57 protein-coding genes (2 of these 57 only partly in view) are annotated in these 57,472 nt (G+C 64.4%); 39 read left to right on the top strand and 18 right to left on the bottom strand.

The annotated features are described in order from the left end of the window. Window positions 1-134, bottom strand: partial view of a phospholipase D-like domain-containing protein gene (locus tag VMF11_15420; GenBank protein HTU71691.1) — the beginning only. The gene continues 754 nt to the left of window position 1, outside the view; only the first 134 of its 888 coding nucleotides appear in the window; its start codon is at window positions 132-134; its stop codon lies off the left edge, out of view. A 58-nt stretch (window positions 135-192) separates the two neighbouring features. Here VMF11_15420 and ubiE point away from each other — a divergent pair, with 58 nt between their 5' ends. The 10 genes from ubiE to VMF11_15470 all read left to right on the top strand — a co-directional run bounded on the left by ubiE (window position 193) and on the right by VMF11_15470 (window position 9,250). Beyond that, window positions 193-927, top strand: a complete 735-nt coding sequence (ubiE, locus tag VMF11_15425) for a bifunctional demethylmenaquinone methyltransferase/2-methoxy-6-polyprenyl-1,4-benzoquinol methylase UbiE (protein HTU71692.1) — start codon at window positions 193-195, stop codon at window positions 925-927. After that, entirely contained in the window at window positions 924-1,883 is a 960-nt protein-coding gene (locus VMF11_15430) for a polyprenyl synthetase family protein (GenBank protein HTU71693.1), read from the top strand. Before ubiE ends, VMF11_15430 begins: the two co-directional genes overlap by 4 nt. 15 nt (window positions 1,884-1,898) lie before the next feature. Further along, window positions 1,899-2,198 (top strand): twin-arginine translocase TatA/TatE family subunit, encoded by a 300-nt coding sequence (locus tag VMF11_15435; protein ID HTU71694.1) that lies wholly within the window; start codon window positions 1,899-1,901, stop codon window positions 2,196-2,198. 101 nt (window positions 2,199-2,299) lie between these two features. Further along, complete coding sequence (gene tatC / locus VMF11_15440) at window positions 2,300-3,004, top strand: twin-arginine translocase subunit TatC (GenBank protein HTU71695.1); 705 nt, start codon at window positions 2,300-2,302, stop codon at window positions 3,002-3,004. Window positions 3,005-3,024: 20 nt separating this feature from the next. Continuing rightward, window positions 3,025-4,335, top strand: coding sequence for a cytochrome c biogenesis protein ResB (locus VMF11_15445; GenBank protein HTU71696.1), 1,311 nt, complete (start codon window positions 3,025-3,027; stop codon window positions 4,333-4,335). Next, window positions 4,332-5,333: a c-type cytochrome biogenesis protein CcsB gene (gene ccsB, locus VMF11_15450; GenBank protein HTU71697.1), complete on the top strand. Its 1,002-nt coding sequence runs from the start codon at window positions 4,332-4,334 to the stop codon at window positions 5,331-5,333. The genes VMF11_15445 and ccsB overlap by 4 nt, the downstream gene beginning before the upstream one ends. A 221-nt stretch (window positions 5,334-5,554) precedes the next feature. Then, entirely contained in the window at window positions 5,555-6,097 is a 543-nt protein-coding gene (locus VMF11_15455; protein HTU71698.1) for a hypothetical protein, read from the top strand. Continuing rightward, window positions 6,094-6,999, top strand: coding sequence for an RNA polymerase sigma factor SigJ (gene sigJ, locus VMF11_15460; protein HTU71699.1), 906 nt, complete (start codon window positions 6,094-6,096; stop codon window positions 6,997-6,999). The genes VMF11_15455 and sigJ overlap by 4 nt, the downstream gene beginning before the upstream one ends. A gap of 94 nt (window positions 7,000-7,093) precedes the next feature. Next, window positions 7,094-7,783: a ubiquinol-cytochrome c reductase iron-sulfur subunit gene (locus VMF11_15465; GenBank protein HTU71700.1), complete on the top strand. Its 690-nt coding sequence runs from the start codon at window positions 7,094-7,096 to the stop codon at window positions 7,781-7,783. 18 nt (window positions 7,784-7,801) lie between these two features. Next, window positions 7,802-9,250, top strand: coding sequence for a cytochrome b N-terminal domain-containing protein (locus tag VMF11_15470; GenBank protein HTU71701.1), 1,449 nt, complete (start codon window positions 7,802-7,804; stop codon window positions 9,248-9,250). Between the two features lie 100 nt (window positions 9,251-9,350). Here the strand turns inward: VMF11_15470 and VMF11_15475 are convergent, their stop codons facing one another. Then, window positions 9,351-11,027 (bottom strand): glycosyltransferase family 39 protein, encoded by a 1,677-nt coding sequence (locus VMF11_15475; protein ID HTU71702.1) that lies wholly within the window; start codon window positions 11,025-11,027, stop codon window positions 9,351-9,353. A 23-nt stretch (window positions 11,028-11,050) separates the two neighbouring features. On the opposite strand from VMF11_15475, the gene hemC reads away from it, so the two are divergent. Genes hemC through VMF11_15525 form a run of 10 tightly spaced genes read left to right on the top strand, consistent with a single transcriptional unit; the run spans window position 11,051 to window position 22,091 of the window. Next, the gene (hemC, locus tag VMF11_15480; protein ID HTU71703.1) at window positions 11,051-12,934 is read left to right on the top strand and encodes a hydroxymethylbilane synthase; all 1,884 of its coding nucleotides are present in this window, start codon (window positions 11,051-11,053) and stop codon (window positions 12,932-12,934) included. Continuing rightward, window positions 12,931-13,908 (top strand): porphobilinogen synthase, encoded by a 978-nt coding sequence (gene hemB, locus VMF11_15485; GenBank protein ID HTU71704.1) that lies wholly within the window; start codon window positions 12,931-12,933, stop codon window positions 13,906-13,908. The genes hemC and hemB overlap by 4 nt, the downstream gene beginning before the upstream one ends. Then, entirely contained in the window at window positions 13,886-14,476 is a 591-nt protein-coding gene (locus VMF11_15490; protein HTU71705.1) for a molybdenum cofactor guanylyltransferase, read from the top strand. The genes hemB and VMF11_15490 overlap by 23 nt, the downstream gene beginning before the upstream one ends. Next, on the top strand, window positions 14,473-15,771 hold the full coding sequence (gene hemL, locus VMF11_15495; GenBank protein HTU71706.1) for a glutamate-1-semialdehyde 2,1-aminomutase: 1,299 nt from the start codon (window positions 14,473-14,475) through the stop codon (window positions 15,769-15,771). Before VMF11_15490 ends, hemL begins: the two co-directional genes overlap by 4 nt. After that, the gene (locus tag VMF11_15500) at window positions 15,771-16,415 is read left to right on the top strand and encodes a redox-sensing transcriptional repressor Rex (protein HTU71707.1); all 645 of its coding nucleotides are present in this window, start codon (window positions 15,771-15,773) and stop codon (window positions 16,413-16,415) included. The genes hemL and VMF11_15500 overlap by 1 nt, the downstream gene beginning before the upstream one ends. After that, window positions 16,415-17,752, top strand: coding sequence for a glutamyl-tRNA reductase (hemA, locus tag VMF11_15505; protein ID HTU71708.1), 1,338 nt, complete (start codon window positions 16,415-16,417; stop codon window positions 17,750-17,752). The genes VMF11_15500 and hemA overlap by 1 nt, the downstream gene beginning before the upstream one ends. Then, window positions 17,745-19,262: a uroporphyrinogen-III C-methyltransferase gene (gene cobA, locus VMF11_15510; protein HTU71709.1), complete on the top strand. Its 1,518-nt coding sequence runs from the start codon at window positions 17,745-17,747 to the stop codon at window positions 19,260-19,262. Before hemA ends, cobA begins: the two co-directional genes overlap by 8 nt. Then, complete coding sequence (locus VMF11_15515; GenBank protein HTU71710.1) at window positions 19,259-19,969, top strand: DUF92 domain-containing protein; 711 nt, start codon at window positions 19,259-19,261, stop codon at window positions 19,967-19,969. The genes cobA and VMF11_15515 overlap by 4 nt, the downstream gene beginning before the upstream one ends. A gap of 59 nt (window positions 19,970-20,028) precedes the next feature. Then, a complete protein-coding gene (locus tag VMF11_15520; GenBank protein HTU71711.1) occupies window positions 20,029-21,456 on the top strand; it encodes an alkaline phosphatase family protein in 1,428 nt (475 codons plus the stop codon). Next, window positions 21,453-22,091 carry an HAD family acid phosphatase gene (locus tag VMF11_15525; GenBank protein ID HTU71712.1) on the top strand — a complete coding sequence of 213 codons (639 nt, stop codon included), beginning with the start codon at window positions 21,453-21,455 and terminating at the stop codon, window positions 22,089-22,091. The genes VMF11_15520 and VMF11_15525 overlap by 4 nt, the downstream gene beginning before the upstream one ends. Here VMF11_15525 and VMF11_15530 read toward each other — a convergent pair. Together VMF11_15530 and VMF11_15535 are read right to left on the bottom strand one after the other, a co-directional pair. Continuing rightward, complete coding sequence (locus VMF11_15530; GenBank protein HTU71713.1) at window positions 22,088-23,269, bottom strand: MFS transporter; 1,182 nt, start codon at window positions 23,267-23,269, stop codon at window positions 22,088-22,090. The genes VMF11_15525 and VMF11_15530 overlap by 4 nt on opposite strands. Next, the gene (locus VMF11_15535) at window positions 23,262-23,507 is read right to left on the bottom strand and encodes a glutaredoxin domain-containing protein (GenBank protein HTU71714.1); all 246 of its coding nucleotides are present in this window, start codon (window positions 23,505-23,507) and stop codon (window positions 23,262-23,264) included. Before VMF11_15535 ends, VMF11_15530 begins: the two co-directional genes overlap by 8 nt. On the opposite strand from VMF11_15535, the gene VMF11_15540 reads away from it, so the two are divergent. Next, window positions 23,478-24,305: a hypothetical protein gene (locus VMF11_15540; protein ID HTU71715.1), complete on the top strand. Its 828-nt coding sequence runs from the start codon at window positions 23,478-23,480 to the stop codon at window positions 24,303-24,305. The genes VMF11_15535 and VMF11_15540 overlap by 30 nt on opposite strands. Here VMF11_15540 and VMF11_15545 read toward each other — a convergent pair. Both VMF11_15545 and rocF read right to left on the bottom strand, forming a co-directional pair. Then, window positions 24,295-24,795, bottom strand: coding sequence for a hypothetical protein (locus VMF11_15545; GenBank protein HTU71716.1), 501 nt, complete (start codon window positions 24,793-24,795; stop codon window positions 24,295-24,297). The genes VMF11_15540 and VMF11_15545 overlap by 11 nt on opposite strands. 23 nt (window positions 24,796-24,818) lie before the next feature. Beyond that, window positions 24,819-25,712: an arginase gene (gene rocF / locus VMF11_15550; protein ID HTU71717.1), complete on the bottom strand. Its 894-nt coding sequence runs from the start codon at window positions 25,710-25,712 to the stop codon at window positions 24,819-24,821. A gap of 70 nt (window positions 25,713-25,782) precedes the next feature. On the opposite strand from rocF, the gene VMF11_15555 reads away from it, so the two are divergent. From VMF11_15555 to VMF11_15575, 5 genes are all read left to right on the top strand, one after another. Further along, the gene (locus VMF11_15555; protein HTU71718.1) at window positions 25,783-26,790 is read left to right on the top strand and encodes a BMP family ABC transporter substrate-binding protein; all 1,008 of its coding nucleotides are present in this window, start codon (window positions 25,783-25,785) and stop codon (window positions 26,788-26,790) included. Next, window positions 26,791-28,179 (top strand): ATP-binding cassette domain-containing protein, encoded by a 1,389-nt coding sequence (locus VMF11_15560; GenBank protein HTU71719.1) that lies wholly within the window; start codon window positions 26,791-26,793, stop codon window positions 28,177-28,179. It abuts the gene before it with no gap. Next, window positions 28,176-29,180, top strand: a complete 1,005-nt coding sequence (locus tag VMF11_15565) for an ABC transporter permease (GenBank protein HTU71720.1) — start codon at window positions 28,176-28,178, stop codon at window positions 29,178-29,180. Before VMF11_15560 ends, VMF11_15565 begins: the two co-directional genes overlap by 4 nt. Beyond that, window positions 29,177-30,037, top strand: a complete 861-nt coding sequence (locus tag VMF11_15570; protein HTU71721.1) for an ABC transporter permease — start codon at window positions 29,177-29,179, stop codon at window positions 30,035-30,037. The genes VMF11_15565 and VMF11_15570 overlap by 4 nt, the downstream gene beginning before the upstream one ends. 110 nt (window positions 30,038-30,147) lie before the next feature. Continuing rightward, complete coding sequence (locus tag VMF11_15575; protein ID HTU71722.1) at window positions 30,148-31,074, top strand: serine hydrolase; 927 nt, start codon at window positions 30,148-30,150, stop codon at window positions 31,072-31,074. Window positions 31,075-31,100: 26 nt separating this feature from the next. On the opposite strand, the gene VMF11_15580 is transcribed toward VMF11_15575, so the two are convergent. Next, window positions 31,101-32,045: a branched-chain amino acid transaminase gene (locus tag VMF11_15580; protein HTU71723.1), complete on the bottom strand. Its 945-nt coding sequence runs from the start codon at window positions 32,043-32,045 to the stop codon at window positions 31,101-31,103. 88 nt (window positions 32,046-32,133) lie between these two features. Between VMF11_15580 and VMF11_15585 the strand changes: the two genes are divergently transcribed. From VMF11_15585 to fdhD, 7 genes are all read left to right on the top strand, one after another. Beyond that, window positions 32,134-34,371 (top strand): hypothetical protein, encoded by a 2,238-nt coding sequence (locus VMF11_15585; protein HTU71724.1) that lies wholly within the window; start codon window positions 32,134-32,136, stop codon window positions 34,369-34,371. 107 nt (window positions 34,372-34,478) lie between these two features. Then, window positions 34,479-35,828, top strand: coding sequence for an OFA family MFS transporter (locus VMF11_15590; protein HTU71725.1), 1,350 nt, complete (start codon window positions 34,479-34,481; stop codon window positions 35,826-35,828). A 75-nt stretch (window positions 35,829-35,903) separates the two neighbouring features. Continuing rightward, window positions 35,904-36,470, top strand: a complete 567-nt coding sequence (locus tag VMF11_15595) for a hypothetical protein (protein ID HTU71726.1) — start codon at window positions 35,904-35,906, stop codon at window positions 36,468-36,470. A gap of 12 nt (window positions 36,471-36,482) precedes the next feature. Beyond that, the gene (gene fdnG / locus VMF11_15600; protein ID HTU71727.1) at window positions 36,483-39,077 is read left to right on the top strand and encodes a formate dehydrogenase-N subunit alpha; all 2,595 of its coding nucleotides are present in this window, start codon (window positions 36,483-36,485) and stop codon (window positions 39,075-39,077) included. Next, complete coding sequence (locus VMF11_15605; GenBank protein ID HTU71728.1) at window positions 39,077-39,928, top strand: 4Fe-4S dicluster domain-containing protein; 852 nt, start codon at window positions 39,077-39,079, stop codon at window positions 39,926-39,928. Before fdnG ends, VMF11_15605 begins: the two co-directional genes overlap by 1 nt. Beyond that, window positions 39,921-40,892 carry an NrfD/PsrC family molybdoenzyme membrane anchor subunit gene (gene nrfD / locus VMF11_15610; GenBank protein ID HTU71729.1) on the top strand — a complete coding sequence of 324 codons (972 nt, stop codon included), beginning with the start codon at window positions 39,921-39,923 and terminating at the stop codon, window positions 40,890-40,892. Before VMF11_15605 ends, nrfD begins: the two co-directional genes overlap by 8 nt. Continuing rightward, window positions 40,889-41,749 carry a formate dehydrogenase accessory sulfurtransferase FdhD gene (gene fdhD, locus VMF11_15615; GenBank protein HTU71730.1) on the top strand — a complete coding sequence of 287 codons (861 nt, stop codon included), beginning with the start codon at window positions 40,889-40,891 and terminating at the stop codon, window positions 41,747-41,749. Before nrfD ends, fdhD begins: the two co-directional genes overlap by 4 nt. Here fdhD and VMF11_15620 read toward each other — a convergent pair. From VMF11_15620 to polX, 3 genes are read right to left on the bottom strand one after another with little or no spacing between them, the layout of a single operon-like run. Further along, window positions 41,739-44,453, bottom strand: coding sequence for an ATP-binding protein (locus VMF11_15620; protein ID HTU71731.1), 2,715 nt, complete (start codon window positions 44,451-44,453; stop codon window positions 41,739-41,741). The two genes, fdhD and VMF11_15620, sit on opposite strands and share 11 nt — an antisense overlap. Further along, window positions 44,450-45,250, bottom strand: a complete 801-nt coding sequence (locus VMF11_15625) for an alpha/beta hydrolase (protein ID HTU71732.1) — start codon at window positions 45,248-45,250, stop codon at window positions 44,450-44,452. Before VMF11_15625 ends, VMF11_15620 begins: the two co-directional genes overlap by 4 nt. Then, a complete protein-coding gene (polX, locus tag VMF11_15630) occupies window positions 45,247-46,974 on the bottom strand; it encodes a DNA polymerase/3'-5' exonuclease PolX (protein HTU71733.1) in 1,728 nt (575 codons plus the stop codon). The genes VMF11_15625 and polX overlap by 4 nt, the downstream gene beginning before the upstream one ends. 53 nt (window positions 46,975-47,027) lie before the next feature. Between polX and VMF11_15635 the strand changes: the two genes are divergently transcribed. Next, the gene (locus VMF11_15635) at window positions 47,028-47,555 is read left to right on the top strand and encodes a hypothetical protein (protein HTU71734.1); all 528 of its coding nucleotides are present in this window, start codon (window positions 47,028-47,030) and stop codon (window positions 47,553-47,555) included. After that, window positions 47,552-48,223 carry a hypothetical protein gene (locus VMF11_15640; GenBank protein HTU71735.1) on the top strand — a complete coding sequence of 224 codons (672 nt, stop codon included), beginning with the start codon at window positions 47,552-47,554 and terminating at the stop codon, window positions 48,221-48,223. The genes VMF11_15635 and VMF11_15640 overlap by 4 nt, the downstream gene beginning before the upstream one ends. Before the next feature lie 9 nt (window positions 48,224-48,232). On the opposite strand, the gene VMF11_15645 is transcribed toward VMF11_15640, so the two are convergent. From VMF11_15645 to VMF11_15675, 7 genes are all read right to left on the bottom strand, one after another. Beyond that, entirely contained in the window at window positions 48,233-48,796 is a 564-nt protein-coding gene (locus VMF11_15645) for a type 1 glutamine amidotransferase domain-containing protein (GenBank protein HTU71736.1), read from the bottom strand. Window positions 48,797-48,823: 27 nt separating this feature from the next. After that, the gene (locus VMF11_15650; GenBank protein ID HTU71737.1) at window positions 48,824-49,333 is read right to left on the bottom strand and encodes a hypothetical protein; all 510 of its coding nucleotides are present in this window, start codon (window positions 49,331-49,333) and stop codon (window positions 48,824-48,826) included. Beyond that, window positions 49,330-49,647 carry a Rieske 2Fe-2S domain-containing protein gene (locus VMF11_15655; GenBank protein ID HTU71738.1) on the bottom strand — a complete coding sequence of 106 codons (318 nt, stop codon included), beginning with the start codon at window positions 49,645-49,647 and terminating at the stop codon, window positions 49,330-49,332. Before VMF11_15655 ends, VMF11_15650 begins: the two co-directional genes overlap by 4 nt. A 13-nt stretch (window positions 49,648-49,660) precedes the next feature. Continuing rightward, complete coding sequence (locus VMF11_15660) at window positions 49,661-50,428, bottom strand: SDR family oxidoreductase (GenBank protein ID HTU71739.1); 768 nt, start codon at window positions 50,426-50,428, stop codon at window positions 49,661-49,663. Then, complete coding sequence (locus VMF11_15665) at window positions 50,419-51,318, bottom strand: threonine/serine dehydratase (protein ID HTU71740.1); 900 nt, start codon at window positions 51,316-51,318, stop codon at window positions 50,419-50,421. The genes VMF11_15660 and VMF11_15665 overlap by 10 nt, the downstream gene beginning before the upstream one ends. Before the next feature lie 30 nt (window positions 51,319-51,348). Further along, complete coding sequence (locus VMF11_15670; GenBank protein HTU71741.1) at window positions 51,349-51,840, bottom strand: aminotransferase class I/II-fold pyridoxal phosphate-dependent enzyme; 492 nt, start codon at window positions 51,838-51,840, stop codon at window positions 51,349-51,351. A gap of 87 nt (window positions 51,841-51,927) precedes the next feature. Then, window positions 51,928-52,245: a helix-turn-helix domain-containing protein gene (locus tag VMF11_15675; GenBank protein HTU71742.1), complete on the bottom strand. Its 318-nt coding sequence runs from the start codon at window positions 52,243-52,245 to the stop codon at window positions 51,928-51,930. A gap of 42 nt (window positions 52,246-52,287) precedes the next feature. On the opposite strand from VMF11_15675, the gene VMF11_15680 reads away from it, so the two are divergent. From VMF11_15680 to VMF11_15695, 4 genes are all read left to right on the top strand, one after another. Continuing rightward, window positions 52,288-52,638, top strand: coding sequence for a RidA family protein (locus VMF11_15680; protein HTU71743.1), 351 nt, complete (start codon window positions 52,288-52,290; stop codon window positions 52,636-52,638). 9 nt (window positions 52,639-52,647) lie between these two features. Next, window positions 52,648-53,025: an acyl-CoA thioesterase gene (locus VMF11_15685; GenBank protein HTU71744.1), complete on the top strand. Its 378-nt coding sequence runs from the start codon at window positions 52,648-52,650 to the stop codon at window positions 53,023-53,025. Between the two features lie 463 nt (window positions 53,026-53,488). Beyond that, window positions 53,489-53,758, top strand: coding sequence for a 30S ribosomal protein S15 (gene rpsO / locus VMF11_15690; GenBank protein HTU71745.1), 270 nt, complete (start codon window positions 53,489-53,491; stop codon window positions 53,756-53,758). Between the two features lie 82 nt (window positions 53,759-53,840). Next, a complete protein-coding gene (locus tag VMF11_15695; GenBank protein HTU71746.1) occupies window positions 53,841-54,647 on the top strand; it encodes a class I SAM-dependent methyltransferase in 807 nt (268 codons plus the stop codon). A gap of 628 nt (window positions 54,648-55,275) precedes the next feature. Here VMF11_15695 and VMF11_15700 read toward each other — a convergent pair. Continuing rightward, window positions 55,276-57,472, bottom strand: partial view of a SpoIIE family protein phosphatase gene (locus VMF11_15700; protein HTU71747.1) — the 3' portion only. It continues 431 nt past the right edge of the window; 2,197 of the gene's 2,628 nt are visible here — the last part of the coding sequence; the start codon falls outside the window, past its right edge; its stop codon occupies window positions 55,276-55,278.

The raw sequence follows: 57,472 nt of genomic DNA on the forward strand, positions 1-57,472 counted from the left end.
TGCGCGCCGTGGCGCGAGGCCGCGCTCAGCGCATCCAGCACGCGGCCGGCGGGAAGGGTATACGCAATCAGTGAGACGTTCCGCGCGGTATGCAGCGCGGAAAGCAGGTCGTCGGTTGAACTGAGCGTCATCATCAGCGCAACCATCACGACAAAGGTGGGCCATGTCTAGGGGAGAAGAGGCTGAATTCGCATGGCGACCCAGGTACCCAACCCATCCGCCGGGCCGGTCGGCGACAAAGGCGCGTACGTGCGCGAGATGTTCGCGCGCATCGCTCCTCGCTACGACGCGGCGAACCGCGTGCTCACCGGCGGGATGGACGAGCGGTGGCGCCGGCGCGCGATCGCCTTGCTCGCGCCCCCGCGCAGCGGTGCGGTACTGGACCTGTGCTGTGGAACGGGCGATCTCGTTTTCCACCTGCTGCGCACCGACCCGTCGCTGCGGGTCACCGGCATCGATTTCTGCGCGCCGATGCTCAAGGGTGCGCGCACCCGCGCAGCGCGCGAAGCGCGCGGCGACGCCGCCTTCGTCGAGGGCGACGTAATGGCGTTGCCGTTCGCCGTCGAAAGCTTCGACGGTGCAACCATGGGCTTCAGCCTGCGCAACGTGGTCGATATCGATCAGGTCTTGCGCGAGGTGCTGCGCGTGCTCAAACCCGGCGGCCGCTTCGTGAATCTCGACGTCAGCAAGGCGCCGAATCGCGCCTGGAAGCGTGTATTCGATCTCTACTTCTATCGTGTCGTCCCGTTGGTCGGCGGCTTGATCGGCGGCTCGCGCGCGGCGTACACCTATCTGCCGAACTCGCTGACGCATCATCCCAATGCCGACGACCTGCGCGAGCGCTTCCTGCGCGCGGGATTTACGAACGCCGGTTACGCGCGTTTGATGGGCGGCTCGATCGCCATTCATTACGGAACGAAGGCATGACCAGCGCGGTGCGACGCGACGAATCGAATCTCTACGAGCTGGTAGAGAATTTCTTTCGCGCGACGTTCTCCACCGATAATCCGTTGATCACCGAGGCGGTCCGGCGCATGCTCGCTGCGGGCGGCAAGCGGCTGCGTCCGCGAATTACCCTGCTCGCGGCCGCGGCCTGCGGCGACGATCCCGCGCGTCACCTCCACCTGGCCGCGTACATGGAGCTGATCCACGTCGCGACGCTCATTCACGACGACGTCGTCGACAACGCGCCGACCCGCCGCGGCGTCAACGCAACCGCCGTCGACTTCGGAAACCGGGTTTCGGTGCTCGCCGGCGACTATCTCTTCGCGTGGATCTTCAAGAACGTCACCGCCGGCTATCCCCATCCCGTGCCCAACATTCTCTCCGCGACACTGGCCGATATCTGCGACGGCGAGGTGCTGCAGTTGCAGGCGCTTGGAGATCTCGGCGTGCGCCTCGACGACTACGTCGAGATCGCGCGAAAGAAGACCGCCTCGCTCTTTTCCGCGTCGGCGGCGTGCGGCGCGATCATGGGCGGCGGCAGCGGCGCGCAAATCGAGGCGATGCGCGCGTTCGGCGACCTCTACGGCATCGCGTTTCAAATGAACGACGATCTGCTCGACATGATTGCGGACGAACGGTCACTCGGCAAACCGGTCGGCAACGATTTGACCGAACGCAAGATGACGGTTCCCGTGATTTTGGCCCTGCAGGCAGGCAAGCGGGAATTTTCGGACATGGTCGCACGTTTTTATGCCGGGCCTGACAACGGTGGGATTCCCAGTGTCGTCGCCGCCATCGCGCGAGAAGGCGGCCTCGACGGCACGCGCCGCGAGATCGCGCGTTACGTGAAGCGCGCCAAAGCTGCACTGGAGCCTTTGCCCCCGAACGCGGCGAAGGAAGAACTCGGGCACCTCGCCGATGCGCTGGCTGCCCCGTAAGAAAGGAACCACCTCATGCTCCACCCCATTCTCGCCTTGATCGACGCGCCGATCGTGATCGGCATCCTGATCGTCGGCGCTTTGCTCTTCGGCGGCATCGAGCGGCTGCCCAAGCTGGCTCGCAGTGCCGGTCAAGCCAAGAAAGAGTTCATGATGGGTCAGATCGAGGCCGACGAGGCGACCGCGCGCGCCCGCGAAGAAGCGCGAGCACGAGTGGAAGCGCAGCGCGCCGACGTCATGCAAAACGTCGAGGCGGGCAGCGTTGCCGGTGAAGCCGTTCCGCCGCCGACCCCCGGTAAAGGCACCCAAGCGTAACCGTTTCGCCGGTGGAAGTACGGGAACGGATCGGGTCGCAGAGCGATCCGAGCGTTACGGATTCATCGCGAAGCGACGAGTCCACATGGGATCAAAAGGAGATGCCGTTCACGGAGCACCTGCGGGAGCTCCGCTCGCGTCTCTTGATCGCGATCGGTTGCGTCGGCGGAATCGCCGTCGTGCTCTTTTGGCCGGCGCAGTTCGTGATCAAGTGGATGGTGCAGACCTATTTTCACGGCGTCCAATTGCACGCATTCGGTCCGGCCGACGTGATCTTCACCGAATTCAAGTTCTCGCTCATCGGCGGCATCGTACTGGGGCTGCCGGTGCTCTTCTACCAAGCGTGGATGTTCGTGGTTCCGGCGATCCATCCGCGCACGCGGCGCATGGTCTACAGCTTCATCGTTCCCTCGCTGCTGCTCGCCGCGCTGGGTCTGGCCTTCGCGCACTTCATCGTGATCCCGCGCGTCGTGGCGGCGCTGCTCTATATCACCGACGCGGTCGCGCAGCCGACCTTCGGCGTCGCGCAAACGCTGAACTTCGTCTTGATCCTGCTCGCGCTCTTCGCCCTGATCTTTCAGCTTCCGATCGTGCTCGTCGGACTCGCGCGCCTGGGCATCGTCAACGCGTCGTGGCTGGGGCGCTATCGCCGGCATGCGCTTTTCGCGTTCGTCGTCGCAGGCGGCATCGCCGCACCGGACGGCAACCCGCTCACCATGGCACTGCTCGCCCTGCCGATGTACGTGCTCTACGAAGCCTCGATCTGGATCATCCGTTTCTTTGAGGCGTCGTGGTCGCGAAACTAGACTCGTATTATAGCGATTTCGTGCGCACGTTTGGAAACGTGCTCTTCGCGGTCAGCCTCTTCGCCGTCTGGGGTGTGCTGACGGTCATCGGCGTCATCGTCGATCAGGGCAAAGACCCTTCGGTCTATTTCGGCAGCTATCCGGCGCCGATCGCGCGCGCGATCCTGCGTCTCAATTTCGACAACATCTATCACTCGCCATGGTATGTCGGCATCATCGGCCTGATACTTCTCTCGTTGACGGTGTGCACGTTCAAGCGCGTGATTCCCGCACGGCTGCCCCCGCTGCGCCCGGTCAAGATCGACAAGATCCCGCTGCACGCGAGCATCGACGTTCCCGGCGACGAACGCAGCGTGCGCGAGCGGGTGGAGAACTTCTTTCGTTCGCGGGGCTGGCAGCTGCGCAAACGCGAGTTCGACGGCACCGAGTGGACCTTCGCCGATAAGCACAACTGGGCTCGGCGCGGCGTGCTGGTGGCTCATATCGGCTTCGTGATCATCGCCGCCGGCACCACGCTGTATTGGGCCCGCGGTTTTTCGGGCGACACGGTGGTCGTAACCGGAGGGTCGGTCGAAATACCGCAGACCAAAGCGATCATTCACCTCGACTCGTTCGCCTACACGATCACGCCGGTGCTGACCAAGGGCGGCATGGTCTATCAACCGACCGACTACGTTTCGCACGTCACGGTGACCGGCAACAACGGCATCCCGACGCCGATGATCGTGCGCGTGAACCACCCGATCGACGTCGACAAGACGCTGTACTACCAGGCCAGTTACGGATTCGCGACGCGCTTTCGCGTGACGCACGACGGAAAAGAGGTCCCCTCGCTCTCGCAGCGCGTGCTCCTGGAGGGCGATGCGCTGAACATTCCCGGCACGCGGTTAGCCGTGAATTACGACCGCTTCGTGCCAACGGTCGACCGCGAAAGCGGGATGCCTTCGGCCGATCCGCGCGTCAACGATCCGGCCGTCGTCATCACCGTATCCGACGGCGGTGTGCAGACCGGCACCGCGCTCGTGCCTCTGCACAGCTGGGTCGATTTGGGCGGCGGCTGGCGCATCGTGCCGAGCACCTATCTCCTCTACAGCGGCATCCAGTATCGCTACGATCCGGGAATTCCGCTGGTCGGCATCGGTGCGCTCGTTCTCGTCGCCGGATTGTTGATCTCGTTCTACTTTTTGCCGGCGCGGCTCTACGCTCGCGTCGATCCGGCGCCGGGAGGACGCTGGACGGTTGGCGTAGCGGCCACGACCGTTAAGGGTTACGATATGTTCGAGTCGCAGTTTCGGGGATTGATCTCCGAGTTTTCCGCGGAGGCGCCATGAAGGGACATTTGCAGGTCGACGAGCTCTTGATGATCATCGCGATCGCGTGCTACGTGCTGGGCGCGCTTGCACTGCTCGTCTATTTCTTTTCGCGGGAGGAATGGCTGCGCAATCTCGGCGCGCCGCTGGCGATCGCCGGCTGCATCGCACAATTCGCGCAACTCGGCGTGCGTTGGGAGCTCACCGGCATCTGGCCGCTGCTCAACCTCTACGGCTCGCTCTCGCTCTTTGCGGCGATGTCGGTCGCGATCTTCATCGGGTTCGCGTGGCGCTACAAGGCATGGTATGCCGGCGGATTCGTTCTGGCCCTGGCCGCAATCGCACTCGCCTACGGGGTGACCTGGAACGAGGGTACGATGCCGGCGGTGCCGTCGCTGCAATCCTATTGGGCGAAGATCCACGTCCCGATCGTCGTTTCGTCGTATGCCGCATTCTTGGTGGCGTTCGTCTTCTCGGTGATCTATCTGATCAAATATTACGCCGAAGATCACTTTGAAGGAAAAGGAGTTCTCGCCGCAATCGGCGCCCGGCAAGCTCACCTGTCGGGAGGATACGCGGGCGCGTCGATGGCGATCGCCGACGCTGGCTCGCCGGCACCGCCCCCGTATACGATCCGTCACGATACGCCGGCCATCGACGCAGCCGCCGCTGCCGGCAATGCCACCGCGGTCTGGCTGAAGTCGCTTCCTTCGCTCGCCCAACTCGACGTGATCGTCTATCGCGCGGTTGCGATCGGCTTGCCGCTGATCTCGATCGGCATCATCACCGGCGCCGCCTGGGCGAAAGAAGCCTGGGGCGCCTATTGGCAGTGGGATCCGAAGGAGACCGCCGCGCTCGCGACCTGGATCGTCTATCTCGCGTTCATGCATCTGCACACGCGCAACAATTGGCGCGGCCTACGCACCAACTGGGTCAGCGTCGCCGGCTTCATGCTCGTGATCTTCACCTACCTCGGCGTCAACATCTGGATCAGCGGCCTGCACTCCTACAAAGTGTAGAAACGTGACGCCGTAAGGCCTGCGCCGTTGCTGCCAAGCGAAAACTCGAAGTTTTTGCGCCATTCGCAGGATGCGATATTCCTTTGGACGTGGCGCAAAAACTCGGTAGCAGGAGCGCCACACGAGGTGGCGCGAGGAGTGGTTTCGCGGGCAGCAGCGGCGCAGGCCGCCGGCGTCACGTTTCGTAACGGCGTGGCGTCCAGACGGTGGAGGATTTCAAAATGCTTAGCTGGTTTGCCAAACGCTGGCTCGACAAGTTCGGTCGCGAATGGGGCTACGACGTTTCCTACATGCATGACGTGCTCGACGCGGGCGGATACGAGGCGCTCAAGCCGATGATCGCGCTGCAAAAAGTCTCGGCGTATCGCGGCGGCGCTCCGCCGGACGCCCTCTTCACGGCGGGCCTGGTCGCGGCGCGCGCAGGCGACTGCGGGCCCTGTTTACAGCTTGGCGTGACCATGGCCGAGCGCGGCGGAATGCGCGCGGAGCAGATCGCCGCCGTGCTCACGCACGATCGCGAGGCGATGACCGACGACGTTCGGATCGCGTACGATTTCGCAAACGCGGCCATCGCCCGTGACGGCTGGGACAAGCCGGCTCGCGAAGCAGCCGTCGAGCGTTTCGGCAAGCGCGCGATGATCGCGATGAGCTACGCTATCGCCGTTGCCGGATTCTACCCGGCGTTCAAATACGCGCTCGGAGCCGCGCACGCGTGCCAGCGGATACGCGTCGGCACGCGCGACGTGGTGCCCGCGGCCGTATGACCGACGTGCAAACGCTCGTCGAGCGCGAACGCGCGCGGCTCGTACGCCACGCGTATCATATGCTCGGCACGATGACCGACGCGGAAGACGTCGTGCAAGACGCCTTCGTGAGGTGGCATCGCGCCGACACCTCCGGCGTGCGCGATCCGCACGCTTTCCTGCGTGCGACCGTTACGCATCTCGCGCTCGATCGGCTTCGCGCGCGCAAGCGCTCGCGCGAGACCTACATCGGCCCGTGGCTGCCCGAGCCGATTCTCGTCGACGAAAGCGTCGCGCCCGAGCACGTGGTGACGGTGGCGGAGGACGTTTCGTTCGCGTTCTTGCTCGCGCTCGAACGGCTCTCTCCGCTCGAACGGGCCGCGTTTTTGTTACATGACGCGCTCGACGTGCCGTTCGCGGAGATCGCACAGACGCTGGAGCGCAGCGAGGAGAGCGTGCGCCGGCTGGCCTCGCGCGCGCGACGCGCAATTCGCGAGAACGCGCCGCGGCGCATCCCCGAAGCGGTCGACGCCGAAGCGCTCTGCGCGCGCTTCACGCAAGCCGTGCTCGCGGGCGACATCACCGAGGTGACCGCAATGCTCGCTGACGACGTCAAACTGCTCAGCGACGGCGGCGGCAAGAAGGCTGCGGCGATCAATCCGCTCGAGGGACCGGACCACGTCGGACGCTTCCTGGTCGGGGTCGCGCGCAAAGGCGGAGCGTTGGTCACGGAAGTACGTCCAGCCGCGATCAACGGACTCTCCGGGTTCCTCGCCATCGGAAAGGATGAGGCCGGAAACGCAGGCCTCGACAGCGCGTGGGCCGTCGAGTCGCGCGGCGAAAAGATCGCCACGGTCTACGTTTTGCGCAATCCGGACAAGTTGGCCGCCCTTGCGGCGGCCGCCGGCCTGCGGATCAGTTGACTTTCTCGGTAGCACGAGTGAAGAGGGCGGCCGTACAATCCATGGGAATTGGGCTACGGGCTAGCCCGTCCATCCGCTTTCCCGGAGAGTGTACGTGTCGAAGAATGCGGCCGCGAGCGCACCAGGGGGTGCTCCGCGCAAGGTTTACAGCGCCTACGATGATCCCGGTACACCCGAGGAAATCAGCCGGCGGTCTTTCATGGCGAACGCCTCGCTCGTCGTCGGCGGCGTCATCGGCCTGGGTCTGGTGATCCCGATCGTGGGGTCGTTGATCCCGCAGGGCGCAAGCAGCAAGGGCACGTGGGATCCGCTCACCGCGGACGAGTTGAAATCGCTGCAAAGCGCGACCGACGCGCCGGTCAAGCTCGAGTTCACGCTCAAATCGAAGGACTCGTATCTGCCCGAGCAAGCCTCGGGCGAGTACGTGTGGGGCATCAAAGTCCCCAGCCCCGCCAAGTTCCTCTCGGTGCGCCCCGATCTGCCGAAGAGCGGAACGCTGCCGTACTTCGACGGCAGCTACGACGTCGTCAACATGGACTTCGTGATCTTCAGTCCGATCTGTCCGCACTTGGGCTGCCGGCCCGAATGGCACACCGACGTGAACCGCTTTCAGTGTCCGTGCCACGGCTCCCAGTTCAGCCTCGACGGCGAACACCTCGCGGGCCCGGCGCCGCGCGGCATGGATCCGCTGCCGCTGCGCGAGCAGAGCGGCATCGCCGATATCATGTGGATCCGATACGAATCCGGCGTACCGGACCGCGTGATCATCTCGTACGCGTCGTAAGAAAGGATTCGCACAGCGATGCTCAACTGGATCGAGTCGCGTACGGGCTTTGTCTCGATGGCGAAGGAATTTTTGACCGAAGACGTTCCGGGCGGTGCCGCTTACTGGTACGTCTTCGGCAGCGCGACGCTCTTCGCGATGATCTTGCAGATCACGACCGGAATCTTCCTCACGTTTTTCTATGCACCGTCGGCCGCAACCGCGTGGGAATCGACCCGTGCGATCTACTTGAATCCGTACACGCACTTTTTGCTCTCGCTGCACTACTGGGGCGCCTCCGCGATGATCGCGCTGGTCTTCCTGCATCTCTTGCAAGTGCTGATCTTCGGGGCGTACAAATCGCCGCGCGAGCTGCAGTGGATCGTCGGCGTGCTGCTGCTGCTCGTTACGCTCGCCCTCGGCCTGACCGGCTACCTCTTACCATGGGACATGGACGCGTACTTCGCCTCACAGGTCTCGCTGAACATCGCCGGCTTGCCGCCGGGCGGCGCGATATTGCAGGGGATTGCGCAAGGCGGCCCGGTGATGGGCACCAACACGATCAATCGCTTCTTCGGGCTGCACGTGTGGCTCTTGCCCGCGGCGCTGGTGCTCCTCGTCGGCGCTCACCTGACGATCTTCCGTCACAACGGACCTGCCGGACCGGTCGTCGACGATCCGCGCAAGCTGCGTCCCGGACGTTTTTGGCCGGATCAGATGTTCATGGACGGGATCGTTTCGTTCTTCGTCTTTTTGATCATCGTCTTTCTGGCGTTCGTCGCGCCGCCGTTCCTCGATCAAAAAGCCGATCCGACCAACGCGGCGTTCACGCCGTATCCGGCATGGTATTTCCTGTTCCTTTTCGGATTGCTCAACCTCGTCCCGAAATTGCTCGGCAACGGACCGTTCCCCGAACTGCTCGCCGCAATCATCGTACCGACGATCGCCTTGATCGTGATCTTTCTTCTGCCATGGCTCGACCGAAGCACGACGCGCTCGTTCGGATCGCGCGGGTCGATCCTCTGGCCGACGACGATCATCGTCCTCATCATCGTCGGACTCTCGATCTATGCGCAGATCGGAATCCAGGCAAAACAAGCCGCGGGACCGCCCTCGCTCAGCGAAGCGCAGATCCTCGCCGCCGCGCCGTCCGAGGCGCAAGCCGCGCCGCCGGCAACTGCGGCCGGAAACGGCGCACAAGTCTTCTCGCAGAACTGCACGTCGTGTCACGGCACGAACGGCCAGGGTCAGCCGGGCGTGGCGCCGCCGCTGGCAGGGAACCCGTTCGTAACCGGCGATCCCAAAGCCGTGATCGACGTCGTCGAGAACGGATTGCACGGCAAGACGATCATGGGGCAAACCTACGCCGCGCAGATGCCGACCTGGAAGGGGACGCTGTCGAAATCGGACATCGCGGCCGTGATCACTTACATTCGTACCTCGCTCGGCACCAACAAAGCCACGCCCGTTACCGAGTCGCAGCTATAGTTTTGTCATCGTGAGCGTAAGCGCCGCGCCGTAGTCGAACCATCGACGCAACGTTCGTCCGACTACGCTCACTGCGTTCGCTACACTGGAGGATGACAAATCAGTAGTGATTGCACGGCGGGCCGTCGATGAGATAGAGCGCGCCGGTTCCGCGTGAAGTGATGAGCGCGCGACGGCGCCCATAGGTCGGATCGAACGCGGGCCGTTTGAGCGGCGCGACGAGCCAAACGCGTTTGTGCGCACAGATCACGCTGGCTGCCGGAACGCCTTCGTCGCTTTTGCGTGCGCCCGGCGGTGCGAGCGCATAGACATGGGGACGGGTGTAGAACATCAGCGCGTTTGCACCGCGAAAACTCTGAATCGCGACCGCGTCACCGGGCCGCCGCCGCGCATCGATGATCGCGGCAAGCTGCGGAACCGGCTTGAACGGCTCGGCGTGCGGAAGCGCCTCGACCGCGAGAATGTCGACCGCGATCAGCATCGCCGCGCCAAGCACGTACGGCGCCACCTCCATCGTCGCCCGACGCGCAAGCAACACGGCGGTGACGATCGAGCCGATGCCGATCGAAGCACCCATCTGCACCAGATACGGTGCGACCGCCAGCGCCGACGTGCTCAACTTGTTGTCGCGCACGAAGAGCACGATCGCAATCGCGCAGAGCCCGATGAAAACCGGAACGCTGGCGGCGGAGATGACGATCGAACGGCTCGACCCTTTCTTGACCGCGGCATCGAAATAGAGCGCGACAACGAGCGCCAGCGCCGGAAACTCGAGCGCGATATAATTCGGCAGCTTCGTTCGCGCGAAGCTGAAGAAGAGCAGCGGGATGACGATCCACACGAATGCCAGCCGCCACAAGCGCGTCAGGTTCGGCGTCCTCGCGCCTGCGCGCAGGGCGCGCACACCGTACGCGATGCCGACCGGAAGAAACGCGATCCACGGAAAGAAGCCCAGAATCAGGACGGGCAGATAATACCAGAGCGGCCCGCTTTGATTTTCGATGACGCTGGTATAGCGGCCGATCGTGTAATAACCGACCAGTTCCCCGAGCGCCTGCGGACCGGCGAGCACCGCGATCGCAATGAGCCACGGGGCGACGATTGCGAGGAACACCACCGCACCGATGATCCATCCCCGCCACGAGGGCAGCCGGATCTCCTCGTGGCGCGCGTTCCAAAGCGCGTACGGGACGATGACGAGCACGGCCATCACCGGCGCCACGAGTCCCTTGGCCAAGAAGCCGAATCCGGCGGCGAGCGCGCCGTAGACGAAGTAGCGGTCCCGCCCGGATTCCAGGGCGCGAAACCACCAGAACACGCTGAGCGCAACCGCCATGTCGAGCAGGGCGTCCATGATCGCCAGCCGCCCGATGATCGCCTGCATCAAGCAGCTCGAAAGAATCGCACTGGCATAGATCCCGATGCGCGTGCCGGCCTGGCGCGCGACCGCGTACCCGGTCATCGCTCCCATCGCGATCGTCGCCAGCGCCGAGGGCAGCCGCAAAGCAAACGACGAGAGACCGAGGAGCTTGACGAAGAGCGCCCCGATCCAGAAGTAAAGCGGCGGCTGGACGAACCACGGGTCCCCGTTCGCGTGCATGACGATCCAGTCGTGGGTCATCAAGATCTCACGCGCCACCTCGCCGTAAGCCGTCTCGCTATTGTCCCATAAGGTGCCCACGCCGAGGCCCGGCAGTGTGATCAGCGCCGCGATAAGTGCGCCGACAAAAGCCGCACGCGCCGGTCTCTCCATATCGACGGACGGTGTTTGGCGCATCGGCGCGGAAGTCATCCGCCTCCATGCTCCCGATTGCCCTGCGCGCCGACGGCCGTCGCGCGCTGATCGTCGGCGGTGGGCACGTCGCCCTGCGTAAGGCGCAAGCGCTGCTCGAGGCCGGCGTCGCACTCACCGTGGTCGCACCGTCGATCGACGCGCAATTACGCGCGATGCTCGATCGCGACGACGCGCGGGAACGCACCTATACCCGGGCCGACCTCGATGGGATCGACCTCGTCATCGCTGCGACCGATCGGCCCGAGGTCAACGCGCAAGTGATTGCCGACGCGCGCGCGGCAAGGATCCTCGCATGCGACGCCGCCGATCCCGAGAACGGCGATTTCACGATGCAGGCAACCGTTCGGGTCGGTGACCTAACCTTCACCGTCGACTCCGGTCGAAGTACCCCGGCCTTTGCCGCGCGCGTCGCGCGCGAACTCCGCGAACGGTTCGGTCCGGAGTACGACGCGGCCGCGCGCACGCTCGCCCGGATGCGCACGTACCTGCGGACGGTACTCGACGAGGCTGCGCGCGCGCCCGTGCTGCGCGATCTCGCCGAACGCACGGTTGCAGAGTTGGCCCGCATGAATCCGGTCGAAGCCGAGCACGAGGTGGAGGAAACGATACAGCGCCTCTTGGGCGGCAACGCCGCAAGCACCGAGAGCGTCGTGTGCGCCTCGCGCGCGAGCACGCTCGCGATGACGCAAACCCGCCTGGTTGCGGCCAAACTCGCGGCGCGAGGTATTGCGACGACGATCCTCAACGTCACGACGACCGGCGATCGCGAGCAGGATCGTCCGGTCGACGAACTGGGCAGCGTGAACGTATGGGTCAAGGAACTCGAGGTCGCACTGCGCGACGGCCGCGCCGACTATGCGGTCCACTCGTGCAAGGATCTTCCCGGCATGCTCGAGCCCGATATGCGCCTGGCCGCGATCTCCGAACGCGAAGATCCGCGCGATGCTTTCTGCAGCGAGCGCTACGCGAGCTTCGACGCGCTTCCGCCGGGCGCGCGCGTCGGCACCTCGAGCGCGCGCCGCCGCGCGCAGCTGCAAACCCTTCGCTCGGACTTGCAATACGAAGCGATCCGCGGCAACGTCGACACACGGTTGCGCAAACTGCGCAGCGGCGAGTTCGACGCGATCGTGCTTGCGATGGCCGGGCTGCGCCGGCTCGGCGCGCGTGCGACCTACACGGTTCCGTTCGCACCGTACGTCGTCGTACCGGCGGTTGCGCAAGGCGCACTCGCCGTGGAAACGCTGAGCACGAACGACACGCTCGCGGCGCAACTTCATGCCGCCGTCAACCACGAGCCGACGCAGTGGTGCATCGAAGCCGAACGCGCGGTACTGCGCGCATTGCGCGCGGGCTGTAGCGCGCCGCTCGGGGTGTACGCACGTCTGCGGGATTCCGTCATGACGATTCTCGCCTCGTTCGCGAACGCCGACGGAAGCGTGCTTCGCGAGCGTCTGACCGCTCCGGTCGGCTCGCTCGAGGATGCCCGGGCGCTGGGCGAGCGCCTCGCCGCGGCCTTGACCGCGGCGCATGAACCCCGTTCGCGTCCGCGCGTGGTGCTTGCGCGCACGCAGGACCGGCCAAGTCGGATCGCCGCCGAGCTGCGCGGGCGCGGGCTCGAAGTGGTCGAACTGCGCAGTAGCGAATCCGAGGCGGACGCAATGAAGATCGTTCCATCCATGCTGCTCTTTCCGTCCAGCGGTTCGGTCGCCGCGGCGGCGTCGTATCTCGCTTGGCTCCGTGCTCAAGCGGCGCGACCGCTCGTCGCGGCGATGGGGCCGCAATCCGACGCCGCCGCGCGCGAGGCGGGCTTCGCCCCCGACATCGTTTCACCGGAAGCCTCGATCGACGCGTTCGTCACCGCCGTCGCGGCGCGATTGGAACGTGCATGAACGTGCGGCCGCGGCGCTTGCGCCGCACGCCGGTCGTGCGTTCGATGGTGCGCGAGCACGCGGTCCGCGTCGATTCACTGGTGATGCCGATGTTCGTCGTTGCGCGCGAGAGCGACGCCGGCCCGATCTCCTCGATGCCCGGCATCGCGCGCCTGACCGTGCGAAGCGCGGTTGCCGAGGCGCGCGAACTCTATGCGCTCGGCATTCGCAGCACGCTGCTTTTCGGCATACCCGATCGTAAGGACGCGGTTGCGTCGAGCAACTACGATCCCGACGGCGTGGTCCAGCGCGCGATAGCCGCGATCAAGGGCGCCGTTCCCGAGATGTACGTGATTGCCGATCTGTGTAACTGTGAATATACCGACCACGGACACTGCGGCATCCTCGATGCCCGCGGCGACGTGGACAACGACAAAACGGTGGAGCTGCTCGTGCGTACCGCCCTGACCTATGCCCAGGCCGGCATCGACGTCGTCGCTCCTTCCGACATGATGGACGGACGGGTCGAAGCGCTGCGCAGCGCGCTCGACGCTCATGGCTACAGCGGTGTCTCGATCATGGCGTATAGCGCAAAGTACGCGTCGGCGTTCTACGGGCCGTTTCGGGAAGCCGCGGACTCGGCGCCGCAATCCGGCGACCGCCGCACGTATCAGATGGATCCGCCCAACGCCCGCGAGGCGATGCGCGAGATCGCGCTCGATATCGAAGAAGGCGCCGACGTCGTGATGGTCAAGCCCGCGCTTCCCTATCTCGATATCGTGCGCATGGCGCGAGACGCATTCGACGTACCGATCGCCGTGTACAACGTGAGCGGCGAATATTCGATGGTGCAGGCGGCGATCGAACGCGGGTGGCTCGAGCACGATCGAACGATCGACGAACTCTTGGTCTCCTTTGTTCGCGCGGGTGCGGACATCATCATCACCTACTTTGCAAAGGAGTACGCGCACCGTGCAGCCACACGAATCCCGTGAACCCGATCTGGCGATCGTGATCCTGGCGGGCGGACGCGCCACGCGCTTTCCGGGTAAACTGGAAGCGGTACTCGACGGTGAGCCGCTGCTGGCTCGCGTCTATCATCATTTACGCGAGATCGCGCCGGTGGTGATCGCCGGAGCGGGCACGTTCTCGGGCGCGCTCGACGCGGCGCTCGAATGTCCGATCGTCGTCGATCGCTGGCCGGGCCGCGGCCCGCTCGGCGGATTGCTCTCGGCCGCGTACGCGGTGGATGCTCGCCGCATCTTCGCCGTCGCCGGCGACACGCCGCTGGTCACGGCCGACGTCGCCCGGCATCTGCTCGCCGCCTGGGTAGAGGGCGACGAAGCCGCCGTGCCCGAGCACGAGGGCGCGCTCGAGCCGCTCGCGGCGCTCTACGATCGCGCCGCGCTCGTGCGTGAAGGATGGGAATGTCTGCAAAGCGGGGATGCCTCGATGCACGCGGTGCTCGCGCGCATGCGCGTACGCCGCGTTGCGCTGCCCGCGGCGTTCTTCGTCAACGTCAACACCGCAGCCGATCTCTCGCGCTTGCCGGAGACCGTGTGAACTTCGAGCGTTCGATTTCGGCATTTGCACGCGCGAAGAATGTCATCGCCGGCGGCGTCAATTCGTCGGTTCGCGCGTTCAAAGCCGTCGGCGGCACACCGGTTTTCATGAAGAGCGGCTCCGGTGCGATGATCTGCGACATCGACGGCCACGAATTCATCGACTACGTGCTTTCGTGGGGTCCGCTGATTCTCGGCCATGCTCATCCCGCCGTGGTAAAAGCCATACAAGCCGCTGCGGCGCGCGGCAGTTCGTTCGGGACGCCGACGGAAGCCGAGAGCGAACTGGCCGAATTGATCTGTGCGATGGTACCGAGCATCGAGCGCGTGCGCTTCACCTCGAGCGGCACCGAAGCTACGATGAGCGCCGTGCGTCTCGCGCGCGGATACACGCGGCGCGATAAGATCGTCAAGTTCGCGGGTTGCTATCACGGCGCCGCCGACGCATTTCTCATCTCCGCGGGTTCGAGCGCGCTCACGCTCGGCGTCCCCAGTTCGCCGGGAGTTCCGAAGAACGTCGCCGCCGATACGCTCGTCGTACCTTACAACGATGCGCCCGCGCTCGAACGCGTTTTTGCCGAAGACGGGCCGCAGATCGCATGCGTCATCGTCGAACCTTGCGTCGGCAACATGGGACTCGTGCTGCCGCAGGAGGGCTATCTGCAGCACGTACGCGAGGTGTGCACGCGCCACAAAGCGCTGCTGATTTTCGACGAGGTGCTGACCGGCTTTCGGGTCGCGCGCGGCGGCGTGCAAGAGCGCACCGGCGTCCTGCCCGATCTTACGACGCTCGGTAAGGTGATCGGAGGCGGGCTGCCGGTCGGTGCGTTCGGGGGTCGCGCCGAGATCATGGCCTATCTCACACCCGAGGGCCCGGTTTTTCACGCAGGCACGCTCTCGGGAAACCCGCTGGCGATGGCCGCCGGCATTGCCACGCTGAAGCTCGTACGCGACGACGCCACGCTGTTCGAGCGGCTCGAAGTCCTCACCAAACTCCTCACCGACGGATTGCGCGAAATCTGCAGCAAGCACGACGTACCGCACCAGACGGCCTACGCGGGAAGCGTATTCGGGTTCTTCTTCACAAATGAACACGTGACTGATTTAATGAGCGCAATGAAGTCGGATACGGCGCTCTATGCAAGGTATTTTCACGCCATGCTCGATCGCGGGATCTACCTCGCTCCTTCACAATTCGAGGCTGGATTCGTCTCGAGCGCCCATACCACGCGGGACATCGAGCGCACGCTGGCTGCCGCCGACGCGAGCCTGGCGGAGGTGCGCGCCGCCGTCTGATGATCGATCCGGGCACCCCGCGGCTTTACGCCTATCACCGGGCCCTGCGCGAAGCAGCGCAGGCCGGGAAGACGACGATCACCTCACAGGGCCTGGCCGTGATGCTCGGCCACACGGTTTCCAGCACGCAGATTCGCAAGGACCTCTCCTCCCTCGGGCCGCTCGGACGCCGAGGCCACGGCTATGCGATTGAACCGCTAGCCGAACAGCTCGCTTGGGTCTTAGGATTGGAGCATGAGTGGCGCATCGCGATCGTCGGATTCGGCTACCTGGGTCATGCTCTCGCGCGTTTCATCACCGCCCGTGAGGCGCGCTTTCGTATCGCCGCGATCTTCGATAACTCGCCGACGCTGATCGGTCAGAACTGGCAGGGAATCACGGTCACCAACGTCGCCACCATGGAAGCAGACATTGCACGCGCCGATTGCAACATCGGCGTCATCGCGGTCCCGGCGCCCTCCGCCGCGCCGATTGCGCAGCGGATGGCGGCTTGCGGCATTCGCGCGATCCTGAACTTCGCGCCGACCGCGCTGCACTTGCGCGCGCCGGTGCTGGTACGCAACGTCGATCTGGCGGGCGAACTCTCGATGCTCACGCATTGGCTCACGAGCGCGGATTCAGCGCAGGCGGAGGCGCAAGCCTGATGCCTCTCGTGTGCCTGGGCCTCTCGCATCATACCGCGCCGGTCGAAGTGCGCGAGCGCCACGCATTTCCCGCCTCGCGGATGGTCGAAGCGCTGGTCGCGCTGCGTGATTATCCCTCGGTCAAAGAAGCGGTGATGCTGCAAACCTGCGGCCGGCTCGAGATCTACGCCGAGCTCGACGACTATGAAATCGGCGTTGCCCAATTGCGCGCCTTCCTCTCCAACTTCGGTCACGGGCTCGCGCGCGAACGCTACGATCTCGATTCGTATCTCTACACGCTGCTCGGGCGTCAGGCGATCGAGCATCTTTTCCGCGTCGCGACGGGCCTCGATTCGATGCTGATCGGCGAAGCCGAGATCCTCGGCCAGGTCAAGGACGCGTACATTCAAGCCCAGCATGCGAAATCGTCGGGCAAGACACTGCACCGCCTTTTCCGCGAGGCGCTCAACGCCGGCAAACACGCCCGCTCGCAAACGCGCATCGGCGATGAATCCGCCTCGATTGCGACCGCCGCGGTCGAAGCCGCCAAGGTTCGCATCGGCGCGCTCGACGGGAAATCGGTGGTCGTGATCGGTGCCGGGAAAATGGGCCGCACCGCGGTCCGCCGGCTCCGCCAAGAAGGCGCCGAGCACTTGATCGTCACCAACCGCACGATTTCGCGCGCGCAGGAATTGATCGCCGAGGTCGGCTTCGGCGAAGCGGTCGAAATGCCGGGATTGCTCGACGCCCTCGCGGCGGCCGACGTCGTCGTCACGTCGACCGGGGCATCGCACTTCGTCGTCACCCACGAACACGTGCGCCGGTCCATGGCCAGGCGTCCCTCACGGCCGCTCTTCATCATCGACATCGCCGTTCCGCGCGACGTCGATCCGGAAGTGCGCGCGGTGGAGAACGTGGCCCTGATCGACATCGACGGCTTGAAAAGCGTCGTCGAAGAGAAGCTCGAGGTGCGCCGGGAAGCGATTCCGCAAGTCGAAGAAATCATCGACGAATTCATCGCGCGCTTCGGCGCGTGGTATCAATCTCGGCTGGCGGTACCGGTGATTGCCTCGCTCACGCAAAAGGCGGAAGCGATTCGAATGGCCGAACTCGCGCGGCTTTTCGCGCGCGCGGGCGATCTGACCGAGCGCGAGAAGATGCTGATCACCGGCATGTCGATGACGATCGTTTCGAAATTCTTGCACTCGGTCGTGGTGAAGATTCGCGAAAAGGCCACGAGCAATCGTGCCGAAGCGATCGCGCAGGCGCGCTTGCTGGACGAACTTTTCGAACTCGATCTCGCCGGCCGCATGGCCGAGCTCCTTCCTGCGGCGATCGTATCCAACATCGATGAGTAGCGGCAGGGTCGTTCTGGTCGGCGCGGGACCGGGCGATCCAGGGCTGCTCACACTTCGCGCGGCGGAGGCGCTGGCTCGCGCCGACGTGCTGCTCTACGACGCGCTCGCCGGCGACGCGGTCGTCGCGCTCGTGCGGCCGTCGTGCGAACGCATCTTCGTCGGCAAGCGCGGCAGCCATCACGCGATGGAACAAGAGCAGATCGAAGCGCTCATGATCGCACAGGCGCGCGATGGTAAGTCGGTCGTGCGTCTCAAAGGCGGCGATCCGTTCGTCTTCGGCCGCGGCGGCGAAGAAGCGCAGGCGCTGGCTCGCGCCGGCATCCGGTTCGAGATCGTGCCGGGAATCAGTTCGGCGATCGGTGTGCCGGCCTACGCGGGCATCCCGATCACGCACCGCGACCTCAATCCGGGATTCACCGTCGTGACCGGGCACGAGGATGCCGATAAATCGGAATCGACGCTCGACTGGACCAAGCTCGCCGATCCGCACCGCACGCTCGTGTTCTTGATGGCGATGAGCAACCTGGGCGGCATCTGCACGCGTTTGATGGAAAACGGGCTCGCCCGCGAGACACCGGTGGCGATCATTGCCGACGGCACCCGTCCCACCCAGCGGACGCTCGTCGGAACGCTTGCGAGCGTGGCCGACGACGTCGCGCGCAGCGGGCTGGGCGCCCCCGCCGTCGTGGTCGTCGGCCGCGCCGTTGAACTGCGCAACACGCTGCGCTGGTTCGATCGCGGTCCGCTTTTCGGCAAGCGCGTACTAATCACGCGTCCCGCACATCAAGCGCACATCTTCGCGCGCGCGCTGTACGCGCGCGGCGTGGAGCCGATCCTCGCTTCGACCATCGCCATCGTGCGGCCCGACGACGCCGCGCCCGCGCATCGCGCCATCGACGAACTCGCCGGCTATCGGTGGGTCGTTTTCACCTCGCAGAACGGCGTCGACGCGTTCTTCGAGCGCCTGGCCGCGCTCGACGCCGACGCGCGCTACATCGGCGCCACGCGGGTCGCGGCGATCGGCGCGAAGACCGCGGAGCGGCTGAAAGCGTACGGCGTGCGGCCGGATCTCGTGCCGGCGGCTTTCATCAGTGAGGAAATCGCGCGCGCGCTGATCGAGGCGACGCACCGGGGCGAGCGCATCCTGATCTATCGCGCCCAAGAAGCGCGCGACGTTCTGCCGCAAATGCTCGAAGACGCCGGCCGCGAGCCGCACGTCGTCGCCGCGTACAAGACCATCTTCGACGTCGATCCGGAGTTCGCGCAAAAAGTCGCGCGGGCCGACGTGCTCGCATTCACGAGCGCGAGCACGGTCCGCGGCTTTGCCGAACTGCTCGACGGCGCTGCGGCCGCGGTCGAGGCAGCGCGTCACAAGCTCGTCGCGTGCATCGGTCCCGTTACGGCGCAGGCCGCCGATGAACTCGGCTTGCACGTCGACGTCGTCGCCGACGTTTACACGACCGGCGGCTTGCTGGACGCGCTCGAAGCGCACCTTTCGCTGTACGCGTGACGCGTATCGGCCTCTCGCCGGGCGGGTCCGTCGCCGCCGCGATCGTCGGCACGCTGGTTTGGATTTTCGGAGGCTGGCAATGCATGGTCGTGCTGCTGGCCTTCTTTATTCCGTCGACTCTGATTTCGCGCGTCGGACGCGCGCGTAAACGAAAGCTGGTCGATATCGGCAAGCACGGACCGCGCGACGCGATGCAGGTACTCGCCAACGGCGGCGTTGCGACGCTCGCGGTGCTCTTCGCGCGGCACTTCGGCGCGCCGGCTTTCGCCGCATTCGCGGGCGCCTTTGCCGCCGCGTCGGCCGACACGTGGGCGACCGAGATCGGCACCCTTGCGCGCGGCGCCCCGCGGTCGATCCTCACGCTGCGACCGCTCGCATCCGGCCTCTCCGGCGGCATTACCGCTCAAGGATCGCTAGCGCAAGTCGGTGGTGCTCTCGTGGTCGCGATCACCGCAGCGTTGCTGCACGTGGCGGCGTTGCTCCCGGTGCTCGTTGCGGGCGTTGCCGGATCGCTCGTCGATTCCGTGCTCGGTGCGACGTTGCAGACGTTGCGTTACTGCCCCCAATGTGCGCGCGAGTGCGAAACCGACCCACACGTCTGCGGAACGCCCACCGTCGTTCGTCGCGGGTTGCGTTGGATGAGCAACGACACGGTCAACTTTGCAGCGACGCTGTGCGGTGCTATTCTTGCTTTTTGCGGCATTTGACGGTTTTCCCCACGCGCGAACACAAGGCTGAACGCACGGTTCGGCCGTATTATCCGTAAATGCATAAAGTCTCGCGCCGTCAATTCATCCAGGCGGCCGGCGCGTCAGCAGCCGTGGCTGCGCTCGCCTGCCCCGCAGCCGCGCGCGCCGAAAGTGGCGTCTCCCGCTTAAACGATATCGATCACTTCATCATCTTGATGCAAGAGAACCGCTCGTTCGACCACTACTTTGGAACGCTTTCCGGTGTTCGCGGATACGGTGACCCGCGCCCGTTGCTGCTCCCGAGCGGTCGCACCGTATTTTTTCAACCGGACACCGTAAATCCCGACGGCTACGTGCTTCCGTTTCGTCTCGACACGACGGCGACGAGCGCACAGCGCCTGCACGATCTCAGCCACGCCTGGGACGCGCAGCACGACTCTCTCGCGGGCGGCGCAATGGACGGCTGGGTCAAGACGCACCGTGAAAAGAACGGCGCCGCCGGCCCGCTGACGATGGGCTATTACACGCGTGAGGACCTGCCGTTTCACTACGCGTTGGCGGATGCGTTCACCATTTGCGACGGATATTATTGCTCCGTTCTCGGGCCAACCTACCCCAATCGTCTCTACTACATGACCGCGTCGATCGATGCTGCCGCAAGACACGGCGGCCCGGTGCTCAACAACGACGCGGTCGACGGGAAGATCGCCTATACGTGGGAGACGTATCCCGAGCGGCTCGAGCGGGCGGGCATCTCGTGGCAAGTCTATTTCGACATGGTCGACGACTACGCTCTGAACATCCTGCGGTATTTCAAAGCCTACCGCGACGCACCGATCTCGTCGCCGCTCCATCAGCAGGCTCTGGTCGGGCGCCCGTTCGCGAAGTTTCTCGACAACGTGCGCACCGGGAATCTGCCTCAGGTGACGTGGGTGCTCGGGCACGCGAAGCTGTGCGAACATCCGGCCTATCTGCCGGCGGCGGGCGCCGATTTCATCCATTCGATCTTGCAGGCGCTGTGGTCGAATCCCAGCGTCTGGGCTCGCACCGCGTTCATTTTGAACTACGACGAAAACGACGGGCAATTCGATCATGTCGTGCCGCCCTCGCCTGCGCCCGGCACTGCCGAGGAGTTCGTCGACGGACGCGCGATCGGCCTCGGTTTTCGCGTTCCGTGTATCGTCGCCTCACCGTTCTCGCGCGGCGGTTACGTGTGCAGCGATACGTTCGACCACACCTCGACGCTACGCTTGCTCGAAACCCGTTTCGGGGTCGAGGTGCCGAACCTATCAGCTTGGCGCCGAGCGACGACCGGAGATCTCACCGCAGCCTTCGGCTTTGATGAGCCCGCCCGTCTTGATACGCCCGTGCTGCCCGAGACGGTTCAAGCGCTCGCCCGAGCCGAAGAGCTCGTCGAGCGTCTCCCACGCCCCGAGGTCCCCTTACGTCAGAGCATGCCGTCGCAAGAACCAGGCGTGCGTCCGCGACGCGGTTCCATCGCATGATGCGTCTCCTGGCGGCAACGGTACTGGCCGCGGTGTACTCGCTCAACGGCGGCGTGCCGAACGTTCAAACCGTCAAACAAGAAATCATCACCTATTACGATTCGGGGCGGCACGACGCGGACGTCGCGAGGGTCGACGCGCACCTTCAGTCGTATGTCGATAGGCGCCTCAAGCAGCACGTGCGCGAGCCGGCCGTCGTTTTCGACATCGACGACACCATGCTCTCGACGTTCGCTTACGAGCAGGCGCATGATTTCGGGTATGACGCTCGGTCATGGTCGCGCTGGGAACACGAGGACCGTTTCCCGCCGATCCTGCCGACGCGACGACTCGCGCGAGAACTCGTGCGGGAGCACGTCGCGATCTTCTACGTCACCGGGCGGCGACAGTCCCAGCGAGAAGTGACGATACGTGAACTTGCGCTAGCCGGGTATCCGAAGCCGGCCGGATACTCTTTCCGCCCTGCGCGCGATCACGCAGACTCGGTCATTCCGTTCAAGTCGGCGGCGCGGGCTGCGATCGCCGCACGCGGCTTCGATATTCTTGCGAGTATCGGCGATCAGTGGAGCGACCTTCGCGGCGGCCACGCTGAGCATCTGTACAAGCTTCCGAACCCGATGTATCTGATTCCCTAGAGGGAAGCTTCGAGATTGTGCTGCGTCGTTGCAAGCATAATCACCACGGCAGCGACGCCGAGCGCGACCGCGGCACCGATAATCGCCACGTAGAGCCCGACGTGGTTGGCGGCAAGCCCGACGGCGAGCGCCGGGATGCTGAAACCAAGATAGCTGGCGACGAACAGCGCCGAGAGCGTCTCGGCACGATGTTCGGGCGGCGCAATGGCGGTGACGATGTTCAGTCCGGCGACGTAGCCGAGCCCGTTGCCGAATCCGGCGATCGCGACACCGAGTGCGAGCAAGACGAGAGCGTTGTGCGGAACCGCAAGCAACAACGTCCATAGCCCAACACCAAGCGTGAGCAGCGCTGCGAGTATTGCAGTACGATTATTCAGGTGCCCGCTCACGTAGGCGGCAAGCAGCGCCCCGACTTGGATGAAGCAGATAACGAACGACCCGACGATGAGATTGTGCACGCCAAGGGCAGCTTCCAAGAACGACGGCACGAGCGATGCGAAGATCGCAATCACGGACCACCCAACAAACGACTGTGCCGCTGCTACGAAAAACGGCCGGCGTATCCTAGGTGGAATTGACGGCAAACCCCGGTGCCAAGCACTTACACAGTGCGGGCACGAGGGAACGGTCCGTACGACAAGCACCATGATCGCCGCAAGTACGATGTACACGATGAACGCCGAGACGGTCGGGAGAGGCGCATACTCGGCCAACAGCCCCGCGAGCAACGCACCAAAGGCGGAGCCGATCGCGATGGCTACCATTGCGACGATCCCAACGCGATTTTCGATTCCCGGCGCGATCCATTCGCGGATCGCGGCCGTCGCAGTCGGAGTCCCAATACCTATTGCGACGCCCTGCAACACGCGGCCGGCGAGCAGCGCCCACAGATTTGACGCACATGCAAGCGTGAGCGCCGCGAGCGCAGCGATGCCGATTGCAATCGTCAACGTCTTGCGCCGTCCGAGCTCGTCCGAAACGCCGCCGAAGAACAGTAAGGTCGGGATCAACGATCCTGCGTAGATGGCGAACACGATGCTGATCTCGCCCGGCGTCAAGCCCCAATGCGCACGATAATACTCGTAGAGCGGCGAGGGCATGAAGACGCCGGCTATCAGTAATGCAAGTGCGGCGGCTGCGATCGGATAACGTCCGGCCGCGGGGTTACCGCTAGCCATACGTCTTTTCGAGATAGTCGATGATCGCGTCGTCGTCGTCCGCGATCTTTACTTCGCCGGCAACCATCGAAGGAATGCCGGTCACCCCGAAGATTTCTTTGACGTTCGTGCGCTTGGCGTGTTCGCTCGGCACGTTCACGATTTTGTAATCGAGCAGCAGATCGGTCATCTTGGCGCGCACGCGCGCGCAGTAGGGGCACCATTCTGCTTGATAGAGCACGATGTTCGTATCGATCATCCGGGCCAGCTTGCGCGAGGGAACCGGGCCGCCCTCCTGTCACGTGCGGGCGGTGCGGGCCGTTCGACCAGCGAAGAGATCTCCTCGCAGGTACGCATGGGCCATACCCTTTCTCGAAACCGCTGGCTGTACCGGGCGCTGCTCGCATCGCTCGCGATCCACCTCGTCATCGTCGCCTTCCTCCCGCGCTTTATCGACGTCGCCGGCACGGAAAACGTCGAGTTGCTTTCCTTCGTGCACATTGCGCCGGTGCGCATACAGACGCCGCGCCCGGCGCTCGTACGCACGGCCGCCGCCCCGGTCCACGCCGCTCAGCCGCAACCGCTCAAACCGCGGATCAAACCGGCGACCGCACGGCACACGGTCGGCCGGCACACGATCAAAAGCACCGCGCCGCCCCACCAGGAGGCGCCGGTGATCGCGGCTGCGGCACGCGCGGGGGGCTCGGTTGCATCGCAAGGCACCGTCGTCGTCCCGGCACCGAGCACGACTCCGCTCGAAGAACAAACGACCGCGCCGAGCCGGCAGTCGATCGGCGGGTATATGCCGCTCGGCGCCGAGGAACCGGTGCCGGTGCTCGATCCGGTCGTCCGTAAGGCGTTACTCGCGCTCGGCGTGCACGTGACGTTGACCGTCACCGTCGACGGCAACGGGCACACCCAGCAAGTCGACTTTGCGCCGCCTCTCGATCCGAACGTCGAGCGCCAAATTCGCTCGATGCTGGCAACCGCCACGTGGGACCCGGCGGTTTGCGGCGGCGGCCTGTCCTGTCCCGGGCAAGCGACGATCAAACTTTAACGATCGCGCCCTCCACGCGCGCGCCGCGGGCGGCGATCGACGCACCACTCTCGTTCGCTACGCTCGCAAAATCGAGGTCCGCGAAGCCGATCCGCCGCCGCGTCGTCAACCCATTCACGAAGAGCAGCGCGGCGCCTTCGGTTTTCCGCAACGCGGTGCGCGCCGCGCGCAGCTCTCGCACGTACGCCAAGCGCTCGGACGAGAATTGTGCGGCAACGAGCGCAAGCTCCGTACCGGAAACCGCGCCGAAGACTTGCAGCAGTCCGCGCTGACGGTCGAACACGCTGCGCACGCCGAAAACGGCGCGATCCCAGAATAACGCCTGGCGCGCGCGATAGGCGTAGCCGCAGTCGAATCGCGTCGCCAGGACCAGCGCATCGCCTTCATCGATGCCGTGCGCGCAAAAGATGTGCGGCGATCGCGCGACGATGATCTCGGCTGCCAGCCGCATTCCGCCCGGACGGCTCGGCTCACCCGCGAACGAGAGCACGCGCAGCGTCGGCGCGGATGCCGCTACAGAATCGATTTGCCGAGCGCCGAGCAGATCAGGCCTACCGCAAGCGACGCGGTCTGATTGCGCGTATCGAGTATCGGATTGATTTCCACCATCTCGATCGAGCGCAATTGACCCGACTCGTACAGCATCTCCATCGCCAGGTGTGCCTCACGGAAACTCAGGCCACCCTTCACCGGCGTGCCCGTCCCAGGCGCCTCGCTTGGATCGATCGCATCCATGTCGTATGAGACGTGAATGGCGCGCCCGGCTGCGCCCGCGATCTCCAGCGTCCGGCTCATGATCGTAGTCATGCCGTACTTATCGACGTCGGTCATCGAAAAGGCGCGCACGCCGGATTCGCGCAGTAACCGCCGCTCGATCTCATCGACGTCGCGCAAACCGATCTGCACCGTCGTTTCCGGCAATGCATAGCCATTCTCGAGCGCAAACCAGAGCGGCATGCCGTGCACGTTGCCGCTGGGTGAGCTCTGCGGATTATTGATGTCCGAGTGCGCGTCGATCCATACCAACCCGGGCGGCGCCGAGCGCGCACGCGTGAGGCCCGCGAGCGTGCCCATTGCGATCGAATGATCGCCTCCGAGGACGATCGGCAGGCCGCCGGAACGGACGCTCGCTTCGACGAGTTGCGCCAACTCATCGCACACACGTTGAATGACGTCGAGGTATTTAGCGGAGGAGTCGGTGGCCTCTAAAGCCTCGCGAATCGGGACCGTGAGGTTGCCGCGATCGATCACCTCGGCGATGCCCAGTTCACGCAAGCGCTCGTTCAACTTCGCATAGCGAATCGCGGACGGTCCCATATCGACACCGCGACGGCTTGCACCCAAATCCATCGGAACGCCGATCACGTCGACGCGGGCAGTGCGGCTGGGGCGGATATCGGTCGCCATGATGCGCCGCTTCGGTACGGAGGCTTGCGCCTCCCGGAGTCGTAGTTCAGTCATAATGAAGGACAGAGCGGTGGCCGCGCTCCTTGCAGCGGCATGCGCGCTCGCGCTCACCGCATGCGAACGGCATCAGGGGCCGCGTCCCGGACAGCTCATGCTCGGCATGGTGACCGACGTCGGCGGACTTGGCGACCGTTCGTTCAACGATTCGGCGTATCGCGGGTTACTGCGTGCCCGCTCCAAGCTCGGCGCCTACGTGCAGGTGTTGCAATCGCGCTCGGCCGCCGACTACCAGCCCAACCTGATCGCGCTCACGAATCTGCACTTCGGAATGATCTATGCCATCGGGTTCTTGATGAGCCTCGACCTCGATCAGGTCGCCAAGCAGAATCCCAAACAGCGTTATGCCATCGTGGACGCGGTCGTCGACGATCCCAACGTCGTCTCGATCACGTTTCGCGAGCAAGATGGTTCGTTCTTGGCCGGCGCGCTCGCGGCGATGGTGAGCAAGACGCATCACATCGCGTTTCTGGGTGGTGAAGATATCCCGTTGATTCGGAAATTCGAAGCCGGCTACATCGCCGGCGCGCGCGAGGTCGACCCCACGATTCGAGTCGACGTCAAATACGCCGGAAGTTTCGATGACGTGGCCGCAGGTCAAGAACTCTCCGACGTACTCTATGACGGCGGAGCCGACATCATCTACGCTGCCGCCGGGAAAGTAGGCCTCGGCACGGCCGATGCCGTCAAGGAGCGAACCGGCGACTACATGATCGGCGTCGATTCCGATCAAGACGGCTTGGTGCCCGGTAAAGTGCTGACCTCGATGGTCAAGCGCGTCGACGTCGCCGTGTTCGACGTCGCGCGGTCACTCCAGCGCGGTAAGCCGATGACCGGACACGTCGTTTTCGGTTTGAAGGACGGCGCGATTGGGCTGACCGATTTCCGCTACACTAGAGCCGCGATCGGCGCCGCGAATCTCGCACGACTGAAAAAGATCGAAGACGCAATCGTCGACGGGAGAATCAATCCGCCCGATACGCGCCAGGCGCTGGCTGCGTTCAAGCCGGTGCCGCTCTAAATGGATCATCGCGAGCCCGCGCTCTCCCTGCGCGGCATACGCAAGAGTTTTCCCGGGGTGGTCGCGGTCGACGGCGTCGATCTCGATCTTTATCCCGGTGAGATTCACGCGCTCGTCGGCGAGAACGGCGCGGGGAAGTCCACGCTCGCCGCGATCGCATTCGGCGAGCTTGCGGCAGATGAAGGCAGCGTCCAAGCCGATGGGACCGTTGGGCTCGTTCATCAGCATTTCGAGTTGATCGGACGCCTGCGCGTATGGCAAAACGTTTTGCTGGGCCGCGAACCCCATCGCGGCTGGCGCATCGATGAAGCCGCGGCGCGTGCGCGCGTGCGCGCGCTCGCGCAGGACAACGGGCTCGACATCGATCCGAACGCCTTCGTCGAGACGCTTCCGGTCGGCGTGCAGCAGCGCGTCGAATTACTGCGCGAGCTCGACCGCGAACCGGCCGTGCTTCTGCTCGACGAGCCGACCGCGGCGCTCGCACCGACCGAGATCGAGAATTTCTTCGCCACCGTCGTGCAGCTCGCGGCACGCGGCACCGCGATCATGATCGTCACCCACAAACTGGCCGAAGTGATGGCGTACGCGGCCCGCGTCACCGTGATGCGCCACGGCCGGGTGGTCGCACGGATGGACACCGCGCAGACCGACGTCGGCGCGATTGCGCGCGCAATGGTCGGCGGCGAATTGCCGGCGCTCGCGCAGCGCGTTCCCACGATCACCACACCGTGCCTGGCGGTGCGGCTCGGACCGCTCGCCTTCGACGTAAACGGCGGTGAGATCGTCGGCATCGCGGGCGTCGAGGGCAACGGCCAAACGATGCTCGCCGACGCCCTTACCGGAATGATCGCCTACGACGGCACGATCGAACGGCGCGGAACGATCGGCGTGATTCCCCAGGACCGCCAACGCGAGGCGCTGGTGATGAACTGGCCGCTGGTCGAGAACGTTTTGCTCGGGCGCCAGCACCGTCCGGCCGCCCGGCGCGGGCTCACGCTCGATCGCGCGCGCGCGCGCAGCGATGCGCGTACGATCGTCGAGCGCTTCGATATTCGTACGGCGAGCATCGACGTTCGAGTGCGCACGCTCTCCGGCGGTAACCAGCAAAAGGTCGTAGTCGGCCGCGCGTTGATCGACGAGCCCGATTTCGTGCTTGCTTACAATCCAACACGCGGCGTCGACGTCGGCGCCGCGGCGCTCGTGCAATCGCGATTGATCGAAGCGCGCAACCGCGGCAGTGCGGTGCTGCTGATCTCGTTCGAACTCGACGAGATCCTCGCGCTTTCCGACCGCGTGCTGGTGATGTACCGCGGCGCGATCGTCGGCAGTTTCGACCACGAGCATCTCGACCGCGCCGCCATTGGGCGGCTGATGGCGGGATCGTCATGAAACGCGGGCTCGGCTCGATCGCTCTGATTCTCGTGCTGATGTCGCTCGCGATGATCGTCGCGGGTACGAGCCCGATCGAGGGATTCTCGGCGCTGATCGTCGGCGCGCTCGGCGGGCGTAACGAGATCGGCGAAACGCTCGTCGCGGCGACCGCCCTGCTGTTTCCCGCGCTCGGCATTTGCCTTGCGTTTCGCGCCGGACTCTTCAACATCGGCGCCGAGGGCCAGTTGCTCGTCGGCGCGCTCGCCGCCGGAGCGCTCGGCGCGGTCTTCTCGATGCCGGGTCCAATCGGCATCGTGCTGCTGCTCGTCGCCGGCGCGATCGGTGGCGGCGCTTGGGGTGCGATCGCCGGTTGGATGAAGGCGCGCTTCGGCGCCAACGAAATCATCGCGACGCTGATGCTCAACTTCGTCGCGGCCGCCTTCGCACTCGAATTGGTCAGCGGTCCGCTCAAGGGTCCGCTCGCGGCCGGCGCCGAGACCGCCTGGCTCGATCCGAAATACTGGCTGCCGACGCTGCTGCCCGGGACGCGCCTCTCGATCGCGCTGCTGCTCGCCCTCGCGCTCGCCGCACTCTTGCAATGGGTCTTCACGCGGACCGTCTTCGGTTACGACCTGGACGCAAGCGGTGAGGCGCCGGAGGCGGCGCGACGCAACGGCGTCAACCTCGCACGTATCACCTGGGTCGCGCTGACGCTGTCGGGCGCCGTCGCCGGACTGGGCGGCGCAACCATCGTCACCGGCGAGCTCCACCGCTTCAATACCCAGCTCTCGCCCGGCTATGGCTTCACCGCGATCGCGGTCGCGTTGGTCGGCGATCTGCAGCCGCTTTGGATTTGCGTCGCGGCGTTCGGCTTCGGCATTTTGGAATCGGGCGGTCTGGCCATGCAAGCGAGCGCACAAGTTCCCAAAGATGCGATCCACGTCATCGAAGGCTTGATCGTCTTCGTCTTGGCCGCGCGCCGCTACGTGGCCACGCGCGTCGAAGGAGGCTCGAAGTGAACGACCTGATCGTCACGCTGATCGTGCTGACGCTGATCAAGTCGACGCCGATCATCTACGCGGCGCTCGGCGGCGTGATCTCCGAGCGCTCGGGCGTGATCAATATCGGACTCGAGGGCATGATGGCCGCCGGTGCGTTCGTCGCGGTCGCGATCTCGTTCGCCACGCGCAGTCCGATCGTCGGGTTGCTGGCCGGCATCATCGCGGGTGCGTTCTTCGGATACGTGCTCGCCATCGCCGCGACGCGCTTCAAGGTCGATCAGATCGTGGCGGGGATGGGCATCAACCTGATCTGCGCGGGCGGTGCGGCCTACGGTCTGGTGCTGCTCTTCAATCAACCCGGCGCCAGCGTGCAGGTACCGAGCCTGGGCGAACGCTTCTGGATATTGATCGTGCTTGCATTCGTGCTCGCGGTGCTGCTGCAGTTGCTGCTCTACCGCACGCCGTGGGGACTACGCATCCGGGCGACCGGCGAAAATCCCAGCGCGGTCGTCTCGGCCGGACTCGATCCGCTCGCTCTGCGCGTCTACGCCGTCGTCCTCAGCGGCGCGCTGGCCGGCCTCGGCGGCGCGTTTCTCTCCATCGGTGAACTGAATCTCTATTCCGACGGCATGACGGCCGGCCGCGGCTTCATCGCCCTGGCGGCGGTGATCTTCGGCCGCTGGCATCCACTCGGCGCGACGCTCGCATGCGTGGTCTTCGGTTTCTTCGAAGCGCTGCAATACGTGTTGCAAGGGCAGATCGCGTGGCTCCCCGCGAACGCGATGCAGGCCCTTCCGTACATCGCGGCGCTGGTCGCGCTTGCGGGCGTCACCGGGCGCGTCCGCGCGCCGGCTGCCGACGGCGTACCGTTCTAGGAAAATTGCGCTGGGCCACTTGAACCATATGGTATACTGCGAACAACGTGGGCGATTCACGGGCAGTACGTTATTGCATTGCCATCGTCGCTGGGATTCTCTGCTTCCTGGTGGCTCCGCCCTCCGCGCGCGCCGCGCTTGTTCCCCCTCCGATGCAAACGCTGCGTGCGGACCTCCACCGCATGGTGTTGAATTTTCCCGCGTCGACCGCCGTCGAAGTCATGGATCTCTCGACCGGCTATCACATCGGCTATAACGCCGCGGCGGTGATGCCGGCGGCATCGACGATCAAGGTTCCGGTCATGGTCGAGGTGTTCCGTCAGCTCGAAGAAGGCCGCTTCGATCTCGACCGGCGCGTAACGCTCCTCGAGAGCGACAAGGATTACGGCTCGGGCGAACTCTGCGACGACCCGGTCGGCAGCACGTACACGGTCGAAGACCTGCTCGATAAGATGATCGACATCAGCGATAACACCGCGACCAACATGTTGATTCGTCTGGTCGGCCTGCGCAATATCAATCGCGAGATGTACAGCCTCGGCCTCGATCACACGCATCTCCGCGGTTACGTGCGCACCGACACCTGGTCGGTGCGTCAAGCGCTGGAATCATCGCCGCAGGACATGGTCCACTTGCTTGCGCTAATGGCCGAGCGCAAACTCGTCGACGACTGGTCGTCGAACGAGATGATCTCGATTCTCGAGGGCGATCAGATCAACACGCTGCTCCCCGAACCGCTTCCGCAAGGCATTCCGATCGCGCACAAGACCGGCAGTTTCTTCGACACGCTCAACGACGTCGGCATCGTGTATGCCGAGGCGCCGTATGTCATCGCCGTGATGACGACGCACTTGCCATCGCTCGATTTGGGTCGCGAATTCATCCGCAACCTCTCGCTTTTGACCTTCCAAGAGGAAGCGCGCATGTCCGCCTGGCGCAACGTGGTCGGCATCCGTCCGTTCGATGCGACCGACGGCATTACACCGCCGGACCTGCGCTACTGGGAACACAGCGCCGGGTCATCCAATTCAAACTAGTTCCGGTTCGAACCGGGAAAAGGCCCTTATACCGTTGCTTTCTCTCGCGAAGCGTACGTCGCGGTGAGCCATTGACTCCAGGCGGGGTCTTGGTTGTGCACGGCGCGTTGATAGACTTCGGAGAGCATGCGGGTGATCGGACCGACCCGGCCGTCACCGACCATCCGCCGGTCCACCGACGCGATGTGCGCGAGGCCGGCGGCGGTTCCGGTAAAGAAGAGTTCGTCCGCGGCGTAGAGTTCGCCGCGATCGATCGATCGTTCGATCGTTTCGATCCCGAGCGTTTTTGCAATGTCCATGATCGCGCGGCGCGTGCAGCCCTCGAGCACGTTTTGCGAAGGATCCGGCGTGAGCAATTTACCGCCGCGCACGAGAAAGACGTTTTCGGCCGATCCCTCAGCGACGTGTCCGTCGTGTGAGAGGAGAATCGCTTCGTCGTACCCGTTGGTGATCGCTTCCGATTTGGCGAGCGCGGAGTTGACGTAGAGGCCCGTGATCTTTGCGCGCGGCGGGGCCATCGTGTCGTCGGCGCGGCGCCACGAGCTGATGCAAACGTTGAGACCTTTGGTCGTATCGAGATAACTCGTAAACGGCACCGGGATGATTGCGAACGAATCGGGTACGTTGTGCAGGCGCACACCGATGTCTTCGGCAGCCTTGAAGATGCACGGACGCACGTAGATATCGGTCTCGAACCGGTTGCGCGCGCACAGCTCAGCGGTGATCTCGATCAGCTCGTCGATCGAATGGGGCACCGTCATCAGCAAAATTTTTGCGGAGGTTTGCAGTCGTTCGTAGTGCTCGCGCAGGAGCACGAGATACAGTTCGCGGTCGCGATCGCTCCAATAGCCGCGAATGCCTTCGAAGCAGCCCGTGCCGTACTGCAGGCCATGGGTCAGCAATCCAACCTTGGCTTCGTCATAGCGGCGGAACGAGCCGCCGGCGTATACGGTAATCGACGAGAGATCCACGGCCGTTAAACACTCCTTAAAAAACCGAAGGTTGCCGTTTGCGCGGCGGCGCACCTCTACCGGGTTTCTATACCCGTTTGGAGCGATCATGGTTCGACGCGTGGTTCCCCTCTCGGTTTTGACCTCTGCCCTAGTCTTCGTCGGCGCGGTCGCGACGCGCGCGATCTGGCTCCCGACGAATTGGTCGCTGACGCCGCCGAGCGGACCGGTAAGCACGACCGGCACCTTCCCGCAGGGACTCGCGCTCTCGGCGGACGGCACGAAGATCGCGGTGCTGGAGAGCGGGGTCAATCCGCCGGCGTTGCGCATTCTGGACGCGCGCGATTTGCAGACCCTTCGTGTCATCCCGCTCAAAGACGACTTCGGCACGCCGGTGTGGAGCGATGCAACGCACGTCATCATTCCCGGGGCTTCGACCGATTCGGTCGAAACCGTCGACCTCGCAAGCGGCGACGTCGATACGCAGCACGCGGGGAAGTACATCAGCGCGGTCGCGCGCGCAGCCGACGGCACGATCTACGCCGTCTCCGATCTCGGTAACACGTTCGTCCGCATGGGAAGTTCGCTCACCGCGACCCCGACGGGCGCTCATCCGGCGGCAATCGCTATCGCCGGCGACTCGTTCTACGTCGCCAACCGCGGCGAGGCGACGCTAACGCACATCCTTTCCGACAAGGAGGAATCGATCGCGGTCGATCTGCACCCGGCCGCGCTCGCACTTTCGAACGACGGATCCGTACTCTACGTCGCGTGCAGCGACGCCGACACGATCGACGTCGTCGACACGAAGACCGATCGCGTCATCGACCGCATCGAAGTCGGCTTGCCGCAGGGACACGGCGCGTCGCCCAACGCCTTGGCGGTTGCTGCGAACGGAACGCTCTACGCATCGCTCGGCGCCGAGAACGCAATCGCCGAGATTCGCGGCGATCGCGTCATCGCACGCGCACCGGCCGGCTGGTACCCGACCGGCGTCGCCGTCGACGCGAGCACCGTCTATGTTTCGAACGGACGCGGCGAGGGTTCGCACGCGAATCCGGGTTTCAATCCCGAACGGCGCCACGATCCCGAATACGTCGGTTCGGGCATGACCGGGTCGGTGCGTGCGATCGCGCGCGATTCCTTCGGACCAGCGAGCACGGCGGACGTGCTCGCCGACATCCCGGTTCCCGTTCCGACGCCGGCACAAACGGTCGTGAGGGCCGACGGTCCGATCAAACACGTCATCTACATCATCAAAGAAAATCGCACCTACGATCAGGTGCTCGGGGATCTGCCGCAGGGCGACGGTGATCCCAAACTCGCCTGGTTCGGGCAAAAGATTACGCCCAACGAGCACGCACTCGCGATGCGCTTCGGCATCTACGACCGAACCTTCACCGACGCGCAAGTCAGCGCCACCGGACACAATTGGTCGACCGCCGCATTCGCCAACGATTACGTCGAACGGTTCTGGCCGCCGAATTACGGCGGCCGTCGCGAGCTCTACGATTTTCAACAGCCGGGAATGGTGAGCGGCCCCGGCACCGGATACCTCTGGGACGATGCGGATCGGCACGGCATCTCGCTGCGCGATTACGGCGAGTACGTTGACGATCCGGCTCGTCCGGGTGGCGACTATACGACCGGTATGCGCGGCCTGGAGGGCCGGATCGACCCCCACTATCCCACCTGGAACCTCGACATCAGCGACGAGGTTCGCGTCGATGCATGGAAGCGCGAATTCGAGGGCTACGTTCGCAGCGGCAATCTTCCGACGCTCGAGATCATGTGGCTGCCCAACGATCACACGTATGGAACAAGGCCCGGAAAACTGACGCCGCAGTCCTACGCCGCACAGAACGATCACGCGCTCGGGCGCGTCGTCGACGCGGTCTCGCATTCACGCTACTGGGCGAGCACCGCGATCTTCGCCATCGAGGACGATTCACAAAACGGGCCCGATCACGTGGACGACCAGCGCACGACGTTCTACCTGATCTCGCCCTACGCGGCGCCGGGCGTGCATCACGCACATTACTCGACTTCGAGCGTGCTGCGCACGATCGAACTGCTCTTGGGCTTACCGCCGATGACCATTTACGATGCGGTGGCACCACCGATGTACGACGGGTTCGATCTACAGCCCGACCTGCGACCCTACGACGTGATTGCGGAAAAGATCGACGACACCATCACCAACCAGCGGCACGCGTACGGCGCAGGGCTGAGCGCGCGGATGAACTTCTCCGTGCCCGATGCCGCCGATGCGCGCACGCTCAATCGCATTCTTGCGCACAATGCGGCCAGTTGGCGAGCCAAGCAACCCAGGGCTTCTCTCCCATAAGGAAAAGTAGCAAAAGAGCTTCCGTTGCCACCCATCGTTTGCCACCCATCGTTTGCCACCCATCGTTGACGCAGTTTTTTTACAGCTTTTTTAAGGGAGAAACGCGTATGGCTTCCACTTCCGCGTCCTCGGGAAATCGCTGGGGCGTTTTGATCGCCGGCATCGGTGTGATGCTGTGCTTGGGAACCGTCTACTCGTGGAGTATTTTTACGCGGCCGCTGCTTGCCGCATTCGGCTGGACGAATGAAGTCGTAACTTGGGCCTTCGCGGTGGCGATTTTCTGCGTCGGGTTCGGCACCGTGATCGGCGGCCGCTGGCAAGATCGCGTCGGCCCGCGCAGCGTCGCGCTCACGGGCGTCATCCTCTGGGGCATCGGCTGGCTGCTCGCGGGCCTCGGCACCGCGAGCCTGGGCCAGTGGTGGCTCTACCTCACCTACGGGCTGATCGCGGGCTTCGGTGCCGGCATGGCGTACGTCACGCCGGTGGCGGTGGTGGCGAAGTGGTTCCCCGACCGCCGCGGTTTGGGGACCGGCCTCGTGGTAATGGGCTACGGCCTCGGCGCCTTCGTCTACAATCAAATCGTGCCGCGCATTCCCAGCTTCGCCGCCGCCGCGAAGGCATCGGCGGCATACGCGGCAGCTCGTGCGGCCGCCATCAAGGCCGGTACGGCGTTCAGCGCCGCGCAGTACTTGCTCACCTCGGACCAAGTCCACTCGGTGATGAACGTCTTCATCTGGTCGGGCGTCGTGTTCATCATCATCGGCGGTGTCTGCGCCTGGCTGCTGAGCAACCCGCCGCAAGGCTATTCGGTACCGGGCGCGGTCGCCGCGGCAGCTGCAAGCGGGCCAAGCTTCACCGCCTCGCAGGCGCTGGGAATGCCGCAGCTCTACCTCTTGTGGGTGCTCCTCTTCCTCAACGTGACCGCCGGCATCCTGATCATCTCGAATGCCGTGCCGATCTTCAGCGATCTCACCGGATTGACGGCGGCGATCGTCGGCCCGCTCTACGGGCTGCTCGCGGTCTTCAACGGCCTCGGGCGGTTCTTCTGGGGTTCGGTCTCCGACCGCATCGGCCGGCCGATGACCTACACCGTCATGTATCTGATCCAGGTCGTGATCTTCTTCTTCCTTGGAGGCTTGCACGACGCGACGGTCGTCGGCATCGCTTTCGCGATCGTACTTGCCTGCTACGGCGGCGGGTTCGGAGTCATGCCGTCCTTTACGGCCGACTTCTTCGGGACGAAGAACCTCGGCCAAATCTACGGCATCATCCTCACCGCGTGGGCCTTTGCCGGGCTGGTCGGCCCGCTCCTCGCGGCGTGGGTGAAGGATCACACCGGTTCGTTCACCGGCGCGATGCCGTGGGTGGCCGGCATGCTGATCATCGCTGCGATCATCCCGTTCTTCGTGAAGAAACCCTCGGAACAGCCGAAGCAACCCAAGGCAGCGACGGCGTAGTTTTCGGGTACACTATCCCCGCAACGATGGACGGGGGCCGGCAACGGCCCCCGCTTTGGACGCTGGAGGAGTTTCGTGAAAACGACGGTCGATCTGACGAAGATGCTTCCGCGCGACGGCGAGGAACTGCGCGAACGCGTCGGCATGCTGCCCAATGTTGCGTCCGAACGCACGAAGACGCTGAAGGGCCGCGTCAGCGGCGCAAAGGCCGTCACGAGCGTCTGCTGTTACTGCGCCGTCGGCTGCAGCACGCTCGCCTACGTGAGCGACGACGGCAAATTGCTCGATGTCGAAGGCAATCCGGAAAGCCCGATCAGCGCCGGTCACCTGTGCCCGAAAGGCTCGGCGCTCTTCGGGCTCACGGTCAACGAGCAACGCTGGACCACGGTGAAGTACCGCGCGCCGTATTCCGATCGTTACGAAGAACGCCCGCTCGAATGGGCGCTCGAACGGATCGCGCAACTCGTCAAGAAGACGCGCGACGAAACGTTCGTCCGCGAATGGAACGGGAAACGCGTGAACCACACGCTGGGCATCGCCTCGCTCGGCGGCGCGACCTTCGCGATCGAAGAGAATTACATGCTGGGCAAGCTCATGCACTCGCTCGGTGTGGTCTCGATCGAAAACCAAGCCCGAATATGACACTCCTCGACGGTGCCGGGTCTCGGCACCTCGTTCGGTCGCGGCGGCGCGACGGTCTGGCTTCCCGATCTCGTTAACGCGGACTGCATCCTGATCGAGGGATCGAATTTCGCGGAGGCACACCCGGTTGGTTTTCGCTTTGTGATGGAGGCTAAGGAACGCGGGGCAACTATCATTCACGTGGATCCACGCTTCACGCGCACCTCGGCCGTCGCCGACATCTACGCGCCGATGCGCAGCGGTACCGACATCGCGTTCCTCGGCGGCATCATCAACTACGTTCTGGCCAACGAGCGCTATTTCAAAGAGTACGTGGCCGCCTACACCAACGCGACCTATCTCGTCAACGACAACTTCAAAGATACCGAGGATCTCGACGGACTCTTCTCCGGCTACGATCCTGAAGGACTCGTCTACGACTTCGCCACGTGGTCGTTCGAACGTGACGAGCGCGGACGAATCGTAACCGACCCGACCATGCAGCACGAGCGCTGCGTGCTCAATCTCCTGCGCCGGCACTATTCACGCTATACCGCCGAGATGGTCGAGCGCGTCTGCGGTACGCCGCGCGATACGTTCCTGAAGATCGCCGAACTTCTCGCCAAGAACAGCGGACGCGAGCGCACCAGCGCATTCGCCTACGCGCTGGGTTGGACGCAGCACAGCGACGGCGTGCAGTTCATTCGCACGGCAGCCGTCCTGCAATTGCTGCTGGGCAACATCGGGCGCCCCGGCGGCGGCATCATGGCGCTGCGCGGACACGCCGACATCCAAGGTGCGACCGACATCGCAACGCTCTACGATCTTCTGCCCGGGTATCTCGCGATGCCCTCGGCCAACCGCAACGAACAGACGCTCGCGGATTATTTGAAGAGCCAAACGAAGCCGACCGGCTGGTGGGTGAACACGCCCAAGTACGTGATCTCGCTGCTCAAGGCGTTCTACGGTAAGGCCGCGACCAAAGAGAACGACTATTGCTTTTCGTATCTGCCGCAACTCATCGGCGATCACTCGCAGCTTCCGACGACCTTTGCGATGAAGGACGGAACGGTCAAAGGCTACTTCGTCATCGGCCAGAATCCGGGCGCCTCCGGTCAGAATGCCGAGATGACGAAGGCGGCGATGGAGTCGCTCGAGTGGCTCGTGAACATCGACAGCTACGATAACGAGACCGTCTCGTTTTGGCGCCGCGAAGGCGCCGACCCCTCGCAGGTCGCGACGGAGGTCTTCTTTTTGCCCGGCGCGACCGTGCTCGAAAAGGACGGCACGATGACGCAGACCAGCCGCCTGTTGCAGGGGCACGACAAAGCGGTCGAGCCGGCCGGCGATTCAAAGAGCGACGCCTATTATTTCACCTGGCTCGTCAAGCGGTTGAAAGAGCTTTACGCGGGATCGACCGATTCGAAGGATCGCCCGATTCTCGACATGACGTGGGATTACGAGCACGACGATCCGCACGAACGCGAACGCGGCGAACCCTCGGCGCTCAAAGTAATGCAGGAGATCAACGGCTACTACACCGCGACCGGCGAGCAAGTCGCCAGCTTCACCGATTTGAAGGACGACGGCTCGACCGCGGCCGGCGGCTGGATCTACACCGGCGTGTGTCCCGACAAGAATACCAACCGTGCGCGCAGCCGCGACGCGAGCGGTGAGTACACCGCGCCGAACTGGGGTTTCGCCTGGCCTGCGAACCGGCGCACGCTCTACAATCGCGCTTCGGCCGATCCCGACGGTAAGCCGTGGAGCGAGCGCAAGAAGTACGTCTGGTGGGACGAGAACGCCAAGAAGTGGACCGGACTCGACGTTCCGGATTTCCCCGCGACCAAAGCGCCGAATACGCCGTCCAACCCGGATGCGGGCGGGATGGATTTCCATTCCGGCGCCGATCCGTTCATCATGATGCTCGAGGGCAAGGCGCAGCTCTTCGTTCCCGGGGGCGCGCTCAAAGACGCGCCGATCCCGGCCCATTACGAGCCGCAGCAATCCGTCGTTCACAACGAACTCTACAAACAGCAGAGCAGCCCGGTCTTCGGGCGTTATCGCCGTGACGACAATCCGTACAACAAGCCGATCGACGAACGCTACCCGTACATTCTCACGAGCTATCGCGTCACCGAGATGTCGGGAATCATGACGCGCTACGTGCCGTGGCTGGCGGAATTGCAGCCCGCCGCGTTCTGCGAACTCGATCCCGAACTCGCGGTCGAGAAAGGCATCAAGAGCGGCGATTGGGTCACGCTGTCGACGGCACTGGGAGAGATCGAGGTGCGGGCGCTGGTGAGCGGACGCATGCGCCCGCTGCGGCTCGGTAAAGGGCGGCGCGTGCACACGATCGGCGTGCCGTACAACTACGGCAACATGGTAGCGCTCGCGCAGGGCGACTCCGTTGGGACGCTGATCCCGATCTCGCTCGATCCCAACGTCTCGATCCATGAATCGAAATCGCTGACCTGCAACATCCGCCCCGGCCGCCGCCCACAACATCATCGCAATGCGATCGACGAGCCGATACCGGCCGATGAGCGCAGTCCGTTCGGTCAGCCGGAAGGCAAATGGATGGGCGCGAGGCAGGGCGGCGGCCGGCTGCACGAGGGCAAAAAGTAATGTCGCAAGCAACGGGGTTTTTCACCGATACGACCTTGTGCATCGGGTGCAAAGCGTGCGAGGTTGCATGCAAGCAGTGGAACGAGCTACCCTCCGACGGGTTCGAGTTCACCGGCGACTCGTACGACAACACGTCGGAGCTCTCGGGTACGACGTGGCGGCACGTCGCCTTCATCGAGCAGAACACCGCCGACGAAGCCGGGGTACATTCGCGCTGGCTGATGAGCAGCGACGTGTGCAAGCACTGCACGAACGCGGGATGTTTGGAAGCGTGCCCGACCGGCGCGATCATCCGCAACGAGTTCGAGTCGGTCTTCATCCAACCCGACATCTGCAACGGGTGCGGATATTGCGTGGTTTCGTGCCCGTTCGGCGTGGTCGACCTGATCGAGAAGTTCGATCCGCACGGATCGCGCTACAACCTCGCCTCATTGGTCGAAGCACGGCGCGAGGAGAATAAGACCGCACTCCAGGGCAGCGGCGGGATCGCCGGCAAGTGCACGCTCTGCTACGATCGGCAGAAGGTCGGCTTCGTGCCGGCCTGCGCCAAGGCATGCCCGACCGACTCGATTCAATTCGGCAACGTGGACGAACTGCGCGAGCGCGCCCGCAAACGCGTCGACACCTTGACCGAGCGCGGCGTCGCCGCTCAGCTCTACGGCGCCGATGACGTCGGCGGCGGGGTTGGCCCGCTCAACGCGTTCTTCTTGCTCACCGACCGTCCCGAGACATACAATCTCCCCACGGCACCCGTGCTTCCGTCCACGCGTCAGCCGGCCGCCTACACCGCCGCCGCCGTAACCGTGCTCGGACTCGCGCTCGCCGGATGGATGATTTTCCGCAATGAGTGATGTGCTGATGAGTGATCTGCTCGAACCCCCGGGCCGCGAAGACGTAACGCCCACCTATTACGATCGGCCGCTGCTCAAAGGGCCGAATTGGGGATGGAGCGTCGTCACCTATCTCTTCCTGGGCGGTTTGATGGGTGGACTGGGTTTGATCCAGCTCCTCGCCGACTCGAGCGATCCGAACGAACGGATGCTCAAGCGCACAGCACGCGTGAGCGCATTCATTCTGGCGGCCGCCAACCCGGCCATTCTCACCTCGCACTTGGGCCGTCCCGAGCGCTTCCTGCACATGCTGCGCATCGCAAAGCTCAAGTCGCCGATGTCGGTTGGCGTGTGGGGATTGGTTTTATATTCCGGCGCAGCCGGCGCAAACACGATCCGCGAACTGGCGGTGAGCGGTGCGCTGCCGCGCTGGATGCGCTTTCTCGCGCCGGGCTTCTTGGCGCCGCTGCAGGCGCTGCTCGGCGGGTACATCGCCAGTTACACCGGCGTGCTGCTCTCCGCGACGGCCAATCCGCTCTGGAGCTCGGGCAAACGCCACATTCCCGCCGCATTTGTCGCCTCCGGCTTAACGTCCGCGTGCGCGCTTTCGAATCTGCTCAGCATTCTCGAAGGCAACGATCGCGTCACGCGCAGACTCGAGCGACTGGAGATGATCGCAGGCGCCACCGAACTCGCGATCCTCACCCACTTCGAGAAGCACGCCGGGTATTACGGAAAACCGCTCTTCACGGGCGCACGCGGCGAACGCCTGCGCACCTACACGCGCGGCGTCGGCATTCTCGCTCCGATGGCGCTCAATATTTTGGGCACCGTGCTGCCGCTGCCCAAGCCGGTCGACGCCGTGCGCGGAGCGATCGCGTCCGTCCTCACGCTGGTCGGCGGCTACATCTTGCGCGAGTCGATGATCGAGGCCGGAAAAGATTCCGCGCGCGATCCCCGCGCGGCGTTCGTCCAGCCGGCGTGATCGACGACGGCGTGGCCGCCGACGCGCGCGCCGGGCGCACCGTCGAAACCGCGGTCACCCGGTACGAGGGCTCGCACGCTCAACGCGCCTTCGATCGCGTCGTCACCGAGGAACCGCTCGAACTGCGTCTGGTGGCCGGCTCACGAACGCACACGCTCGCGGTCACGATGCGCACGCCGGGGAACGACTTCGAACTCGCCGCCGGTTTCGTTGCCAGCGAGCGCATCGTTCGCGCGCGCGAAGCGATCGCCGGCGTCAGCTATTGCGTCGACCCGGCGATCGACAGCGAGCAGCGCTTCAACATCGTCAACATCGAGCTGCGCTCGCCCTCGCTGCCCGATCTCACCCGTTTCGAACGTCACTTCACGATCAACAGTTCCTGCGGCGTTTGCGGCCGCGCGAACCTCGAAGCCCTGGCCGATTTGGGCGTCGAGCCGGTACGCGACGACGTTCGGGTGCCGATCGCACGGCTTTACGAATTACCCGACCGCGTGCGCGAGGCGCAACGCATCTTTTCGCTCACCGGCGGCCTCCACGCCGCCGCGCTCTTCGACTCGCGCGGCGCCGTCCTCGCGGTTCGCGAGGACGTTGGGCGCCATAACGCGGTCGACAAACTCGCCGGTTGGGCGTTTCTCGAAGGCCGCTCGCCGGCCGGACAGATCCTTTTCGTGAGCGGCCGCGCGAGCTACGAGATCCTGCAAAAAGCGGCGGTGGCGCGTATTCCCATCGTTGCCGCCGTCTCGGCGCCGAGCAGTCTCGCCGTCGACTTGGCGCGCGCCTTCAACATCACGCTGGCCGGATTCGTGCGCGGCGAGCGCGCAAACGTCTACAGCGTGCCGGAGCGCATCACGGCTTAGGGGCCCGCGCGTTACCGAGCAGCCGCTCGAGCGCGGCGATCACGTCGCCGATCACGGCCGGACGGCTCAACGTCACCGACGCACCGAGCCGCGGCGGCACGCCGCTTCCGATCGCGATCAGCGGGACGTTGCGTTCCCGGCTGAAGGCACGAAATTGCACAGCGGCCTTGTTCGAGAGCGTGTCGGGTGCGGAGAGCACGACCGCATCGAACGGCTGCGCATCGGCAGTCGCGAGCACCTCTTCGATGCTCGACGCGGCGAGAACGCGGTAGCCCGCCTCTTGAAGTCCGTAGGCGAGAAACGAACGATCGCGTTCCGGGTCGAGCAGCAAAATCGTACGCGGCGCAAAACGGCGATCGGCTTTGCGCGGCAACACGACGGTGAAGGTGCTGCCGTTGCCTTCTTCGCTTTCGACGGCGATGGTGCCGCCGTGCAGCTGCACGAGCTGCTTGGTCAGGAACAGGCCGAACCCGGTTCCCGAGATCCGCATCTTGCGAGCGTTCGACGCGCGCGTGAAGCGGTCGAAGACCCGCGAAAGCTCGCCCAGCGGAATGCCGATGCCGTAATCGCGCACGACGATCGTCACCGTCTCGCGGCCGCCTGTAGCCGTGACCGCGGGATCCGGTCCTTCGGGCGTATATTTTATGGCGTTATCGATCAGATTGCTGAAGACTTGGCGCAAGCGGTCTTGATCGCCGGTAATATGGACGTCCCCTTCGATGAGCAACGCCACCGTGCGGCGGTCCTTCTGCTGGGTGACGATCGAGTCGAGCAATTCAGCGAGGTCGACCTCGCCGAGCTGCAGCACCACCTCGTTGCGTTCCAGGCGCGAGAGCGTGAGCGTGTCGGTCGCCAGCTCCGAGAGCTGCAGCGCCGATCCTTTGATCGTTTCGAGAAAATCGCGTTGCTCGTCGTTGACGTCGCCGACCTCACTCGTCAAATCGGCAAATCCCACGATCGAAGTCAGCGGCCCGCGAAAGTCGTGCGCCAGCATTGCGATCAAGTCGCTCTTGGTCTGATTGAGTTCCAAAACCGCGCTGCGCCGCTCCTCGACCTCGTGATAGAGCGAGACGTTGCGAAGAGCCACCGCAAAATATTCCGCGATCAGATCGAAAACGAACAAATCGGTATTGCGCAGCGTCCGGCCGGCTCGAGGCCGCATCTCGAGCACGTAGCGCGCCTCTCCGAATCGGCCGCTGTAGGCGATCGTCCGCATTGCGCCATCGTCGACGACGCGGACGCGCTCCTTGACCGCGCGCTCGACCAATGAATCGGCTCGCCCGCGGTCCCAAATTGCCGATCCGAGCTCGTCGACCCCGACGCAGATGCCATCGTCGTCCACGGCAAGCACGCGCGCCTCGGTTCCGAGCAGTTGCGAGGTGACCTCGCGAACCGTGCTCACGACGCTGGTCGTATCGAGCGTGGTGAAGAGCCGGCGCGCGGCGCGGGTGAGCAGCAAGAGCCGGTCGTGCTCCTCGGCGAGCGCCGACGTGCGTTCGACGTCGGCGGTGATGTCGCGCTCGATCGAGATCCAATGAGTCACCGATCCGGCGGCATTGCGGATGGGGTGGAGCGAAACCTGATTCCAATACGTCGAGCCGTCTTTCCGATAGCTCGCGATCTCTGCCTGAGCCGGCATCCCGCTCGCGACTGCCTCGCGCGCCACCTGCATCCCATCGTCGTCCGGCATGCCTTTGCGGAAGAACGCGAGTTCGCGACCGATCGACTCCTCCGGCGTGTACCCGGCCTGGGCGACGAACGCGTCGTTCGCGTACGAGAGAACGAGCTCACCGTTTTCGGCAACGGTGTATACGAGAATGACGTCGCCCGCGGCGTTCATCGCTCCGAGCAACAGCGCGATCTCTCGCTCCTGCGCTTTGCGCTGTGTCACCTCGAGCGCGATCGCGTGGAGGCGCTCCTCGCCCGCGTCTTCGCTGACGTCGATGCGCAGTTCAACCGGGTAGCTCCTACCATCGCGCCGAACGAGTTCAACCTCTCGTACGACTTCCTCGCGCTTGCGCCCGCGCGCGATAATGTCGCGCACGTCCGCGCCGGTCAAATTCGGAATCACGTCGTAGACCGACATCCCCACCAGCTCCGCGATCGAATAGCCGAGGCGTTCGCACGCGCCGCGCGAGGCGAAAAAGATGGTCAGCGACTTCGCGTTGACGACGAACAGGTCGACATGGGCGGCGTCGATGAGCGAGAGAAACCGCTTACGCGCCTCGAGCGGGTTCATCAACGCGTCCGCCAGCAGCCGTAACGTGTTGAGCTTGGCTTGGGTAATCGTTCGGGCAGCGTGGTCCATGACGCAAAGCGTCCCGATCGTGTAGCCGGACGGCGTCGTGAGCGGCACGCCGGCATAGAAGCGTACGTGCGGCTCGCCCTTCACCAGCGGGTTCTCGCGAAAGCGCGGGTCGGCGGAAGCATCGGTCACGACCGCCGGCTCACCCGATGCAACGACGTACGAGCAGAAGGCGACCTCGCGTGGCGTCTCGCGCACGTCGATCCCGCGGTAGGATTTGAACCATTGCCGGTGCTCGTCGACCAAGGAGATTGCGGCTATCGGCGCGCCGCTGACTTGTTGCGCGAGCTTGATGAACGGCTCGTACGCCGCCGCTTCTCGTGCATCGAGCAGCTGATACGAGTCGAGCGCCTCGAGCCGTTCCGCTTCGTTGGACGGGATCGGCGCGGGCTCTATCATCGGCTTGGAACCAGCTCGAGAAAATCCGCCAGTACCGTGTTGAAGGCCGGCGCATTATCGGCGTTGGCGACGTGACCCGCGTCCGGAATCACGGCGAACCGCGATCCCGCGATCCCCGCGGCGATCTCGCGCGAGAGCGCCGCGGGAGCAATCGTATCGTTTTCGCCGATGCAGACGAGCGCTTTGACGTCGATCGTTCCGAGCATCGAGCGGTAATCGCCGGTCCAGGTCGCTTCGGTCGCGGCGAGATATGACTCGACGCTCTTACACGACATCTGTTCGAGCGTCTGGCGTAAACGGGCCGGCGGCATCGCGCCCAGGCGCGACGCGCGCTCGCGCGCAAACGCCTCCATACTGCCTGCAGCACGCACGGCGCTCTTGATGCCGTCGGCATACATGCGCGCGTTTGGATAGCAGGCGAAACTTCCGAGAATTACCAGAGCGTCGATGCGCTCCCGCGCGATCTCCCAAAGTTCGAAGGCGACCACCCCGCCGAGACTGCAGCCGACGATCGTCGCCCGTTCGATGCCGCGTGAATCCATCGCCGCGAGCACGTCGGCTGCGTAGCCGCCGCGCGTGATGGCGCTCGGAGACGGTTCCGGCTTGGGCACGCCGTTGCCGCGCAGTTCGACGGCAATCGCGCGCGCGCAACCGGAGAGGGCGCGCACCTGCGCGTCCCAGATCGCCGCCGTCGAGCCGACGCCGTGCACGAAAACCAGCGCGGGTCCATGCGATCCTTCGTACCGGACCGCCGACGCGACGCCGTCGGACGCCTTCACCGGCATCGTTTCGATCACGCACGGTTCCTTTTGCGGGCGACGAAAGCGCGCACGTTTTCGAGCGAACGCGCGTTCAACACGTCCTCCTTGGTGAGCCCGGCACGCCGCGCCTGCCCCACGCCGAGTTCGATCGCCGGCAGATCCTCGATGCCGTGAGCGTCGGAATCGACGCTGAATGTCACGCCGAACTCCTTGGCGCGGCGAGCCAGCGGCGCGGGCAGATCGAGACGCAGCGCCTGACCGTCGATCTCGAGCGCGGTGCCGGTGCGAGCCGCAGCCGCGAAGACGGCATCGTGATCGAATTCGTACCCCGGGAAGCTTCCGAGCATCCGCCCGGTGGGATGTCCGATGATCGTCACGTAGGGATTTTCACACGCGCGGATGATCCGCGCGGTCATGGCCTCGCGCCCGATGTTGAACGCGGAGTGCACGCTCGCGATCACGACGTCGAGCTGCTGCAAGACCTCGTCATCGAAATCGAGCGAACCATCGGGAAGAATGTCGACTTCGCTTGCGCAGAGCGTGCGGATCCCGTGACGAGCGCCGATTTCCTCCGCAAGCGCGCGCTGCTCGCGCAGTTTCCCGGGATCGAGACCGTAACGCGCGCCGCGCCCCCACGAGTGATCGCTGATGGCGTGGTACTCGTAGCCGCGCGCCTTGGCGGCGGCGATCATCGCTTCGAGCGAATTGCGGCCGTCGCTCCACGTGCAATGCATGTGGAAGTCGCCGCGCACATCACCCACGTCGAGAAGCCTCGGGAGCGTGCCGTCCAGTGCGCGCTCGATTTCATCGAGTCCGCTGCGCAGTTCCGGCGGAATGTAGGCCATGCCGAGCGCAGCGTAGACGTCCTCTTCATCGGCGCAGGCGATCGCGTCGCCGGTTTCGAGATTCAGGATACCGTTTTCGCTGACGCGCAACGATTGGCGGACAGCGTACTCGCGCAACTTGATGTTATGTTCGCGCGAGCCGGTGAAATGCTGCAAAAGATTGCCGTAAAGATGATCCGGCAACACGCGCAGATCGATTTGAAACCCGTCGTCGAGCCAGATACTCGTTTTGGTCGGGCCTTCGGCGAGCACCGCCCGCGCGCGCTCCCACTTGGCGAAGTAAGCGGTGATCGCACCCGCGTCGGCGGCGGTGCAGACCAGATCGATATCACCGACGGTAACCTCTTGCCGACGCGCGCTGCCGGCGTAGGCGAGACGATGGTGCGGTGGGCCGGCGCGCAGGTAATCGATCGCCTCGCTCGCGATCGTAAGCGCGCGGGCGAGGGGCGCCCGCCGCTGCCGGCCTTTGTAGGCGAGGATGCCTCGCTTCCAGTTTTCGATCGTCTTCGGACCCATCCGCTTCACGCCCGCGAAGGCCTCGCGTGCGATCGCCTCTTCCAGATCCGCCAGCGAACCGATTTGAAAGTCGTTCCAGAGCGATGCCGCGGTCTTCGCGCCGATCCCGGAAACGCCGAGAACCTCGATGATCGTCGGCGGAAAGATCGCGTAGAGCTGGTCCAGCACGTCGGCCCCGCCGCGTTCGAGCAGTTGCGCGATGACGAGGGCAATCGACTTTCCGATGCCGGGAATCTTGGTAAGTTCGCCGGCCGCGGCGACGTCGCGCAGCGGCGGGGCGTTCTCGACCGAGGCCGCCGCCTTCTCGAACGCGGAATATTTGTAGAAGCTCTCGCCCGCCATTTCCATGAGCGTACGGATTTCCAGGAGCTTGTTCGCAATTTCAGCGTTGGAAAGCATCGATCGATAGGCCTCGTGGAGATACTTCGGCACGCACGGCGAAAACGCCCCCGATGCACATTCTGCGCATGCGCGACGCGGCGTACGAGAGGAACGGCGAGCAGATCGTAGCGCCGACCAGCCTCGACCTCGCGCCGGGGGAACGCATGACGCGCGTTTGCGCGAACGGACACGAAGCGGAAGCGCTCGCCATGATGGCGGCGGCACTCGCGCGCGCGACGAGCGGGTCGGTGACGATCGGCGAATACGACCCGCGCGTGCAGCCGGTGCACTGCAAGCGCATTGCGGCGTTCGTGCCGCACGATCCGCTCCCGCTCTCGCAAATGGACGCCGACCGTTACATTGCGTATCGTGCCGCGTTGTGGGACCTCGATCCCCTGCGCGCACGCGCGCATGCTCAACTCCTACTGGAGCGCCTGCACGGCCTGCACGAAGCCTTCGCCTATCCGGTGGTCGGCGCTCTCGTGCCCTCGCCGCAATTGCTCGTGCTCGATCGGCCGCAAGCTACATTCACGCCGGCGATTCTCGAGGCAGCCTCGGGATGCGCGGTCCTGATCGTGCAAGCGCAGGACCGCGCATGAGTCCCGGCGCGCTGATGGCGATCGTGAGCGCGCGGCTGCGCGCCGAACGGCGTTCGCTCGCATTCGCCTGTGCGAGCGCGGCGGTGGTGGGATTCGTGCAGCCGCACGGGATCGCGGCGATCACCGACCCGCTCACCGCCGACCTTGCGACGCGCAGTGTGTGGCTGGCCGGACCGATGTTCTTCTGCTCGACGATCGGTATCGCGCTCGCGCTCGCCCAAGGTCCCGGCCGTCACACGTATCTCGATACGACCGAACGCAGCGCACCGCTCTTTGGCCGTGAACTCGCGCGCGCCAAAGCGCTCGCACCCGTCTTGGCGGCCACGCTTTCCGCGCTCGTCTACTGGGCAGCGCAATACGTGAGCGGCTTCGCCGCGCCGCCAACCTTCTTCATCCTCGCGCTGGCCTGCGTGATCGCGAGCACGCTGGTCGCACTGAACGCGACGACGCGCAGCGGCGCTCGGCGTTTGGCGCCGATCGCGCTCGCGGCGGCGACGATCGCGATTGCTTACGTGCTCGCCGTATATGCGGACGCCTACTCAACGAAAAGCGGCGACGCCGTCGGCGTCGCCACTGAGCTGATCTTTTGTGCGCTCGCCGGATTCATCGCCCTGCGGCAATACGGCGAATCGCTCGCGCGTTACGAAGACTTCATCGGTCAAAGCTGAGGCTTTGCCCTATGCCGACAGCGCCGCCCCAGAGGCGGCGAGCTTTTCGAGCATCGTGCGGTTGAACTGGGGAAGATCCTCCGCGCCCCGCGTGCTCACCCAATTCGAATCGCCGACCGTCGGCTGATCGCGATAGAGCCCGCCGGCGTTACGAATGTCATCGGCGATCGAATGCGCGCCGGTCACCTGCCGGCTGCGCACGAGCTGCGCGGAGATCAGAACTTGCGCACCGTGTCCGACCGAGAAGATCGGCTTCTTGGCCGAATCGAACTCACGGACCAGCCGCTGCACTTCCTTGTTCATGCGAATCCGGTCCGGCGAGGTGCCGCCCGGGATCAAGAGCGCGTCGAAATCCTCGGCCGTGCAATCGGCGACCAGCTCTTCGGCCCGCAAGCTCTGCCCGTCGTCCAACCCGCGCTTTCCGCGGATGCGCGCGCGCGCCCGCTCGTCCAGGCCCACGATCGTAACGACCGCCCCGGCCTCCTCGAGCGCGCGCCGCGGCTCGAACAAATCCGCCTCTTCGAATCCATCACCGATCAGCGCGGCGATTCGCTTACCATCAACACCTTGCATCGTGGGGCCGATCTTTCGCCCTGTCCGCTAGAGTGTCCCACCCGTTTGCTGGACGGCCGCTCGAAGCAGGTAGGCAAGCTCGATTTCGATCTTCCCGAGCGCATCGAGCACCTCGTCGGCGGCGAGCGCTTGCAATGCGGGGTTGCGTTTGGTCATGTCGCCCTCGGGAACGCGATGGCGCGGATTGATCTCGCGCATGTAGATGCGAGCGTCGTAGCGGACCGGGCCTTCGGGCAAAAAGTAGAGCGGGTCGAGGCCGAAGGCATAGACTTCCAGCGAAAGGATCGCTGTTTTCTGGAGAAACTCGATCGGTCGCGTGCGCAGCGCATGCGCCAACCGCGCGAGTGCCGAGATGCCGATGCGTTCGCTCCCGGCAAGGACGGCGGCAAGACGGTCGAGCGGCAGGCCGATCGCTTCCGCCAAACGGCCGTGACTGACCTCACGCTCGGCGGCGAGCGCAGTCAGCCCGGCGCCAAAGGCCGCTCCTCCCGCCGTTCCAACGTGTCCGTCCCAGGCCGGTTCCGCTGCATTGATCATCGCGGGATCGGCTCCGAGGAAAGATAGATGCCGTCCTGCTCGATACGCACGTCGAACCGCGGAACGAACGCAAAATCACCCAGCGTCAGGTTTCCCGTGCGCAGATCGAAACACCAGGCATGCCACGGGCAGGTGACGGTGAGGCCCTCGACCCAGCCCTCGGCGATCGGACCGCCTTGGTGCGGACATGCGTTTTCCAGTGCGTAGACCGTTCCGTTCACATTGAACAGGGCGATTTCGTAGCGTCCGACGCGAACGGTTGCCGACGCACCGGGCGGCACCGCCGCGACGTCGGCGACGCGAATGAATTCCATCAAGCCGTGTAAATCAGTACAGCGACTTGATCAGACCGCCGTCGATCGCGATCGTTTGTCCGCTCACGTACCGCGCGGCCTCGCTGCACAGGAAGGCGATCATCGGCGCAAACTCCGCCGGCGTCGCGACGCGGCCGATCGGCACGTCGGCCTTTGCCGCTGCCGCTATCGCAGCTTCGTCCGGATACAGTTGACGCAGGCGATCGGTGAGCACGCGGCCGGTTGCGATCGAATTGACGGTGATGCCGTCTTTGGCGACCTCGATCGAGAGCGTCTTGAGCGCGGCGACGAGTGCGGTGCGAAACGCGTTCGAGAGCGTAAGGTTCGGGATCGGCTGTTTCACCGAAGACGACGTGAACGCAACGATGCGCCCCCACCGGCTCGCGGCCATGCCCGGCAACACGCCGTAAACGAGCTCGAGCATGCAGCGCAGGACGTTGCGATAGCCGGCATCCCAATCGTCGAGCGTCATTTTCGTGAACACGCCCGGTTTCGGACCGCCGCCGTTGAGTACGAGGATCTCGACGCCGCCGAACGCGTTGCTGACGTCGGCGACCAGTTTTGCAACGGATTTCGTCTCGCTCAAATCGACTTCGAACGCGCGCGCATCGGTCGCGCCCAATTCTTTCGCGCGCTTGGCGACGGCTTCCAGCCGCTCGCGCCGGCGCGCTGCAACCGCGAGGCTGACGCCTTCGGCGGCAAGCGCGAGCGCGACTGCTTCGCCGATTCCCGCGCTCGCGCCGGTGACGAGCGCAACGCGCCCACGAATGCCTAAGTCCACGACAACACCGTATTCCCGCCGCTCACGATCACGGCAACTCGTTCTCGGTCCCGCGGCACATACTTCTTTGAAAGCAGCGCCGCAAAGGCGGTTGCACCGCCGGGCTCGGCGAGCACGCGCGCGCGCTGCCACAGGGTTTCGCGGGCCGCGCGAATCTCGTCATCGCTCACCAGCACCGCGCGGTCGACGAAACGTTGCGCGATCGGATAGACCAGCGCCCCCAGTGCCCCGCCGGCGAGCGAATCGTTGGCGATGCTTCCCGTCGGCGCATCGACCGGACCCCCTGCGCGCAGCGCCCAATCCAACGTCGGCGCGCCCTCGGGTTCGACGCCGATGACCCGGATCCGGCCTCCATACCACGCTGCGATCCCGGCAATCAATCCTCCGCCGCCGACCGGAACCAGGACCGTGTCGATCGACGCGTCAGCGTCCTCGAGCTCTTTACCGAGCGAACCCGCGCCCAGAATGGTCTCGGCCTGATCGAAGGCGTGCACGGTGAGCGCGCCGCGCTCGGCGGCATCGGCGGTGCCGGCCTTGAGCGCGTCCGGATAGACGCCGGGCACGATCACGAGCTCGGCGCCGGTCGCGCGAATCCGCTCGATCTTCGCCGGTGACGACACCTCGGGCACGAAGATGCGGCACGCGATGCCCAGGCGCGTCGCGGCGTGCGCGACCGCCGCGCCGTGGTTACCTCCCGAAGCCGCGACGACGCCGGCCGGCGGCACCGCGCGAGTCAGAAGATTCGCAAACGCGCCGCGCGCTTTGAACGAACCGCTGACCTGCATCAGCTCGAGCTTGAGCAACGTGCCGTCGAGATCGAGTACCGGCGTGCGCCGGATGTACGGCCGGATGAGCGGCTCCATCGCCGCGATACGCTCGCGATTAAGCAATGGCGCCGATCGTTTGCGTGAGGGCGGTACTCAGGGCGTCGTACGCGGCGTCGAGGTACGCGAGTGAAAGATGGCCGAACCCCAAGCGAAAGATGCGCGCTTCGTCATCGAACCATGCGCCTTTCGAAACGCGCACGCCGGCGCCCGTAAGAGCGCAAGCGCGCGTACCGTTGCGCCGACGGCATCCAGCGTGGCACGCGCGGGCGGAAAGGCCGGCGTGATGAGCACGGCTTCGTCACCGCGTTCGCACAGGATGAATGCGAGCAAGAAGAGCGCGTGCGCGCCGCCGACGGTGATCACGACCTCGTGTGCAGGCACGCCTTGGACGTCCGCGATCGCGGCGCGCAGCTGCGCGTCTCCCTGCGCCGTGCCGTACCCGAGCGCAATCTGCTTGATGCGCGCCTCCATGTCTTCGTCGAGCAACTCTTCGAGGCGAAGATTCGGGCCGTAACTGCCGCCCAAATCAAAGCTCGGCTCCTCACCGATCAGCGAGATGATTTCGTTTTTCGAAAAGCGTGACATCGAATCTGTGCCTTTCTAGAGGGTGAAACCGCCGGTCGCGCTGCCGGTTGTGCATCGCATCCGAATCGTGATAATCCAACTCCATCGTCAAATCGCTCGCTCGAACCAGCGCTTGAGCTGCGCGATCCGCTCCTCATCGCGTTTATAGAACGTCCACTGTTTGATCCGCTTCCCGCTCAGCAGCCCTGCGGCAACCAGCACGCGCAAATGCTCGCTCGCGGTCGGCTGGCTGACGCCGAGCTTTTCCGCGATGAAGACACCGCACACGCCGTCGTCAACCAAATCGCCGTCGACTTGCTCGCGGAAATGCGCGCGCGGATCTTTGAGCCACTCCAGGACGGCCAGGCGCCGGTCACTGGCGAGCGCACGCAGCGCGGCCTCGAACTGTTCAACAGTTAGTTTCATTGCTATATTGCTAATTTGCCATGAACCTAATAGCATGTCAATATGGCAGATATCGTGCGACTCAAACCCGGTCCGCGCTACAGCGCGGGCGTGCTCTATGGCGGTTTGCTCTTTACCGCCGGACAGGTCGATGCGCAAGCTCACGACGTTGCGGGACAGACACGCAACGTGCTGGCAAAGCTCGATGCGTTGCTGGCGGAAGCCGGAACGACGCGTTCGCGCATTCTCTCCGCCAACATTTGGCTTGCCGACATCGCGTCGTTCGATGCGATGAACGCCGTATGGGACGCCTGGATCGACCCGAGCAATCCGCCGGCGCGTGCGACCGTCGAAAGTAAGCTCGCGGCGCCGGAATACTTGGTGGAGGTGTCGCTCGTCGCGGCGCTGGACTAATCGCACCGCATGAACCCGTACGAATCGATCGTCGAGCGACGTACCGAGCTGGTCTTTCCGCAAGATGCTAATGTGCTCGGCACGCTCTTCGGCGGCAAGGCCGTCGCAATGATGGACGAGGTCGGCGCGATCGTCGCGATGCGTGCCTGCCGTAAGGCCGTGGTCACCGCTTCGATCGACCGCATCGACTTCAAAGAGCCGATTCGCGTCGGCGAATTCGTCGAGGTCGTGGCGCGCATCGTGAAGGTCGGGCGGACCTCGCTCACCGCGCAGGTCGAACTCTGGGCCGAAGAACCGGCCAGCGGCCGCCGGCGCCTCTCGGCCACCGGCTCCTTCGTCTTCGTCGCGGTCGATCGCGACGGGCGCCCCACCCCGATCCGCGACTAGGTCGCGCCCACGCAGCTTTTCGGCAGCCAAGGTTAGGCCGAAGTCGGGATACCTTTCGCGAACCAACTCGATCGCCGGCGTGACTGAAGCCCCCCGGGACCAACGCGGCGGTAGAGGGAGAGCAAGCGGCGGACGTGCTGTTCGGACAAGGCAAGCTGACGAGCGGCCTCAGCCTGAGTGAGAAGCCCCGCCTGAAGGCGTTGGCACGCCTCCAAACGGGCAAGTTCCGGGTGGCTCATCGATAGCAACTCCATGGGGAGGGGTTCCTCTCGATGGGGACATCTCTATTGAGTCCAAATGGGGACATCTCTATCGAGCTCCGATAGCCGCGACTAGCCCTTGCAGGTGGCCAGGCTCTTTTGCTATGCTACGCCGGTCGCCGGGATGGAGCCGGGATGCGCCAGGCACGCATCCGCGCCCTGTACCCGAGTGAGACTATCCTGACCGCAAGGAGCAACCGTTCGTGCCTCTCACCAAAGAACAAAAGGCGGAGATCGCCGCCAAGTACGGCCGCGGATCGAACGATACCGGCTCGGCCGAAGTGCAGATCGCGATCTTGACCGCCTCGATCAACCAGCTCACCGATCACCTCAAGGTGCACAAGAAGGACCATCACAGCCGGCGCGGCCTTTTGCTGCAGGTCGGCCAGCGGCGCCGCCTGTTGAATTACCTGCAAAAGAAAGATCTCGAGCGCTATCGCTCGCTCATCGGCGAACTGGGACTGCGCCGCTAGTCCAAAAGTCCTACGATAGACGCACGGCGGCTCGCACAAAAAAGCGAGCCTCTGTTCGATGTCGAAGGGTTCTGGACAGTGTATGGGCTTTGATTCCTCGTTTGAGCGCGTCATTTGGTCGCGCGTGCGATCGGACCGAGAATTGGCCGACGCGGCAAAGTCACGAATCTGCGAACATGGCCAGGCCGATTTTGGCGACTTCCGCGTCGTGGCGTGCTACTGCATGTGCTACATGCACCAACACTTTGACGCGAATCTCGCGATCCTGCGGCAGAATGCCGCCGGGCCAATTTTTACCGATCCCGACGCGGTTGTCATTGATTTCGGGTGCGGGCCGGGAACAGCGGCACTTGTCTTGGCGACGCGAAATCGAGAGCTAGGCGGACAGCCGGCACGGTTTTCCTACCTCGGCATCGATCGGTCGACTATGATGCACGAGGTTGCGACGAACTTCCTCTCCGATAATGATCTCTTCCATTGCGGAGCCCAGCGTGTGTTTTTTCAAGCGGCGCGCGACGTACCGGTGGCGCTCGCCGCCGGGAAGACGGCCGCGCTTTTCTACTGCAGCTACGTTCTCAATCAAACGCACCTTGCAGATACGGATGTGCGAGACTTCGCAGATGTTATCTGCGGGATCAAGGCCCTTGGGATTCCACGAGGCCACCTGATCGTATCCGACGTCAATCGTGGACAGCCAACGAACTACATGCGACTCGGGCGATTCTTGAGGAATGCTGCCGTGGGAATAACTCTTGACATTGCGCAATATCGGAACTATTCTGAGGGCATAGCATCGAACAGGCGTTCGCCTAGGGTGGTTGGCGATTTCTTCCCGGTGGAACAGCAAGTCAAGAAGAATGTCGCATACGCAATACAACAACTCTGGTAAGGACGAAGTGCTCCCATTGTTCAGCGAAAAAAGCGCGCTGGGATATACTCCCGTCTGCTACGACGTGCCGGGTCTAATGGTGCTCCACGACTATGTCGATAGCGACTTCGCCGAGTACATTGTTGAGCACGTGGACAGCGAGGATGACGCGAAGTGGCGTAACGACCTCAAGCGTCGTGTTCAACATTTCGGGTACCTCTACGACTACCGCGCACGCAGAATTGGCCCCGGAATGCGGCTGGGCGACATTCCCGACTGGGCATACTCTTTGGGCAAGCAGCTCGTCGCTGAAGGCCTGTTCGATCGCATACCGGACCAGGTCATTGTAAATGAGTATACACCCGGTCAAGGTATAGCGCCGCATGTTGATGCCGTAGCGTGCTTTGGCGACGTAGTAGCCTCGCTCTCGCTGCTAGCTCCTTGCACTATGTCGCTTCGATCGAAATCGCACCCAAGACCAATTGACGTGGACCTCCCGGCGAATAGTCTTCTCGTAATCTCCGGCCCGGCACGTCACGAATGGTCACATGCTATTGCTCCACGGACATCGGATAGAATCATGGGCCGCCGGCGTCATCGCGAGCGACGACTATCGGCGACATTTCGTACGGTGCTCCTGTAGCGCCGGCTATTTCGGAAGAACGGCACGCGCGTGAGAGCCACGCGGGTGCCGTTTCGTTATGCTGAATTCGCCCGTCAGACGGGAGACGATGAACAGTCCCCGTCCCGATTCGCTCATGACGTCCACCGGCAGCATCGGCGCGCGCTCGAAGCCGGGTCCCTCGTCGATTACGTGCAGCACGAGCTTGCCCGCGGTGTGATCGAGCACGATTTCCACCGCACCGGGCGCATGACGAACGACGTTTCCGGTCAACTCGCCCAGCACGACCTCGGCGGTTTCCAAGTGTAGTTCGGAAACGCCGTATTCAATCAGCGCGGCGCGAAGCTCGTGGCGGATGCGCGCGAGCCCGACGGGCTCGAGCGCCGCAAAGCTCCAGCGCCGCAAGTTGCCCAGGCGCGCATCACCGTGTACTCGCAGCGTCAGGATCGCGACGTCGTCGCGCGCGCCGTCGAGCAGTACGCTATCCCGAATGAAGGCGGCGGGATGCGCAGCCCGATCGATCTGCGGGTCGCTCAAGGCAGCGCGTAGTATTCGCACGCCTTCCTCGAGGTTGTGCGACGATTCCACCAGCCCGTCCGTGTAAAACACGAGCAAGTCGCCGTCGCCCACACTCACGCTGCACGTTTCGATCGAAAACCGTTCGCGCAGGCCGAGCGGCAAATCCACGAATACCAGCTCGTCGAGCGTGCCGTCGCGGCGGCGAATATACGGTGGAAGGTGACCGGCGCTTGCATAGGTCATCGTGCTCGCGATCGGGTCGATGACACCGACGAACGCCGTCACGAAACGATCCGGATCGTCCATCCGCAGCGCGCGGTCGGCCGAATTCAGCATCAGTACCGGCTCGGCATGCACCTGCGCGATGCCGCGAATGACCTGACGCATGTTGCTCATCGTGACGGCGGCGTCGAGTCCGCTTCCGGCCACGTCGCCGATCGAAACGACGATCCGCCCGTCGGGAAGCACAAAGGCGTCGTACCAATCGCCGCCGATCTGCGCTTCGCTCCGCCCCGGCACGTAAATCGCGTCCATTTCGATGCCGTCGACTTCCGGAAGGCGCTTCGGCAACGAGGCGGTTTGTAGCGCGTCCGCGACTCGGTGCTCGCGCTGGTAGAGCTGCGCGTTCTGAATCGCCAGCGCGCAGCGCCGCGCGACTTCTTCCAAGAAGCCGACGTTGGCGATACCGTCTTCACCGGAATCGTGCGGCCGAATGAATGAAATCGCGCCGATCGGTTTTCCGCGCACGCGCATCGGAACGACGATCGTTTGGAACGACGAATCATCGATGCGTTCGGTGAAGACCGAAGCGCGCTCGCCGCCGAACACGTTTTCACGAATCCGCGCCGCCGACACCTCGCGCTGCGGCCCGTTGTGCGCCGCGGCGGCGCGGCGCAGCACCCCGTTGGTCAACAGATCGATTTGACAGGAATCGGCCAACAGCGGAACGGCGGCTTCACAGATGTGGCGCAGCGTGCGATCGAGTTCGAGCGAACTGTTGACGATCCGTCCCAGTTCGGCGAGATACGTTTGCTCCTGCGCCAGGCGCTTCTGGTCGTGGATATCGGTACTCGTTCCGAACCAGCGCACGATCTCACCCAGTTCGTTGCGCATCGGGCGTGCGCGCGAGAGAAACCAACGTGAACTTCCGTCGCGGCGCATCAGCCGGTGCTGAATCTCGTACGGATTACCGGTTATCAAAGCCTCGTTCCAACGCTCGCGTGTCACCAGCCAGTCGAGCGGATGGGTGAAGCGCTGCCAGACGTCTCCGACGCATTCGTCTTCGGACAGACCCGTGAACCGCTGGAGCGCGCCGTTGGTATAGTCCTGGACGCCGCGCGCGTCCGTCGACCACACGATGTCGGGAAGCGCTTCGGCGATCGCGCGCAATTGACGGTCGCGCAGCTCGGTCGCCGTGCGTTGATCGTGCACGTCCATCGCGGTGCCGATGCGATAAAATGGGAAGGGCGGAGCGTTCAGATGCTCCCAGCGCAGATAGTGCCAACGGTACATTCCGTCGGCGCGCCGGCGCAGCCGGAAGTCCACCGCCCGGGCGCCCCCGCGTAGGGCCCGCATCAAGAAAGGAAGATCGAGCGGATGCACGAGCGCGTTGCGCTCGTCGATCGTGGACCCGGCGCCGAGTCCGGTGTATTCCAGCCAGGCGCGATTGACGAAGGTGAGGCGATCGTCGCGATCGGTCGCCCAT

The organism is Candidatus Baltobacteraceae bacterium (assembly GCA_035502855.1).
Lineage (GTDB): Bacteria > Vulcanimicrobiota > Vulcanimicrobiia > Vulcanimicrobiales > Vulcanimicrobiaceae > Aquilonibacter.

What these genes read in the sequence shown, in the direction of transcription:
- VMF11_15590 (HTU71725.1), top strand. Translation starts at nt 34,479, where the DNA reads ATGGCTTCCACTTCCGCGTCCTCGGGAAATCGCTGGGGCGTTTTGATC.
- VMF11_15500 (HTU71707.1), top strand. Translation starts at nt 15,771, where the DNA reads ATGATCGATCCGGGCACCCCGCGGCTTTACGCCTATCACCGGGCCCTG.
- cobA (HTU71709.1), top strand. Translation starts at nt 17,745, where the DNA reads ATGAGTAGCGGCAGGGTCGTTCTGGTCGGCGCGGGACCGGGCGATCCA.
- nrfD (HTU71729.1), top strand. Translation starts at nt 39,921, where the DNA reads ATGAGTGATGTGCTGATGAGTGATCTGCTCGAACCCCCGGGCCGCGAA.
- VMF11_15670 (HTU71741.1), bottom strand. Translation starts at nt 51,840, where the DNA reads ATGTCACGCTTTTCGAAAAACGAAATCATCTCGCTGATCGGTGAGGAG.
- VMF11_15560 (HTU71719.1), top strand. Translation starts at nt 26,791, where the DNA reads ATGGATCATCGCGAGCCCGCGCTCTCCCTGCGCGGCATACGCAAGAGT.
- VMF11_15435 (HTU71694.1), top strand. Translation starts at nt 1,899, where the DNA reads ATGCTCCACCCCATTCTCGCCTTGATCGACGCGCCGATCGTGATCGGC.
- VMF11_15645 (HTU71736.1), bottom strand. Translation starts at nt 48,796, where the DNA reads ATGCAAGGTGTTGATGGTAAGCGAATCGCCGCGCTGATCGGTGATGGA.
- rocF (HTU71717.1), bottom strand. Translation starts at nt 25,712, where the DNA reads ATGGCGACCGATATCCGCCCCAGCCGCACTGCCCGCGTCGACGTGATC.
- VMF11_15695 (HTU71746.1), top strand. Translation starts at nt 53,841, where the DNA reads ATGGGCTTTGATTCCTCGTTTGAGCGCGTCATTTGGTCGCGCGTGCGA.
- hemA (HTU71708.1), top strand. Translation starts at nt 16,415, where the DNA reads ATGCCTCTCGTGTGCCTGGGCCTCTCGCATCATACCGCGCCGGTCGAA.
- VMF11_15430 (HTU71693.1), top strand. Translation starts at nt 924, where the DNA reads ATGACCAGCGCGGTGCGACGCGACGAATCGAATCTCTACGAGCTGGTA.
- tatC (HTU71695.1), top strand. Translation starts at nt 2,300, where the DNA reads ATGCCGTTCACGGAGCACCTGCGGGAGCTCCGCTCGCGTCTCTTGATC.
- ccsB (HTU71697.1), top strand. Translation starts at nt 4,332, where the DNA reads ATGAAGGGACATTTGCAGGTCGACGAGCTCTTGATGATCATCGCGATC.
- VMF11_15685 (HTU71744.1), top strand. Translation starts at nt 52,648, where the DNA reads ATGAACCCGTACGAATCGATCGTCGAGCGACGTACCGAGCTGGTCTTT.
- VMF11_15620 (HTU71731.1), bottom strand. Translation starts at nt 44,453, where the DNA reads ATGATAGAGCCCGCGCCGATCCCGTCCAACGAAGCGGAACGGCTCGAG.
- sigJ (HTU71699.1), top strand. Translation starts at nt 6,094, where the DNA reads ATGACCGACGTGCAAACGCTCGTCGAGCGCGAACGCGCGCGGCTCGTA.
- VMF11_15565 (HTU71720.1), top strand. Translation starts at nt 28,176, where the DNA reads ATGAAACGCGGGCTCGGCTCGATCGCTCTGATTCTCGTGCTGATGTCG.
- VMF11_15650 (HTU71737.1), bottom strand. Translation starts at nt 49,333, where the DNA reads ATGATCAATGCAGCGGAACCGGCCTGGGACGGACACGTTGGAACGGCG.
- VMF11_15680 (HTU71743.1), top strand. Translation starts at nt 52,288, where the DNA reads ATGGCAGATATCGTGCGACTCAAACCCGGTCCGCGCTACAGCGCGGGC.
- VMF11_15520 (HTU71711.1), top strand. Translation starts at nt 20,029, where the DNA reads ATGCATAAAGTCTCGCGCCGTCAATTCATCCAGGCGGCCGGCGCGTCA.
- VMF11_15585 (HTU71724.1), top strand. Translation starts at nt 32,134, where the DNA reads ATGGTTCGACGCGTGGTTCCCCTCTCGGTTTTGACCTCTGCCCTAGTC.
- VMF11_15655 (HTU71738.1), bottom strand. Translation starts at nt 49,647, where the DNA reads ATGGAATTCATTCGCGTCGCCGACGTCGCGGCGGTGCCGCCCGGTGCG.
- VMF11_15635 (HTU71734.1), top strand. Translation starts at nt 47,028, where the DNA reads ATGCACATTCTGCGCATGCGCGACGCGGCGTACGAGAGGAACGGCGAG.
- VMF11_15475 (HTU71702.1), bottom strand. Translation starts at nt 11,027, where the DNA reads ATGCGCCAAACACCGTCCGTCGATATGGAGAGACCGGCGCGTGCGGCT.
- VMF11_15470 (HTU71701.1), top strand. Translation starts at nt 7,802, where the DNA reads ATGCTCAACTGGATCGAGTCGCGTACGGGCTTTGTCTCGATGGCGAAG.
- VMF11_15675 (HTU71742.1), bottom strand. Translation starts at nt 52,245, where the DNA reads ATGAAACTAACTGTTGAACAGTTCGAGGCCGCGCTGCGTGCGCTCGCC.
- VMF11_15530 (HTU71713.1), bottom strand. Translation starts at nt 23,269, where the DNA reads ATGGCTAGCGGTAACCCCGCGGCCGGACGTTATCCGATCGCAGCCGCC.
- ubiE (HTU71692.1), top strand. Translation starts at nt 193, where the DNA reads ATGGCGACCCAGGTACCCAACCCATCCGCCGGGCCGGTCGGCGACAAA.
- hemB (HTU71704.1), top strand. Translation starts at nt 12,931, where the DNA reads ATGAACGTGCGGCCGCGGCGCTTGCGCCGCACGCCGGTCGTGCGTTCG.
- VMF11_15535 (HTU71714.1), bottom strand. Translation starts at nt 23,507, where the DNA reads ATGATCGATACGAACATCGTGCTCTATCAAGCAGAATGGTGCCCCTAC.
- VMF11_15605 (HTU71728.1), top strand. Translation starts at nt 39,077, where the DNA reads ATGTCGCAAGCAACGGGGTTTTTCACCGATACGACCTTGTGCATCGGG.
- hemC (HTU71703.1), top strand. Translation starts at nt 11,051, where the DNA reads ATGCTCCCGATTGCCCTGCGCGCCGACGGCCGTCGCGCGCTGATCGTC.
- polX (HTU71733.1), bottom strand. Translation starts at nt 46,974, where the DNA reads ATGCTTTCCAACGCTGAAATTGCGAACAAGCTCCTGGAAATCCGTACG.
- VMF11_15525 (HTU71712.1), top strand. Translation starts at nt 21,453, where the DNA reads ATGATGCGTCTCCTGGCGGCAACGGTACTGGCCGCGGTGTACTCGCTC.
- VMF11_15455 (HTU71698.1), top strand. Translation starts at nt 5,555, where the DNA reads ATGCTTAGCTGGTTTGCCAAACGCTGGCTCGACAAGTTCGGTCGCGAA.
- VMF11_15640 (HTU71735.1), top strand. Translation starts at nt 47,552, where the DNA reads ATGAGTCCCGGCGCGCTGATGGCGATCGTGAGCGCGCGGCTGCGCGCC.